Origin of the sequence: Yoonia vestfoldensis SKA53 (assembly GCF_000152785.1) — a bacterium.
Classification (GTDB): domain Bacteria; phylum Pseudomonadota; class Alphaproteobacteria; order Rhodobacterales; family Rhodobacteraceae; genus Yoonia; species Yoonia vestfoldensis_A.
Map to the genome: position 1 here is coordinate 1,195,202 of NZ_CH672414.1, position 55,748 is coordinate 1,250,949.

Sequence of the window (55,748 nt, forward strand, 5' to 3'; positions counted from 1 at the left end):
CGCCCTTCGACGCGCAGGGTGGCAAAACCGCTGAATTGCGCGCTGCCATCGACGGGCAGCGCGCCGGTCGTGGGGGCCACCCCCATGACACCGGCCCCGGGATCGCCCAGCACCCTGACCCGCTGTGCGGCATAGATGTCCAGCCGCGCCAGTCGCGGATCAATCCCGCTGCCGGGGCTGTCGCCACCGCCACCACCCCCGCCGCCACAGCCCGACAGGATCACGCAGATCGCCAGCCTTCGCGCCAAGAAACCCATTCTTCCGCCTTTCGCGCCCTGCCTAGCGCGAAATCGTTTATCTTGCGTCAAGACGGGCCGACACATTGCCCTTTTGCAGCGAAACGCCTAAAGCGTGACGCCATGACCAACCGCCCCGCCTTACCGCCCGAAATCGCCCGCCGTCGCACCTTTGCGATCATCTCGCATCCCGATGCGGGCAAGACGACGCTGACTGAAAAATTCCTGCTTTATGGTGGTGCGATCCAGATGGCCGGTCAGGTCCGCGCCAAGGGCGAGGCGCGGCGCACACGGTCTGATTTCATGCAGATGGAAAAGGATCGCGGCATTTCGGTATCCGCATCGGCCATGTCGTTCGATTTCGGCAAATACCGGTTCAATCTTGTTGACACCCCCGGCCACTCTGACTTTTCCGAAGACACCTATCGCACGCTGACCGCTGTTGATGCCGCCGTGATGGTGATCGACGGGGCCAAGGGTGTCGAAAGCCAGACCCGCAAATTATTCGAGGTCTGCCGGTTGCGCGACCTGCCGATCTTGACGTTTTGCAATAAAATGGACCGCGAAAGCCGCGACACTTTCGACATTATTGACGAAATTCAAGAAAATCTGGCGATTGACGTGACCCCCGCGTCCTGGCCCATCGGCGTGGGCCGTGATTTCATCGGCTGTTACGATATCCTGCGTGACCGGCTGGAACTGATGGACCGCGCCGACCGCAACAAGGTCGCTGACAGCATCCAGATCAACGGGCTGGATGACCCCAAACTGGCCCAGCATGTGCCTGCGGACCTGTTGGCAAAATTCCGCGATGAAATTGAAATGGCCAAGGCATTGCTGCCAAAGCTCGACCCCGCCAGCGTGCTGAACGGATCGATGACGCCGATCTGGTTCGGCTCGGCGATGAACAGCTTTGGCGTCAAGGAATTGATGGACGGGCTGGCCACCTATGGGCCGGAACCGCAGATCCAGTCGGCGCAACCGCGCAATGTGGCCCCCGAAGAAATACCCGTGACCGGTTTCGTGTTCAAGGTGCAGGCCAATATGGACCCCAAGCACCGCGACCGCGTGGCCTTTGTTCGGCTGGCGTCGGGGCATTTTGAACGTGGCATGAAACTGACCCATGTGCGCAGCAAAAAGCAGATGGCGATCACCAATCCGGTGCTGTTTCTGGCCGCCGACCGCGAACTGGCCGAAGAGGCCTGGGCCGGCGATATCATCGGCATCCCCAACCACGGCCAATTGCGCATCGGCGACACATTGACCGAGGGCGAGGCGATCCGCGTCACGGGCATCCCGTCATTCGCACCGGAATTGCTGCAAACCTGCCGCGCGGGTGATCCGATGAAGGCCAAGCATCTGGAAAAAGCCCTGATGCAATTCGCCGAAGAAGGCGCGGCCAAAGTGTTCAAACCGACGTTCGGATCAGGGTTCATCGTCGGCGTCGTGGGGGCCTTGCAATTCGAGGTTCTAGCCAGCCGGATCGAGCTGGAATACGGCCTGCCTGTGCGGTTCGAAAGCTCGCAATTCACCTCTGCCCGCTGGGTGGCAGGGGACAAGATAGCGGTGGACGCCTTTGTCGCGGCCAACAAACAGCATATCGCCACCGACAACGACGGCGACACCGTGTTCCTGACCCGCCTGCAATGGGACATCGACCGCGTCGGCCGCGATTATCCGGCAATCACCCTGACTGCGACCAAGGAAATGATGGTCTGAGGTGGCGGACCGCCTGAGACCAGACGCGTCGGCGCGTCCCGCCTGTGCAGTGTCCATTGATCTGTACGATCTTACGGGTTGCAAATAAGCTGCGCTTTGGCGATGATCACGTCATGGTTGTGCGTGAGAATGAGTAAGCAGTTGTCACTATATTGCCCGAAGATTTTATGTCCGCCGGTCGCCGGCCTGTGTTTCATGGCGCGCTGACGATCATGGATTTGCCCGCCGCCCACCGTGATGCGCTTTGCGCAAATGGGTTGTGACGGCGTGAATACCTACACATCGGCCACGCTGATCACCTGTCTGCGCGACGAGGGGCCATTTCTGATCGAATGGCTGGCCTATCACCGGGCCATCGGGTTTGACCGTTTCATCATCGGCGCGAATGATTGCACCGATGGGTCGCATGACATGCTGCTGCGCCTGGCGGAAATGGGCGAGGTGATCTATCTGCCCTTTTCCCGCGACCCCGCAGGCAAAGGGCCGCAACATCAATTCGCCGATCTGCTGGCCGCGACAGACCATATCAAGAATGGCGAGTGGTTGGCATGGCTGGATATGGATGAATTCCTGCTGGTCCATCGCGGGGATGGCACCGTGCAAACGCTGATCCGCGATCTGCGCAAGGCGGACGGGATCAGGATCAACTGGCGGTATTTTGGCGTACCTGCGGGGGTGAAATGGCCAGGACGGCAAATCCACCCCGATCTATGCCGCTGCGCGCCTGCAGATTTAGCGCTGGACGGGCGACTGGGTCACCAGACGTTCAAATCCCTTTACAGGCATCGTGATGGTCTGGCGTTCTATTGGCACGGGCCGATTTACAGTGCCGCATCTCTTGAACGGCAACCTGACTGGCGCGACGGCAACGGCAAAGCGCAACGTCGCCGCGCATGGCCACGCAAACGCGTGAAAATCCAGGCTGATCTGGAACTGGTGGCGACAAGCTTTGTCCGGCATGGCTGGGCGCAGATCAACCATTACGCCACGCGCCATCCGGCATTCGCGCATATGCGCCGCCAGCGCGGCCGTGGCAGCGCCTATGTGCCCACAGACCCGACCATGCCCCATTATCAGGATTTCGCCGCGCGCCATTCCGATGCCTATTTCGCCACCTACAACCAGCACAGCCATCACGACCCACGGATACTGCGGCACCTGCCGGCCTGCGATGCACAGATGGAGCGGCTTCTGGCGGATAGGGCGTTGCGGCATTGGCATGAGCATGCGCTGCGCCATCTGCCGACAGAAGCGCTTGCCAAGCCTGTAGCTTGACGATCACGCACATTTCCGATACCGCCTGCGCAGGCCATTGTTGGCCTATGACGCCGGGACGCCGGAAAATTGCGTCCTTTCACATCTTGCGGACCGATCCGCAAATACAGGACGCATATGACCAAATTCTCTGACATGAACCTTGACCCCAAGGTTCTCAAGGCTGTCGCCGAAACCGGCTACGATACCCCTACCCCTATTCAGGACGGCGCGATCCCACCCGCGCTTGAGGGGCGCGATGTGCTGGGGATCGCCCAGACCGGCACCGGCAAGACCGCCGCCTTTACCCTGCCGATGATCACGCTTTTGGGCCGTGGCCGTGCGCGCGCGCGGATGCCGCGCAGCCTTGTTCTGGCGCCGACGCGGGAACTGGCGGCACAGGTGGCCGAAAATTTCGACACCTATGCCAAATATACCAAACTGACCAAGGCGCTGCTGATCGGCGGCACGTCGTTCAAGGATCAGGACAAACTGATCGACAAGGGCGTTGATGTGCTGATCGCGACCCCCGGTCGTCTGCTGGACCATCTGGAACGCGGCAAGCTGATCCTGACGGACGTCAAGATCATGGTGGTCGACGAGGCGGACCGGATGCTCGACATGGGGTTCATCCCCGATATCGAGGAAATCTTCAAACGCACGCCGTTCACCCGCCAGACGCTGTTTTTCAGCGCGACCATGGCACCCGAAATCGAACGGATCACCAACACGTTCCTGTCGAACCCCGCCAAGGTCGAGGTGGCCCGCGCCGCCACCACCAATGTGAATATCAAGCAAGGTGTCGTCATGTTCCGCGCCAGCGCCAAGCTGCGCGAAGCGACCGAGAAACGCGCCCTGTTGCGCGCGCTGATCAATGCCGAAGGCGACGCCTGTTCGAACGCGATCATCTTTTGCAACCGCAAGGCCGATGTCGATGTCGTGGCGAAATCGCTGAACAAATACGGCTATGACGCAGCCCCGATCCACGGCGATCTGGAACAAAGCCACCGCACGCGCACGCTGGAATCCTTCCGCGACAACAAGCTGCGGTTCCTTGTCGCCTCTGACGTAGCGGCGCGGGGGCTGGATATTCCTGCGGTGACGCATGTGTTCAATTTCGACGTCCCCAGCCATGCCGAAGATTATGTCCACCGCATCGGGCGCACGGGTCGTGCCGGACGGTCGGGCGTGGCGATCATGATCTGTTCGGGGCGGGATGAGAAAAACCTCGAAGACGTGGAACGTCTGGTGCAAAACCCGATCCCGCGTCTGGACAACCCGCTGGGCGTGACAGCCCCCGTGGCCGAAGAAGCGACCGAGGAAGCGCCAAAGCGCAGCCGCAGTCGCAGCCGCCGTGGGGCCGCCACGGACACACCCGCTGCCCCAGCACCGGTCGAGGCGGCAGCTGTAGACGCGCCCATCGCAACGCCTGTCGCAGCGCCTGTCGAAAAACCAGCCGAACCGCAGCAGCAACGTGCGCCCCGCCCGCCCCGCGACGAACCGGCAAAGCCGCGCGACGACCAGCCGCGCGCGCGCTATCAGGATCGCCGTGACAATGGCCCGCGCATCATCGGCCTGGGTGACGATACCCCCAGTTTCATTGCAAAAAGTTTCGAAGAGCGCGCCAAAGGCTAAATCAGTGTCGGGCTGAAGCCCGACCTACACAATGACAAAAGGCCCCTGCAGATGCAGGGGCCTTTTTCGTAGGTCAGGGTTCACCCCGACACCCCTGAATTCACGCCAGACGGCTGATGATCACGGTGACTTCGGGCTTTTTGCCAATCTCGCCTTGTGCGGATTTGCGCGCGATCATCTTGATCTCTTTTTCCAGCTTATCGTCATCGGCCAGCGTCTTGGCATGGGCGCGCCCGATGAATTGCGCCAGATCTTCTTCGACGACATCGACTAGCGGCACATCGTTGCGCCCGGTTTCAGGCAGGCCCATGATCTCGACCCATGGATCGCCCAGCATATCACCGTCTTCGTCGATGATCAGCGTCACGATCATATGCCCGTTCAGCGCCATGCGGATCCGGTCGCGCACCACCCCGTCCAGCGCGCCGACCTGCACCGACCCGTCAAGATAGGTGCGGCCGGTTTCGATATATTCGGCGACCTTGGGGCGGTTGCCGGACAGATCAATCATCATGCCATTCACGGCCACGATACCGGTCATGCCGCTGGCCTCGGCCAGTTTGGCATGTTCGCGCAGATGGCGGTGTTCGCCATGCATCGGGATCAGCACCTGCGCCTTGATGATCTTGTGCATGCGCACCAGATCGGGGCGGTTGGCATGGCCGGAAACGTGGTATTTCCCGCCCGCATCATCGACGACATCGACGCCCAGTTCCGACAGCTGGTTCATGATCTTGATCACGCCGCGTTCGTTGCCGGGGATGGTTTTGGAGGAAAACAGGAAAGTATCGCCTTCTTTCAGCTTCATCCCCAGATAGGACCCCTGCGCCAGCTGCGCCGAGGCCGCACGCCGTTCGCCCTGCGACCCTGTCACCAGCAGCATCAGGTTTTGCCGTGGCACCGACAAAGCATCCTCGACCGAGATGACAGCAGGGAAATCCGTCAGCAGACCTTCTTTTGTGGCGGCATCGACCATCGCACGCATCGCGCGGCCCAGCAGCACAATCGACCGGCCGGCGGCCTTGGCGGCGGTGGCAAGGGTCTGCAACCGTGCCACGTTGGACGCGAATGTCGTGGCCACGACCATGCCGGTGGCATGCCGCATCATTTCGGTGATGGCGGGTGCCAGCGTGCTTTCGGACCGGCCTGCGTTTTCGGAAAACACATTCGTGCTGTCGCAGATCAGCGCCTTGACGCCGGGCTGGGCCACCTCTTCCCAAAGTGCGGCGTTCCACGGATCGCCGACAACGGGGTTTTCGTCGATCTTGAAATCGCCGGTATGCACCAGCCGCCCGTCAGGCGTGTCGATCAGCAAACCAGCACTTTCGGGGATCGAATGGCTGATCGGCAGATAGGACACTTTGAACGGGCCGCAGGTGATGACATGCGGATAGGGGTCCACGACCTTGACCACATTGGGCGACTGCCCATGTTCTTCCAGCTTGCGCCGGGCGATATTGGCGGTAAAGGGGCGCGCATAGACCGGTGCGCCCAGCTGCTGCCAGCAATGGCCGACAGCGCCGACATGGTCTTCATGCGCATGGGTGATGAAAATCCCGTCGATCTGGTGACGCCGGGCTGTCAGCCACGAAATATCGGGCAGAATGATATCGACCCCTGGCGTGCTGTCCATATCGGGAAAGGTGATGCCCAGATCGACCACGATCAACCGCTCTTTCCCTGCTGGCCCATAGCCGTAGACATAGGCGTTCATGCCGATTTCACCGGCACCCCCGAGAGGCAGATAGATCAGGCGGTTGGCGGTCTTGGCGTTGCTCATGCAATTTCCTTGTTATGGCGGTAGATGACGGTCAGGCCGTGCATCGTCAAATCGTCTTCGAACACGTCGAACAGGGTTTCCGTTTGTTGAAACAAGGCAGCTAAGCCCCCCGTCGCGATCACCAGCATGTCACTGCCGCGTTCGGCTTTTATCCGTGCGCATATCTCACGGACCAGACCGATGTAACCCCAAAAGACGCCCGATTGCATGCAGGCGACGGTGTTGGTGCCGACCACGGATTGCGGTTTGGTGATATCGACATGCGGCAGGGCGGCGGCGGCATTGTGCAAGGCCTCCAGGCTGAGGTTCACGCCCGGCGCGATCACGCCGCCGACATAGGCGCCGTCTTTTTCCACCACGTCAAATGTCGTTGCCGTGCCAAAATCCACCACGATCAGGTTGCCACCATGCCGGTCAAACGCCCCCGCCGTATTGACCAGCCGGTCCGGCCCGACCTGCGTGCCGATATCGACGCGCGGTGCCACGGGCAGCGCGCAATCGGGCTTGCCCACCACCAGCGGGCGGCAGTTGAAATAGCGATCCGCAAGCACACGCAGGTTGAACACCACCCGCGGCACGGTGGAACTGATGATCACCGCGTCGATGGTGACATCCACGTTCTGCAACCGCATCAGCGTGGTCAGCCAGACGTAATATTGATCCGCCGTGCGCTGCCATTCGGTGCTGGTGCGCCATGTGGCCAGAAACTGGTCCCCGTCCCAGATCGCAAAGACGGTATTGGTATTGCCGCAATCAATCGCCAAAAGCATGGCATCCCCCCGTTTAGAAATAGACATCCGCCGCTGAAATCACGCGTGGTCCGGCCCCTGTTGTCAGCACCAGATTGCCGTCATCGTCGATCGTGTCAAAGGTGCCGATAATCTCTTCGCGCATGGTGCGCGCGGTAATCACCTCGCCCAGTCGCGCGGCATGGGCCAGCCAGTCCTGACGGATACGTGCAAACCCCATCTGTGCCAGCCGGGCCTCTTGCGTGGCATAGGCATCGGCCAGCGTGGTCAGGAAATCCACAGGCTCCACCTCCCAGCCGCCCATCTGGGTCAGGCTGACGGGGGCAAAGGCCGCATCGGCCAGATCCTGCGGCGCATGGCGCAGGTTCACGCCCACCCCGATGGACAGCCAATCGACATTGCCGCCCTGCCCGCTGCTTTCCAGCAAGATCCCCGCGACCTTGCCACCCGACAACAGGACGTCATTTGGCCATTTCAGCGACAGTTTTTCCGCAGGCACATAGATCGACAAGGCGGCGAATAGCGCATTGGCCGCCAGAAACGACCGGCGCGCGGCCTCGGCCGGGGTAGCGTCGGGTTTGAAGATCAGCGTCGCGTTCAGATTGCCCGCAGGGGCCTGCCAGACCCGGCCCCGCCGCCCGCGTGCGGCGGTCTGGGTCTGTGCGATGATCCATGTCGGCCTGTCGATATCGCCCGCGCGGCGCGCGGCCTCGGCCATGGTGCTGTCCACGTTGTCCAGCATGATCCGGCCATAGGCATCGGGCCAATGGCCGTGACCTGACGGGTCAGTTGACAAGCGTTGCCGCCGCAGCAGCGGCAATCGGGTCCAGCCCGAACAGGTTGACCCCCGGTATCCACGCCAGCCCAACGATCCCCGCCGTCACCACCGCCGTCACCCACAGCATCGGCGGCACGCGGCCATCCAACGCTTGGGTATCTTCGCCGAAATACATGTAATAGACGATGCGCAGGTAATAGAACGCACTGATCACCGAGGCGATCACACCGGACACAGCCAGCCATGCCAACCCGCCTTCATAAGCGGCCAGCAGCACGGCATATTTGCCAAAGAAACCCAGCATCGGCGGCACGCCCGCAAGGCTGAACATCATCACCAGCATGACCAGCGCCATCAGCGGCTGGCGCTTGGCATGGGATTTCAGCGCGGCGATATCGGTCACGGGGCGCCCATCCTTTTCCATCGACAGGATCAGGGCGAAGGTGCCGATATTCATCGTCACATAGATCACCATATAGACCAGCATTGCCTGCACACCGCCGACCGTGCCTGCGGCCAGACCCATCAGCGCGAAGCCCATATGCGAGATCGAGGAATAGGCCATCAGCCGTTTGATATTTCCCTGCCCGATGGCGGCAATCGCGCCAAGGAACATCGACACCAGCGCAAGGAAGGCCACGATCTGCTGCCAATCCCCGATGATCCCGCCGAATGCGTCATGCACGACGCGGGCAAACAGCGCGATCGCCGCAACCTTGGGCGCGGTCGCCATAAAGGCTGTGATCGGGGTTGGCGCACCCTCATAGACATCGGGTGTCCACATGTGGAACGGCGCGGCCGATACCTTGAACGCGAAACCCGCAATCAGGAAGGCCATGCCGAACAACAGGCCCAGCGATGCGCCACCTTCGGCAGCCGCAATGATCCCGGTGAACAAGGTCGTGCCAGCAAAGCCATAGGTCAGCGATGCACCATAAAGCAACAGACCCGAGGACAGCGCACCAAGGACGAAATATTTCAGCCCCGCCTCGGTGGATTTGGCGCTGTCACGGCGCAGCGACGCGATCACATACATCGCCAAGGATTGCAGCTCCAACCCCATATACAGCGCCATCAGATCGCCCGCGCTGACCATGACCATCATGCCTACGACGGCCAGCGTGATCAGCACCGGATATTCGAACCGCAACAGCCCGCGCCGCAGCATATAGCCTTCGCTGATCAACAACACGGCGGCGGCGGAAATCAGGATCGTGATCTTGGCAAAGCGCGCGAAACCGTCATCGACGAACATCCCGCCAAACGCGATATGGGTGCCTTGGCCATTCATGCCGATGGCAATGGCGACCAGCACGAACAGGCCCGCCGTCATCCATGTCAGCAAGGAGGCGGCCCCGTCCTTGGTCGTATAGACAGCGCCCAGCAAGGCCACCATCGCATAGACCGACAGCACGACCTCGGGCATCAGGATCTGGATATCAGCGCCAATCATCGTCAGCTTCCTTAATTCGCAGCGACTTGGCTGGCGGCATCGAAGGCCGCCAAGGCCGCGTCGTAATTATCAATCAGCGCCGCAACGCTCGGACCGATCATGTCCAGCACCAAGGCGGGATAGACACCTAACAGCAGGGTCATCACCACCAGCGGCGCAAAGATCAGGCGTTCACGCCGCGTCATATCGGTAATGGAGCGCAGGCTTTCCTTGATCAGATCGCCCAGCACCACGCGGCGGTACAGCCACAGCGCATAACCCGCCGAAAAAATCACGCCCGATGTTGCCACCAGCGCCACCCAGGTATTGACCTGGAACACACCGACCAGCGTCAGGAATTCACCCACGAACCCCGACGTCCCCGGCAGGCCCACGTTTGCCATGGTGAAAAACAGGAACACCAGCGCATAGGCGGGCATCCGGTTGACCAGACCGCCATAGGCGTCAATCTCGCGCGTGTGCATCCGGTCGTAGATCACGCCGACACAGAGAAACAGCGCGCCAGAGATGAAACCATGGCTGATCATCTGGAAAATCGCCCCGTCCAGACCCTGCTGGTTGAAGGTAAAAATCCCCATGGTCACAAACCCCATATGGGCCACGGATGAATAGGCAATCAGCTTTTTCATATCCGCCTGCACCAAGGCGACCAAGGATGTATAGACGATGGCGATAGCGGACAGCCACAGCACCAGCGGCGCCATCACCTCGGACCCCACAGGGAACATCGGCAGGCTGAAGCGCAAGAAACCGTAACCGCCCATTTTCAGCAGGATCGCGGCCAGCACGACAGACCCGGCCGTCGGGGCCTGCACGTGGGCGTCGGGCAACCACGTGTGGACCGGCCACATCGGCATCTTGACGGCAAAGCTGGCAAAGAACGCCAGCCACAGCAATGTCTGCATCCCGCCGACGATCTGGACGCCCAGAATGCTGAAATCTTCGGTCCCGAAGGCAAAACCCATCAGCGTTGGAATGTCGGTGGTCCCCGCCTGACTGAACATCGACACCATGGCGACCAGCATCAGCACAGAGCCAAGGAACGTATAAAGGAAGAATTTGAACGAGGCGTAGATCCTGTCCTTGCCGCCCCAGATGCCGATGATCAGGAACATCGGGATCAGACCAGCCTCGAAGAACAGATAGAACAGCACCAGATCAAGCGCGAGGAACACGCCCAGCATCAGTGTTTCCAGGATCAGGAAGGCGATCATATATTCCTTGACCCGTGTCGTCACATTCCAGCAAGAGGCGATGACCAAGGGCATCAGGAAGGTCGTCAGCATCACGAACAGGATCGAAATGCCGTCCACGCCCATCTTGTATTGCAGACCCATGATCCAGTCAGCGGTTTCCACCATCTGGAAATCGGTGTTGGCGGGGTCGAAATTGGTCAGGATGAACAAAGAACAGATAAAGGTGACGATGGTCGTGACCAAAGCCACCCATTTGGCATTGCGCTGTGCCGCGGCATCATCGCCACGCAGGCCAAGTGCAAGAATGACCGCGCCCAGAACAGGCAGGAAGGTCGTCAGCGTCAGGATATTGCCCATCAGTTCCACCCTCCGTTCAGGGTGACAATGGTCAACAGCACCGTGATCCCCAGCACCATCGCAAAGGCATAGGTGAACACATACCCCGATTGTGCCCGCCCCGCGAGGCGGGTGAAGAACGGGATGATCCCCATGGCGACGCCGTTGATCCCGCCGTCAATCATTATGGTATCGCCCTGTTTCCACAGGATACGCCCAAGGGCCAGCGCGGGCCGCACGAAGATGAAGTTATACAATTCGTCAAAATACCACTTGTTCAGCAGGAATTCATACAGCGGGGCCTGTTGCTTGGCCAGCTGCGCCGGCAGTTCGGGCCGCCGGATATACATCTGATAGGCCAGCGCCAGACCGCCCAGCATCGCCACGAAAGGCGCAAGGCGGACCCAGGTCGGCACCTCATGCGCATCGTTCAGCACGTGGTTGCCATCGCGGGCATGGATCGCCCCTTCGCCCGGCGCGCCGGTCAGGTTGTAATGCGGTTTCGCGTGTTCGCCCTCGGCCTCATGTGCGCCTTCGGCTGCGGCGCCATGATCGCCTTCGACTGCGACTTCGGCGGCGGCATAGGGGACGCCGAAAAACTTTCCAACCTTATCATTCGATCCAAAGAAACCGCCATACCAGACCATCCCGCTAAAGATCGCACCGATCGCCAGCACATAAAGCGGGATCAACATGCTGCGGGGCGCGTCATGGGCATGGTCATGCGTGTGCTTGTCGCCGCGCGGGGTGCCGAAAAACGTCAGGAACATCAGCCGCCAGCTGTAGAAACTGGTCATCGCGGCTGCGATCACCAGCATCCAGAAGGCATAGCCGCCCGCGGTGCCGGCATAGGCGCTTTCGATAATCGCATCCTTGGACACGAAACCGGCAAAGCCGATGGGAAAGCCCACATAAAGCAGCGGAACACCCACGCCAGTGATCGCCAAAGTGCCGATCATCATCATCCAGAAGGTCTGCGGGATCTTGTGGCGCAGCCCGCCATAGTTCCGCATGTCCTGTTCATGGTGCATCGCATGGATCACCGACCCTGCCCCCAGAAACAGCATCGCCTTGAAAAACGCATGGGTCAGCAGGTGGAACATGGCGACCGAATAAACACCAAGGCCCGCAGCCACGAACATATAGCCCAGCTGCGAACAGGTCGAATAGGCGATGACGCGCTTGATGTCGTTCTGCACCAGCCCCACGGTCGCGGCAAAAAACGCGGTCGTGGCACCAAGAAAGACAACAAAGCTCATCGCCTCTGGTGCATATTCCATCAAGGGCGACATGCGGCAGACGAGGAACACACCCGCCGTCACCATGGTTGCGGCATGGATCAGGGCGGATACAGGGGTCGGCCCTTCCATCGCGTCGGGCAGCCAAGTGTGCAGGAACAATTGCGCCGATTTGCCCATCGCGCCGATGAACAGCAAGAAAGCGATCAGGTTCGCAGCGTTCCAGTCGCGCCACAAAAAGGTGATGGTCGTGTCGGCAATCGCAGGCACGGCGGCGAAAATATCGTCAAACTGGATGCTGTCGGCCAACAGATACAGCCCGAAAATCCCCAACAGGAACCCGAAATCGCCCACACGGTTAACCACGAAAGCCTTGATCGCCGCGGCATTGGCGCTGGGTTTGCGGTAATAGAACCCGATCAGCAGGTAAGACGCGACGCCCACACCTTCCCAGCCGAAAAACAGCTGCAACAGATTGTCCGCCGTCACCAGCATCAGCATCGCAAAGGTAAAGAACGACAGATAGGCAAAGAACCTTGGGCGATAGCTTTCGTGTTCTTTGAAATTCTCGTCATGCGCCATGTAACCGAAGGAATACAGATGCACGAGCGCCGACACCGTCGTGATCACGACCAGCATGATCGCGGTCAGCCGATCCATACGGATCGCCCAATCGGTGGTCAGCGTGCCACTGTCGATCCAGCGCAGGATCGACAGGCTGTAGCGGCCATTGTCATGCAGCGACGGATCGAAGGTCAGGAAAACAACCCAGGACAAGAACGCCGCCAGAAACAAAAGGCTGGTCGCGGTCCATTGGGCTGCGGTTTCACCGATGATTTTCCAACCAAAGCCACAGAGGATCGCACCGACCAGCGGGGCAAAAAGAATGATACTTTCCATCTGGTCAGCCCTTCATCACGTTGACGTCTTCAACGTCGATGGTCCCGCGGTTGCGGAAGAAACACACAAGGATCGCCAAACCAATCGCCGCCTCGGCGGCCGCGACAGTCAACACGAACAGCGTAAAGACCTGCCCCACCAGATCACCAAGAAAGCTGGAAAAGGCGACAAGGTTGATATTCACCGCCAGCAGCATCAATTCGATGCTCATCAGCAGGATGATCACGTTCTTGCGGTTCAGGAACAGCCCGAAAATGCCGATGATGAACAGCGCCGCTGCCACCGTCAGATAATGTTCAAGTCCGATCATACCGTCACCTTTGCCGCAGCGTCAGGAACAAGAAATTTTGACAAAATTCCGTGTCGCGCCAAAATTTCTTGGGAAAAACTAGTCATCACAACCCCTGCCCCGGCTTTACATCGCGCAGTTCCATCGCCTTGGCGGGATCGCGGTACATCTGGTTCAGCACGTTCTGGCGCTTGATATCAACGCGGTGGCGCAGGGTCAGCACGATGGCCCCGATCATTGCCACCAGCAGGATCAGACCCGACAGCTGGAACAGCAGGAAATACTGGTCATAAAGCAGCATGCCCAAGGCGCGGGTATTGTCCAGCTCGCCCACGGGGGCGGCGATCCGGCCTTCGACACCTTCGGAAAAGCCCCAAACCCCCAGCGCCATCGCCAGCTGCATCAGGATCACGACGCCAATCAGCAAAGCAAGCGGGAGGTATTTGGTCATTTCAGCCTTTAACCCGGCGAAATCCACGTCCAGCATCATCACGACGAACAAAAACAGCACCGCGACCGCGCCGACATAGACGATGATCATCAGCATGGCGACAAATTCTGCCCCCAGCGTCACGAACAGCCCGGCCGAGGACAGAAAGGCAAGGATCAGCCACAGCACCGAATGTACAGGGTTGCGGCTGATCACGGTGAACAGCCCCCCGGTGACAGTCGATATGGCGAATAGATAAAAGGTGAAGGCGAACACACTCATGCGTCATCGTCCTTTTGCAAGACTTCATTGGCCAGTTCCATCGCCTTGGTCATCGCCGGCACGCCCGCGAACATGCCCATCTGCGCGATGGTTTCGGCGATTTCCTGTTTGGTGGCCCCCGCCTCGACCAGATGGCGCACGGTCAAACGAATCTGCGCCTCGGCCTGCGCGCCCAAAACGGTCAGCCCCGCCAGCGTCAGCAACAGCCGCGTCTTGGCATCCAGACCATCGGGGTTGATGCCCTTGCCAAAGAACATCTCCATCGCGTCCTTGGGCATGGTCGGCCAGAGGTTTTCAAACCCCTTGGGCGTAAACGCCTCCATGTCGAAATTCATCGACTTGGCCCAATCCTGGCTCATCTTCATCATCGATTCAAAGGGGTTCTGATCGCTCATCTGTAAGGCGCGTCCAAAGCAAGGTTGCGCGCGATCTCTGATTCCCAGCGGTCGCCGTTCTCCAACAGCTTGGCCTTGTCATAATACAATTCTTCGCGGGTTTCGGTGCTGAATTCGAAATTCGGCCCTTCGACGATGGCATCCACGGGGCAAGCCTCTTGGCAGAAACCGCAATAGATACATTTGGTCATGTCGATGTCATACCGCGTCGTGCGGCGCGACCCGTCATCGCGCGGTTCGGCGTCGATGGTGATGGCCTGCGCGGGGCAGACAGCCTCGCACAATTTGCACGCAATGCAGCGTTCCTCGCCATTGGCGTAGCGGCGCAGCGCATGTTCGCCACGGAAACGCGGGCTTAGCGGGCCTTTTTCATGCGGATAGTTCAGCGTTGCCTTGGGTGCGAAAAAGTATTTCATCCCCAGCTTGAAACCGGCCCAGAAATCCTGAAGCAGGAAATACTTGGCCGCGCGGGTGTAATCCATATTGGTCTTGGACATATCTTAGCCTCCGATCGTCCAGCGGGCCCAAAAGCCCCCCAGCACTTCGTATTTCGCCAGAAACGCCACCAGCACCACCCAGCCAAGCGACAGCGGCAGGAACACTTTCCAGCCGATCCGCATCAACTGGTCATAGCGGTAACGCGGGGTGATCGCCTTGACCATGGCAAAGGCGAAGAACACCAGCATCATCTTGCCCACCATCCACAGGATGCCATCGGGCAGGCCGGGGATCGGTGACAACCAGCCCCCCAGGAACAACAACGTGACCAGCGCACACATCAGCACCACGGCCATCAATTCGCCGATCATGAACAGCAGGAAGGGAGTGGATGAATATTCCACCTGATAGCCTGCAACCAATTCTGATTCAGCCTCTGGCAAGTCAAACGGCGGACGGTTGGTTTCGGCCAGCGCCGAAATGAAGAACAAGAACAGCATCGGGAAATGCGCGATCAGATACCAGTTGAACAGCCCCGCATTGCCGCGCTGCGCATTCACGATATCGGTCAGGTTCATTGATCCTGTAGAAATAATCACGCCAATGATGATCAGGCCGATCGATACCTCATAGGAAATCATCTGTGCTGCGGACCGGAGCGAGCCGAGGAACGGATATTTGGAGTTCGACGCCCAACCACCCATGATGATGCCATACACACCCAAGGATGAGATCGCGAGGATATAGAAAATCGCGATATTGATATCGGCCAGCACCCAGCCATCGTTGAACGGGATCACCGCCCAAGAAATCACCGCCACGACAAAGGTGATCATCGGGGCCAGGAAAAACACGAACTTATCTGCCCCCGCAGGGACCACGATTTCCTTGACGATATATTTCAGGAAATCCGCAAAGGATTGCAGCAACCCGAACGGCCCCACGATATTCGGCCCCCGCCGCATCTGGACCGCGGCCCAGACCTTGCGGTCGGCATACATCAAGAACGCCAGCGCCAAAAGCAGCGGGATCAGCACCAGCAGCGATTGCCCAAGGATCAGCAGGACAATCCCAAGGTTGGTATTGGTAAAGAATTCGACCATTGTGTCGTCCTTATTCCGCAGCCAGCGGTGTGGTTTTGCGCGCCTTGGCATTGGCGCTGAGTTCGGCCATCAGGCTGGACGCACGCGCAATCGGGTTGGTCAGATAGAAATCGGTCACAGCCAGCACAAAATCGGCCTTGCCGGGTTTTGCCACCGGCAGTGGTTGCCAATCGTTCTCGGCCACCTCGTCAAGGGCGGCCAGATGCGGATGCGCCGCAACCAACGCCTGCCGCAATTGCGCCATGCTGTCATAGGGCAGTGTCGCCCCCAATTCAGCCGACAAGGCCCGCAGGATCGCCCAGTTTTCCTTGGCCTTGCCCGGTGGGAAACTGGCGCGCAGGGCCAGTTGTGGCCGCCCTTCGGTGTTCACGAAAAGGCCGTTTTCCTCGGTATAAGCGGCGGCAGGCAGGATGATGTCGGCGCGATGCGCGCCACGGTCGCCATGACTGCCCTGATAGATCACAAAAGCGCCCGGTTTGATCTCAACCTCATCGGCGCCCATGTTATAGACGACCTCGGCCCCGTCCAATGCGGCGTCCATGCCACCATCCGTGACAGCGCCCACATCCATCGCACCGACACGGCCAGCGGCAGTATGCAGCACAAGGAAACGCGATTTGGTCTTGTCGGCCAGCGCCATCGCTTGGGATAGCACCGCCTCACCATCAGCTTCGCGCAGCGCACCCATGCCGATGATGACAAGGCTGTCCATATCCTTGACCGCGCCCATATCCTTGGCGGCGGTATCGACCAGCGCCTGACGGTCAGTGCCGACATGCGCGACATCATAGGTCAGATCGACCTGCGGCCCGATCAGCCCGACATTGGCACCGCGCGCCCAGGCCTTGCGGATGCGCGCGTTCAGCACGGGGGCCTCATTGCGCGGGTCGGTGCCGATCAGCTGGATCATCTGCGCCGTGTCGATATCTTCGATCGCAGCGGTGCCGACATAGGCAGAGCGGTTGCCGATGGGCAGCTTCGCGCCATCGGTGCGACATTCGACGTGGCCACCCTGCCCTTCGATCAGTTGTTTCAGCGCGAAGGCCGCCTCGGTCGGGGCCAGATCACCGACCAGACCGGCGATTTTCTTGCCCTTCATCGCGGTGGCAGCGGCGGCCAGCGCCTCTGGCCAGGTGGCTTTGCGCAATTTGCCGGCTTCACGGATGTAAGGCGTGTCCAGCCGCTGTTTACGCAGACCGTCCCAGACGAAACGGGTCTTGTCGGAAATCCATTCCTCGTTCACGCCGTCATGGTTGCGCGGCAAAAAGCGCATCACTTCGCGCCCCTTGGTATCGACGCGGATATTGGACCCCAGCGCATCCATCACGTCGATGGATTCGGTCTTGGTCAATTCCCAAGGCCGGGCGGTAAAGGAATAAGGCTTCGACACCAGCGCCCCCACGGGGCACAGATCAATGATGTTGCCCTGCAGGTTGCTGTCGAGCGTTTCACCCAGATAGCTGGTGATCTCTGCATCCTCGCCACGGCCGGTCTGGCCCATCTGCGAAATCCCCGCGACCTCGGTCGTGAACCGCACGCAGCGGGTGCAGGAAATGCAGCGCGTCATGTGGGTTTCGACCAGCGGGCCAAGGTTCAGATCCTCGGTCGCGCGCTTGGGTTCGCGGTAGCGTGAAAAATCGACGCCGTAAGCCATCGCCTGATCCTGCAGATCGCATTCGCCGCCTTGGTCGCAAATCGGGCAATCCAGTGGATGGTTGATCAGCAAAAATTCCATCACGCCTTCGCGGGCCTTTTTGACCATCGGGCTGTTGGTTTTTACAACCGGAGGCGTACCATCGGGGCCAGGCCGCAGATCCTTGACCTGCATGGCGCAGGAGGCGGCAGGTTTCGGCGGGCCGCCTACAACCTCGACCAGACACATGCGGCAATTGCCGGCGATGGTCAGCCGTTCATGATAGCAGAACCGCGGAATTTCGATGCCCGCGACTTCACAGGCCTGGATCAGGGTCATTGCCCCATCCACCTCGACCTCGGTTCCATCGATGATGACTTTGCGCAGATCAGACATGGCGTGCCTTTTTGTTCCCGTCGCGCCGTGTGCCGCATAAGGGGTAGGCGCGTTGAGGGCGTTCTAACCCGCGAGCGCCCCTGACGCCAGTGCGATCCGTAAAAAAGACGGCAATTTGTCACCGCTGACCTGCGGTCAGCGCAGAAGCCAGCCAACGCGCGTATTTGCAGCGATTTGTGCTTGTCCAACGGCGCAATAGCTGGCGGGATCATCGGTTGCGGCCCCCAATGCGGCCAGCTGCGCCCTTGCGATATCTTCCAGCCGCCGCTTTTCGGCGCTGTCGTCGATATAGGCGTCGATCGCTGCCTGACTATAGCCCAGATCGCGGGCCGTTGCGCGCAGCGATTGCAGATAGGTCAGACCCCGAAAGGTCCGCGCGCGAATGCTGTCGCATTTTTCTGCAATCTCGTAAGCCATGCCGACATAAATGATTCCGTCACGCACTGCCGGTTCATCGCGCAGCTGCGATTGCGCCGACAACGTCCCTGCCAGGCTGACCATCGCCAGCAGAATTACCATGATCGCGATTGTTGTTCTTGTCATGTCATGCCTCTTGTCCGGATGCTCGGGGCGGCATCCTTGGCCATCAGATTGCGACGGATGGCGCGTTATTCAATATCAACAGAATGACAGCGGGGATTTTCCGCCCATCACGGGTATCATCGCATGAAAAAAGGCCGCTCCAAGGCACGACCTTTTTCAAAAGCATCACAAATTGTCAGCAGATCGTCAGACCGGGACCAACATCACGCTGATCAAGCTGCCTTGCAGCACTTCGGCATCGGCAGCAGGGCACAAATCCGCCCCCTGCAATGCAACGCCGTGTTTGGCGGTGAAACTGCGCTGGCTGACATCTGTTTCCAATTCGATCCCGTCGCGCTGCGCAATGGCCGACAGCGACCCGCGGCCCAATTCATTGCGGCGTTCGTTCATCGCGGAATCAAGTTCCGCATCATAGCGATAGCGCGCGCAATTCTGTGCCACCTGCGACGCGATGGTCAACGTGGCGTAATATGCAGGCGTCGGCATCATCACCAAGCGTTGCACCGCAGAATCGGTCAACTCGCGTGTGGGGCCAGAGCCTGTCGTGCAGCCGGCCAGAACGAGCGCCGCACAGATCGCGCCGCCCCGCTTCGTCATTCCGCAGCCAGCCCCGCGATCCGTTTATGTTTGATCCGGTCTTCGATTTCGTCGCGGAAATTCTTGATCAGCCCCTGAATGGGCCAAGCCGCCGCATCGCCAAGCGCACAGATCGTATGGCCTTCAACCTGTTTGGTCACATCGAGCAACATATCTATTTCATCAACTGACGCATTGCCTTCGACCAACCGCGCCATCACACGCATCATCCAGCCGGTGCCTTCGCGGCAGGGCGTACACTGGCCGCAGCTTTCGTGTTTATAGAATTTCGACAGACGCCAGATCGCCTTGATCATATCGGTGGAATTATCCATCACGATCACGGCTGCGGTGCCAAGCGATGATCCTTTTTCCTTCAAAGCATCAAAATCCATGATCGCATCGCGCATGTTTTCACCGCGCACGCACGGCACCGATGACCCACCAGGGATCACCGCCTTGAGGTTGTCCCAGCCACCACGAATGCCGCCGCAATGCTTTTCGATCAGTTCCTCGAAGGGAATCGACATTTCCTCTTCGACGACGCAGGGGTTGTTCACATGGCCCGAAATCGCGAACAGCTTGGTGCCCGCGTTGTTGGGGCGGCCAAAGCCGCTGAACCACGCGCCACCCCGGCGCAGGATCGTCGGCACCACAGCGATGGATTCGACATTATTCACAGTGGTCGGGCAGCCATAAAGGCCGGCACCGGCGGGGAATGGCGGTTTCATCCGCGGCATGCCCTTTTTGCCTTCAAGGCTTTCGAGCAGGGCCGTTTCCTCGCCACAAATATAGGCCCCTGCCCCGTGGGTCAGGTAAATTTCAAAATCCCAGCCCGATTTGCAGGCGTTCTTGCCCACAAGCCCTGCGGCGTAAGCTTCGTCAATCGCGGCCTGCAGCGCCTCTTTCTCGCGGATATACTCGCCACGGATGTAGATGTAGCAGGCATGGGCATTCATCGCGAAAGACGCAATCAGGCAACCCTCGACCAGCGTGTGGGGGTCGTGGCGCATGATCTCGCGGTCTTTGCAGGTGCCGGGTTCGGATTCGTCGGCGTTCACCACCAGATAGGCGGGGCGACCATCGCTTTCCTTGGGCATGAAGGACCATTTCAGACCAGTCGGAAACCCTGCACCGCCGCGCCCGCGCAGACCGGAGGCTTTCATCTCATTGACGATCCAATCGCGGCCTTTCTTGATGATGTCAGCGGTGCCATCCCAATGGCCACGCGCCTGCGCGCCTTTCAGCGTGCGGTCATGCATCCCGTAAAGGTTGGTGAAAATCCGGTCTTGATCCTTGAGCATCAGTTCTCGCCCTTGTCGTTCCGGCGCATGCGCCAGAGTTGAAACGTCTTCCACAGCGCAAAGCCGAAACCGGCCAGCGCTGCAAGGTCAAATATGGCCCGTGTCCGGTTGGACCAGCCGTATTGCGACCCGATCATCGTGACCAGCACCCACAAACCACCAACCGCAGCAACCGTCAACGCGACGCGTTGTCCGGCCTTCGCCTGATCTGTGTCGCCGTGCCGGGCCATGGTAATCCTTATGCGCTGGCGGCCAGTGTCTTGGCCTGCGCGACCCAGCCATCACGGCTGGCACGGCCTTTGAACCCCTGCAGATTGGCGTCCATCCACGCCAATTCCTCTGGTCCCCAAGACGCGATCTGGTCGAAATGAAAAATCCCCATGCCATGCAGGGTCTGTTCCAGCTTTGGGCCAACGCCACTCAGCTGGCGCAGGTCGTCAGGCTGGCCGCCACGCGCTGCAGACAGCATTACGGGCTTTGTACCAGCACCGGATGTCGCGGCAGATGCGGCGGGTGCGGCAGGCGCGGGTGCAGCTGCTGGTGCAGGTGCAGCTGCTGGTGCAGGTGCAGCTGCTGGTGCAGGTGCTGCTGCCGGTGCAGCCGCCTCGGGGGCCGCAACGCCATCATTGCGCGCCGGACGCCAGCCCAATGCAAGCGCCAGACCCGCGACACCGGCCACGATGATGGCCACGAAAACCGCGCCAACCAGGCCAAGGTCATAAAGCACATAGGCCACACCAAGTGCGACAACAAAGACAAGGCCCGCAATCGCGGCAATCCCCATCCAGATCGGTGCTGTGTTGTTCATCTTTTCAATTCTCCTCTCAGGGGGTTGCCCGTGCAATCAATTCATCGCGGAACCGGTTCTGCGTCAAAGGATCACAGCACAACCCGCACTGCAACTTTTACCTGAAATGGTGGCATTGCGTAAATATTTTGCAAGATCCCGTATCACCGCCCCAATCGGCCCGCAAAGCGCCTAAGTCTTGGGCTGTTTCGGCGCAGGTTTGGCGCGCGGTTTCTTGGTAACGGCCTTTTCGGCGGCTCCGGCCTGTTCGGGGTTGGATTTCGACACCGGCTTGGCCTTGGAAGATGCTTGCGCTTCTTGCTGGGTAACGCCGCTGTCATCGGCTGGCACATCGGCAGATGGTTTGGGGTCTTTGCGCGGCTTTCTGGCGACGGGCGCTTTGGGTTTTGGCGCATCGGTGATCCAAGGGGTCAGCAAAGGCACCTCTGTCCCGTCAATCCGCTTGACCGTGTCGCCAATGTCAACAGCGGCTTGCGCGCTGGCATTGTATTGCGCCTTGCCGGATGTGAAATCCTTGAGCGTGGTCAGCCCGCCCTTCGGCTCGGCGGCGAAACGGCCGTTCTGGGGGCCAGGTGTCGGCACACGACCAGCGGCCAGTTCGTCGATGATCTCGGTCAGCCGTGCGGCGGTCAGGTCTTCGTAATAATCCTTGCCGATCTGGGCCATCGGCGCATTGGCGCAAGAACCGAGGCATTCGACCTCTTCCCACGAAAACTTGCCGTCAGCGGACAGGCTATGCGCCTTGGGGGCGATCTTGTCCTTGCACACGCCAATCAGATCCTCGGCACCGCAGATCATGCAAGACAGCGTCCCGCAGACCTGAATATGCGCAACAGACCCAACCGGCTGCAACTGGAACATGAAATAGAATGACGCGACTTCGAGCGCGCGCATATAGGCCATGTCGAGCATCTTTGCGACATATTCGATGGCGGGCCGTGTCAGCCAGCCTTCTTGTTCCTGCGCACGCCACAGGATCGGAATGATCGCCGAGGCCTGGCGGCCTTCGGGGAATTTTTTCATCTGCGCCTCGGCCCAGGCCAGATTGGCATCGGTAAAGGCAAAGGTCGCGGGCTGGTCGTGGTAAAGGCGGCGTAGCATCAATTCATCCCGGTCATCATGACAGCGCCAGTGATCGGCGCAAACAAAGCGGCGGAAACGCTCCCGCCAAGGTTCGTCCCACCCATTAGCACAAGCACGCTTGCGGGCAAGCCGATTGACATCACAGGCAGGCCCCTGTGGTGATACGGAACGACCGGCCATCTGACCCGATCTCGCCCCGGCCTTCGGCGCGCAATTCGGTCATGATGCGGGCCATGTCCTGCTGGGACAGGGTCGCGCTGGCCAGCACGGTCTGCGTATTTGCGCTGGTCAGCTCGCACCCATTGGCGGTGACAGCAGCGATAAAGCGGTCCTTGGACGATCCGGGATTGACCGGGGTCGGCAGTGTTTGCGGCGCAACCCTCGCACTCGGGTATGGCGCGGGCATCACCATCGGATAGGCGCAGGCCGACAGGGCGATAAAGGCGATGAAAGGCAGCTGGCGGATCATGGTGTCATCTTTCAATTAACGGGTCGCGGCGGGCCATGCCTGCATCATTCGGCAAGGACCACGCCATCACGACCGGCCACTTCGGTCAGCCCATAACTCAGCACGGCCACGGATAAAGCAATCCCCGCCACGCCGCCAAAAATGATACCGGCAACAGGCCGCCGAAACCAGCGCGACACGGCCGCCGACAGGAAAAACCCGACAGCCACCGCCGCGCCAAGCACGACCTGTTCCATCGTCATCTGTCGATTTCCCCGAACACCACGTCCAGCGTGCCGATGATCGCCGCCACATCGGCCAATTGATGGCCAGTGGCGATATGATCCATCGCCTGAAGATGCAGAAAGCCCGGCGCACGCAGTTTGGCGCGATACGGCTTGTTGGTGCCATCGGCCACCAGATAAACGCCGAATTCGCCCTTGGGGGCCTCGACCGCGGCGTAAACTTCGCCCGCGGGGACGTGAAAGCCTTCGGTGTACAGCTTGAAATGATGGATCAAGGCTTCCATGGATGTTTTCATCTCGCCACGGCTGGGCGGGGTCATCTTGCCACGCGCCATCACATCGCCCTTTTCCACCCGCAGCTTGGCGCAGGCCTGACGGATGATATGGGTGGATTGGCGCATTTCCTCCATCCGGCACAGGAACCGGTCGTAACAATCACCGTTCTTGCCGACCGGCACCTGAAATTCGAATTCATCGTAACATTCATAGGGCTGCGCACGGCGCAGATCCCATGCCAGCCCCGACCCGCGCACCATGACGCCGGAAAAGCCCCAATCATGGATATCCTGTTCTGTCACCACGCCGATATCGCAATTGCGCTGTTTGAAGATGCGGTTCTCGGTCAGCAGGCTGTCGATATCATCCAGCACCTTGGGGAAAGTCACGGCCCAAGCGTCGATATCCTCGATCAAGGCATCGGGCAGGTCCTGATGCACACCGCCGGGGCGGAAATAGGCAGCATGCAACCGCGCCCCGCAGGCGCGTTCGTAAAACACCATCAGCTTTTCGCGTTCCTCGAACCCCCACAGCGGCGGGGTCAGCGCACCCACGTCCATCGCCTGCGTGGTGACATTCATCAAATGGTTCAGAATACGGCCAATTTCGGAATACAGCACGCGGATCAGGCTGGCGCGGCGCGGCACCACAGTGCCGGTCAGCTTTTCAATCGCCAGACACCAGGCATGTTCCTGATTCATCGGCGACACATAATCCAGCCGGTCGAAATAAGGCAGGTTTTGCAGATAGGTCCGGCTTTCCATCAGCTTTTCGGTGCCACGGTGCAAAAGGCCGATATGCGGATCGCAACGTTCGACAATCTCGCCATCAAGCTCCAGCACCAGCCGCAACACGCCGTGCGCCGCAGGGTGCTGGGGGCCAAAGTTGATGTTGAAATTGCGGATCTTCTGTTCGCCGGTCAGCGCGTCGACTGACCCGTCGTCATAGGTGTTCACGCGGATATCGCCGTCCATCATGCTGTCATCCTTACACAATTGTTCTGCCAGTTCGCTGGCAAGGGGCCGACGTTACGCGCGACCCAGTCATATTGTTCAAATAGTAGCTTTTGCGCAGGTGTGCGCAGCTTTTCAAGCATCGCCACCGGCCGGCCATCATGCACCGCCTGTGCGGGGACATCGACAGGCCCGATCCCCAGAAAGGCACAGACCCGCGCCAGACCGTCCGCCGTCAGCAGCGTTTCGGCAAAAGCCACCAGCAGCCGGTCGGCAGGCACCACGCGGCGCAGCTTGCTGATCACGCCAGCATAATCACCGCGCGCGAGGATATGCGTCTCTTGCCCACGGTTCAACATCCGGTACAGGATATTATTTGCCTTTTTTTCGTAAATTTCGTGGCTTTGCCGCTGGCGATGCGCCTGCATCCGGATATGTGACCACAGCCGGTCTAACGGATCGCGGATCAGATAGATCACCTTGGTCAGGGGCGCTGCCGCAACCATCCGGTCCAGCAGCGCGTCAGACAAGGTGGCGTAATTGGGGGTCATATCGGCATAGATCCGCGCCACACCCCGCCCCTGTGTCAGCCATGCCAGATAGGCCGTATCATCATTGCGGTCACCGGCGACAACATCCATCAACGCCGCCATATCCCCGATCCGCCGGTCAAGGTTGCGGATCTGCCAGCCGCGATCTGCGGCTTCGGCCAGTACTTTGGCGGCGCGCAATTCGTTCAGCCGCAAATCGAAAGCGGCCAGTTGCTTGTCACGCTCGGGGGTGGTGAATGTGTCCCAATAATGCGCCTCTTTCACTGCGGGCAGCGCGCAATCGGGATGATCGTGCAGCAAACGGTAAAACCACGACGTCCCCGCCTTGGTCGCACCGACGCAGTAAAGAACGGCAGGCTCGGTCACTTGCCTTCGGCCTTTGCCTTGTCATCGCCGGGCAGGACGTATTTGGCCCCTTCCCATGGCGACATGAAATCGAACTGGCGGTATTCCTGCACAAGGCTGACCGGTTCATAGACGACGCGTTTCTGCACCTCGTCATAGCGAACCTCAGTATAGCCGGTGGTCGGGAAATCCTTGCGCAACGGATGCCCGCGAAAGCCGTAATCGGTCAGGATGCGGCGCAGGTCGGGATGGCCGGTAAACAAGATGCCGAACATGTCGAAGACTTCACGCTCGAACCAATTGGCCGACGGATGCACCCCGATGATGGATGGCATCATATCGTCGTCACGGATCTGGACCCGCACACGGATACGCTGGTTCTGATACATGCTCAGGAAATGATAGATCATGTCGAACCGCTTGGCGCGGCTCGGATAATCCACCGCCGTGATATCCACCAGCGAGGTGAACAGGCAATTCGCATCCGTTTTCAGGAATTCCACGAAACTGACCAATGACGACGGTGCGACCGTCACGGTCAATTCGCCATGGGTGACATCCCAGGACTGAACGCAATCAATACGCTTGAGGTCCAGATGCGCGCCCAATTCTTGCAAGGCTTCGGTCATGTGTCGTTCCTTTAGCGCGTGATGGTGCCGGTGCGGCGCATTTTACGCTGCAATTGCAGGATGCCGTACAGCAGCGCCTCTGCCGTGGGCGGACAGCCAGGGACATAGATATCCACCGGCACGATCCGGTCACAGCCGCGCACCACCGAATAGCTGTAATGGTAATAACCGCCGCCATTGGCACAGGACCCCATCGAGATCACATAACGCGGCTCTGGCATCTGGTCGTAAACCTTGCGCAAAGCGGGGGCCATTTTATTGGTCAACGTGCCAGCGACGATCATCAGATCCGACTGGCGCGGGGAGGCGCGCGGGGCCGTCCCGAACCGTTCCAGATCATAGCGCGGCATCGAGGTATGCATCATTTCCACCGCACAACAGGCCAGACCAAAGGTCATCCAGTGCAGGCTGCCGGTGCGCGCCCAGTTGATCACGTCTGCGGTCGAGGTGACAAGAAACCCCTTGTCCTGCAGTTCCGCGTTCAGCAATTGCGCGCCATGTTCCTTGTCGGCGCCTACGGCCGTTCCGGTCATCACTCCCATTCGAGCGCCCCTTTCTTCCATTCATAGGCAAAGCCGATCGTCAGCACGCCCAGAAAAATCATCATCGACCAAAACGCTGTCATGCTGATGTCACCAAAAGCCACGGCCCAAGGAAACAGGAACGCGACTTCAAGATCGAAGATGATGAACAGGATCGACACCAGATAGAACCGGACATCGAATTTCATCCGCGCATCGTCAAAGGCGTTGAACCCACATTCATAGGCCGACACTTTTTCAGGGTCGGGGTTGCGCACAGCAATCACAGCTGCCGCAATGATCAAGAGCAGGCCCAGCGCGATGGCAAGGCCCAGAAAAATCATGATCGGCAAATAGTTGGACACGATATCAGGCAAGATGCGTTCCTTTCAAAAAAGCGCGCAGTCCGGCGCGCCCTTTAATGGCTTGCCCCCACATACCGCCGCACCCTGCAAGGGTCAACCGAATGCGGTGTCGCAGCGGCGCGACACCGCCTCTTTGCGCTGCTCTGGCACAGCTGCAAATGGGTCGCATTTTATGCATCGCGGGTGACGTTGCGGCCTCAGGCAGATCCGGGCCAATTTGGTACCCGTTTGCCGAAAAAAGCGGCAATGCCTTCGGCCGCCTCGGCCCCATCCCAGCAGGCGAGCAGCGCATCGACAGAGCGCGCGATAATGGCCTCGTCAATCACCGGACCCAGCGACCGGGCATAGGCTTTGGCCGCCGCCACCGCCTCTGGCCCGCAGGACAGATAGGGCGCAACCTCGGCGGCGATAGCGTCATCGAGCGCGTCAGCAGGCACCGCGCGTGCCAGAACATCCAGCGCCACAGCCTCATCCGCGCCGAATACACGCCCAGACATAAAAACACGCCGCGCCTTGGCCGCGCCGATCCGCGCCAGCACATAGGGGCCAATGGTCGCGGGAATGAGGCCCAGCCGCGTTTCGGTCAGCCCGAACTTGGCCGTCTGCACGCCGATGGCCACATCACAAACGCAGGCCAGCCCGACCCCGCCACCAAAGGCATTGCCCTGAATGCGCCCGATCAAAGGCTGCGGCAAGCTGTTCAGCGCCCCCAGCATCTGTGCCAGCGACGTGGCCGCCGCGCGCCGCGCGGCGCGATCCGCTGCCATCTGGTCACGCATCCAGCCCAGATCGCCACCTGCACAAAACGTAGGCCCCGCAGCCGCCAGCACGACAACACGGATGCGCCGGTCCGCTGCAATCCGCGCGGCGGCCTGCGTCAGCGCGTCAATCATCGCCTGCGACAGCGCATTGTGTTTGTCCGCGCGCGCCAGCGTCAGCGTCGCCACCCCGCGCCCGTCCACCACCAGATCAATCATCGCATTCTCCTTGCCAGTGCCGCAGCCTCTGCAATGACATCTGTATCAATGCCGGTCTGAAACCCCGCGCCATGCAACAGCGCCAGCACCTTTTCTGTCGCCACATTGCCGGGCGCACCGGGCGCATAGGGACACCCGCCAAGCCCGCCCACCGCCGAATCAAACGCGCGCAGGCCCTTGCCAAGTGCCGTTTCGATATTGGCCAGCGCCTGCCCGCCCGTGTCATGGAAATGGCCCGCCAGTTGATCGGCGGGCGCAATCTCAAGCACCGCATCCAGCATCGCCGCGACCGTCTCTGGCGTGGCTTTGCCGATGGTGTCGCCCAGCGACACAGGCATCGGGGCCAGCGCGCGTACCATCGCCGCGACCTTGGCCACGGCGTCGGGGGCGACAGGCCCGTCAAAGGGGCAATCCGTTACGCAGGAAATATAGCCGCGCAAGCCTACCCCCGCCGCCTGCGCCGCTGCGACCACCGGGACAAGCCGCTCGACCGATTCCGCGACCGAGCAATTCAGGTTGCTGCGCGAAAACCCCTCGGAGGCAGCCACAAAAACGGCGACCTCATAGACCACCCCCGGCACACGCGCGGCGATAAACCCGTCCCAACCGCGCAGATTGGGCACCAGTACCGCGTAACGCACCCCCGCCACCGGCGCTATTCCTGCCATGACCTGCGGCGTGTCGGCCATCTGCGGCACCCATTTCGGGCTGACAAAACTGCCGATCTCGATATCGCGCAGCCCCGACCGGCCCAAAAGGTCAATCAGCGCCACTTTCTCGGCCACCGGAATGATGCGCTTTTCGGTCTGCAACCCGTCACGCGGGCCGACTTCATGCAGCCTCACAAATGTCATCGCTACCCCCATCGTTCGAGCCCAAATATCCCGGGGGAGCACCGGATCGGGTCCGGGGCCTGCCCCGGATCGGGTCCGGGGCGGGGGCAGCGCCCCCTGCCTCAGATCGGCGCAAGGGCCACCATCAGATCGCCTGCCGCGACCTGATCCCCCGGCTCTGCACACATGCTGGCAACGACACCATCGCGCGGCGCGCGCAGCACATGTTCCATCTTCATCGCCTCCAGCACGATCAGGCGCGCCCCTTGGACAACATGATCGCCCTCCTGTACCGCGACCTCGCGCACCAACCCCGGCATGGGTGCCAGCACCACGTCACCACCGGCGATATCGGACCCGCGCGCCAGCGGATCGACAATGCTAAACGTCACCGTCTGCGCGCCAAACACGCTGACCTGCCGCACCCCGTGCCGCAGCGCCCGCGCGCCCCAATCGGCCCCGTGCCGCCGCAGGCTGACCTGCGCCCCTGCCACATCAGCGGTGATCTGATCGGGGCCAAGCACCTGCAAGCTGACCTCATGCACCACGTCGCCCTGCCCCAGCACAATCCGCCGCACCAGCGGCTGCCACAGCGTGAATCCCACCAGCGGGCCTGCGGCAATATACGCCGCAACCACCGCCGCGATGGCGATCATCTGCGCATCCGGCACAGGCGCGGCACAGAGCCTGCCCTGCCCGCGCGCGATCAGGCCAGTGTCGACCACGCCCGCGACAAAATCTGCATCCCGCGCCAGCAGACGCAGAAAATCAAGGTTCGTGACACTCCCCGCCACTTCGGTTGCATCCAATGCGGCCTGCAGCTTGCGCAAAGCGGTGGCACGGTCCGGCCCCTGCACCGTGACCTTGGCGATCATCGGATCGTACCACGGCGCAATTTCGGACCCGGCCACCACACCACTGTCAATCCGCGCATCGCTCGGAAACACCAGATGGTCGAGCCTGCCTGTCGCCGGCAAAAACCCTGCTGGCACATCTTCGGCATAAAGCCGCGCCTCGAAGGCATGGCCATTGATCCCCAACTGATCCTGCCGCATCGGCAGCGGTTCACCCGCCGCCACGCGCAATTGCCATGCCACCAGATCGACGCCCGTAATGGCCTCGGTGACGGGGTGTTCCACCTGCAAGCGCGTGTTCATTTCCATGAACCAAAACCCGTCGGGGCGCAGACCGCCCGCGCCATCGACGATGAATTCCACAGTCCCCGCACCGGCATAGCCGATGGCCTTGGCCGCCGTCACCGCCGCCTGCCCCATGGCGTCGCGCAGCGCCACCGTCATGCCGGGGGCTGGCGCTTCCTCGATCACCTTTTGGTGGCGGCGTTGCAGCGAACAATCGCGCTCGAACAGATGCACCGCGTCTGTGCCGTCACCGAAGACCTGCACCTCGATATGGCGGGGCGTGGTGATATATTTCTCGATCAACACGGCAGGATTGCCAAAGGCGTTGCGGGCCTCGGCTTGGGCAGAGGCCAGATGTTCCGCAAACTGGGCAGGCCCATCAACAAGCCGCATTCCCTTGCCACCGCCGCCCGCCACGGCCTTGATCAGCACCGGATAGCCGATTTTCGCGGCCTCGCGTGCCAGAAACGCCCCATCCTGATCCGCGCCGTGATAGCCCGGCACCACCGGCACGCCCGCCTTGACCATCAGCGCCTTGGCCGCATCCTTCAGCCCCATCGCGCGGATCGCCTGCGCTGACGGCCCGATAAACACCAGCCCCGCCTGCGTGACCTGTTCCACGAAATCGGGGTTTTCCGACAAAAAGCCATAGCCCGGATGGATCGCTTGCGCGCCCGTATCCAGCGCCGCCTGCACGATCAGATCACCGCGCAGGTAACTGTCAGCGGCAGGCGCAGGGCCAAGCCTGACCGCCTGATCCGCCTGCTGCACATGCAGCGCACCGGCATCGGCATCCGAATAGACCGCGACCGTGCGCACACCCATCGCGCGGGCGGTGCGGATGATCCGGCAGGCAATCTCGCCCCTGTTGGCGATCAGGATCTTGGTGAACATCACATCCGGAACACGCCGAAGCGTGTCTCCTCTATGGGCGCATTGCAGGCGGCGGCCAGCGACAGCGCCAGCACCTCGCGCGATTTGCGCGGGTCGATGATACCGTCGTCCCAAAGCCGGGCAGAGGCATAAAGCGGGTGTGACTGTTCGGTGAACATATCAATGGTAGGTTGCTTGAACGCCGCTTCATCCTGCGCCGACCACGCACCGCCCGCGCGTTCGATCGCGTCGCGTTTCACAGTGGCCAGCACCCCTGCCGCCTGTTCGCCGCCCATGACACTGATCCGGCTGGTCGGCCATGACCACATGAAATGCGGCCCATAAGCCCTTCCTGACATGCCATAATTCCCCGCGCCGAACGATCCGCCGACGACCATCGTGATCTTGGGTACCTTCGTTGTGGCCACCGCTGTGACCATCTTGGCACCATGCCGCGCGATGCCTTCGTTTTCGTATTTCTGGCCCACCATGAAGCCGGTGATGTTTTGCAAGAACACCAAAGGGATGCGCCGCTGGCTGCACAGCTCCACGAAATGCGCGCCCTTTTGCGCGCTTTCCGAAAACAGCACCCCATTATTGGCGACGATCCCGCAGGGCCAGCCGTCGATATGGGCAAAGCCCGTGACCAGCGTTTCGCCGAACCGCGCCTTGAATTCGTCAAAGCGCGATCCGTCCACGATGCGGCGGATCACCTCGCGGATGTCGTAAGGCGTGCGCAGATCGGCGGGGATCGCGTCGAACAGGCTCGCGGGATCAAGTGCCGGAGGTTCGGATGCCAAGCGATTGACATTGCATGTATTCCGCATTGCACAGGACGCAACCGCCTGCCGTGCCAGCGCCAGCGCATGGGCGTCATCCTCGGCCAGATAATCGGCGACACCGGACAGGCGGGTATGCACATCGCCGCCGCCCAAAGCCTCGGCTGTCACCACCTCGCCCGTTGCGGCCTTGACCAAGGGCGGGCCTGCCAGAAAGATCGTGCCTTGACCCTTCACAATGATCGACACATCGGCCATGGCAGGAACGTAAGCGCCGCCCGCCGTACAGGACCCCATGACCACGGCGATCTGGGGGATACCCAGTGCGGACATCTGCGCTTGGTTATAAAAGATGCGCCCGAAATGGTCGCGGTCGGGGAATACCTCGTCCTGATTGGGCAGGTTCGCACCGCCGCTATCGACCAGATAGACGCACGGCAGGCGGCAGGCTTGGGCAATCTCTTGCGCGCGCAGGTGCTTTTTCACCGTCATCGGGTAATAGGTGCCGCCCTTGACGGTGGCGTCGTTGCACACGACCATGACCTGCACACCGCCAACAAGCCCCACGCCCGCGATCACGCCAGCGCAAGGGGCGGCCCCGTTATAAAGCCCATGCGCCGCTGTTGCCCCAACCTCAAGAAACGGCGAGCCGGGGTCGAGCAGCCCCGCCACACGGTCGCGGGGCAGCATCTTGCCACGGGCCAGATGGCGGTCGCGCGCGATCTGCCCGCCGCCCAAGGCTGCGGCGGCGGCGGCATCACGCACTTGTGCAAGGGCCGCTTCGTGCAAGGCGCGGTCACTCATATGGCGGGTCCTTGTGGTGGCGGCAGCGCCTCTCCGCGCGGGCCGGCATAGAAGGTCGTGGTCAGCCCGTTGGGATTGGCGCAGTTGATGACCAAACGGATCGCCGGATCGGGATGAATGGTGGCGGCGCAATCGGTCAGCGCCGCACCATTACCCGCCATGGCGACATAGCTAGCGGCATAGCGGGTGATGATCTCCGTCTCGGACGGCACCTGCCCCATGCGATAGCCGATGATGCCAGCCACCACGACCAGCCCCGCAACGGGGATGAAAAACATCCAGCGGGTCATGCTATGGCGTTCAGCGATGCGCGCGCTGCCATCCTCATCCCATCGCCCCCATCAATTCACGGCCGACCAGCATCCGGCGGATTTCGGATGTGCCGGCGCCGATTTCCATCAGCTTGGCGTCACGGAACAGCCGCGCGACAGGGGCGTCGGCCAGAAAGCCTGCACCGCCCATCGCCTGCACGGCCTGATGCGCCTGTTTCATCGCCTCCTCGGAGGCATAAAGACAGCAGGCCGCCGCATCCTGACGGGTGACAGTGCCACGGTCGCAGGCCGCAGCCACCGCATAGACATAGGCGCGCGCGGAATTCATCGCGGTATACATATCCGCGATCTTGCCCTGCATCAGTTGGAAATTGCCGATGGGCTGGCCGAATTGTTTGCGGCTGGCCAGATAGGGCATGATTTCATCCAGACAGGCGGCCATGATCCCCAGACCGATCCCCGCCAGCACAACGCGTTCGTAATCCAGCCCCGACATCAGGACCGCCACGCCGCGCCCTTCCGCGCCCAGCACGTTCTCGAACGGGACTGCGACATCGTCGAAAATCAACTCGGCGGTGTTGGACCCGCGCATGCCAAGCTTGTCGAAATGGGGCGACGTGCTGAAGCCGGTCATTTCCTTTTCAATCAGAAAGGCGGTGATGCCTTTGGACCCTGCATCGGGGTCTGTCTTGGCATAGACCACCAGCGTGTCGGCATCCGGCCCATTGGTGATCCAGTATTTGTTGCCGTTCAGGCGATAATGATCGTTGCGCTTTTCCGCGCGCAGCGCCATCGACACAACGTCAGACCCGGCACCTGCCTCTGACATGGCCAAGGCACCTACATGATCGCCCGAAATCAGGCGCGGCAGGTATTTCGCCTTTTGCGCCTCGGTCCCGTTCAGCTTGATCTGGTTGACGCAAAGATTGGAATGCGCGCCGTAAGACAGGCTGACCGAGGCGCTGGCGCGCGCGATTTCCTCGATCGCGACGGTATGGGCGAGATAGGTCATGCCCGCGCCGCCGTAAGATTCGTCCACCGTCACACCCAACAACCCCAGATCGCCCATTTCGCGCCAGAGCGCGGCAGGAAACAGGTTGTCGCGGTCGATCTGTGCGGCCATCGGTTTGACACGGGTCTGCGCCCAGTCATGGACCATGCCGCGCAGGGCGTTCACATCCTCGCCCAGATCAAAGCTCATGGAGGCGTGAAACATTGGCCTGCTCCTACGGTTAATTGAACGCTTGTTCATTTGTAGGCATGACAAACCCGCCCTGTCGAGTCATTTCTGCACGATTTATAGGCACTAGCCGATAAGCCGCGCCACGACGGCAGGCAGGTCCGCGAAATCGTCGATGGTGGCGTCAGCCTCTAGCGCCAGAACGCTGTCGCGCCCCGGCCCGAAGGTCACCAGCACCGATGGCACGCCCGCATTGCGCGCGGTGTCGCGGTCTGTGATCGTGTCGCCTACCAGCAAGGATTGTGCAGGGTCACCGCCGGCGCGCAGAACCGCCTCGATATGATGCGCGGGGTCGGGTTTGCGCACCTTGAGCGTATCGGCCCCGATCAAAGACGCGAAATGGTCGCGCACCCCAAGGCTGCGCATCAGGGTTTCGGCCAAGGCGGCAGGTTTGTTGGTGGCGATCCCCACGGCGTAACCGCTGGATTTCAGGGCCATCACGGCCTCCATCGCGCCCGGATACAGCACGGTGTGGATGTCGATCGCCTGCGCATAGGCTGCCAGCAGCAGGGGATATTGGCGGTCAACCTCGGCCTCGTCGATGCCTTGCAGGCGCGAAAACCCCAGCCGCAGCATCGCCCGCCCGCCACAAAGGGCGGTTGCGGCATCGGTCGCGGGGTCAAGCATGTCACCCAGCCCCAGATCGCGGAAACAGGCATTGGCGGCGGCGATCAGGTCGCCGCTGGTATCGGCCAAGGTGCCGTCGAGGTCGAAAATCACACTGCGCATGGGCGGCCTTTCTGTGCTGCGGTGCCGCCATCTGTAACGCGCTGTAAACTGATGTGAAGCCCCTGCCCTTGTGATAATCGAAAAGGCCAGTAGAACGCAGGCAACAATGAATGGGGCAAAGATGGCAAACGCAGTGATTATCCTTGGCGCGGGGCTTGGCACGCGGATGAATTCGGACCTGCCCAAGGTGTTGCACCCGATCGCGGGCGCGCCGATGCTGGTGCATGCGATGCAGGCCGCGATGGTGCTGGACCCTGCGCGCCGCGTGGTTGTGGCCGGATATGAGGCCGCGCAGGTCGAAAAGGCCGCTTTGGCCCATGATCCCGATGTGACGGTCGTGGTGCAGGCCGAACAGCTGGGCACTGGCCATGCGGTGGCGCAGGCGCAAGCGGCGCTGGCCGATTTTGTCGGCGATGCGCTGGTGCTTTATGGTGACACGCCCTTCATCCGCCCCGATACGCTGGAGGCGATGATGGAGGCCCGCCAGACCCATGATATCGTGGTCTTGGGGTTCGAGGCCGAAGACCCTGCCCGCTATGGACGCCTGATCCTGAAGGACGGCCAGCTTGACCGGATCGTCGAATATAAGGATGCGACAGAGGCAGAACGCGCCGTGACCCTGTGCAATTCGGGTGTCATCGCCGCCGATGCCGCGACCTTGTTCGATCTGGTCGCCGCTATCGGCAACGACAATGCGGCGGGCGAATATTACCTGACCGACATCATCGACATCGCGCGGGCGCGCGGATTGACCGCCACCGTCGTCGAATGTGCCGAGGCTGAAACCTTGGGCATCAATTCGCGGTTCGAGCTGGCACAGGCCGAAGCCCTGTTCCAGAATGGCGCGCGGATGACAGCCCTTGACGATGGCGTGACGCTGATCGCGCCTGAAACCGTCTATTTTGCCTATGACACCGTGATCGGGCGCGATGCGGTGATTGAACCCAATGTCGTCTTCGGCCCCGGTGTGACGGTCGAATCCGGCGCCACCATTCGCGCCTTTTCGCATCTCGAAGGTTGCCATGTGTCGCGCGGTGCAATTGTCGGCCCTTATGCCCGCCTACGCCCCGGTGCGGAACTGGCCGAAAACACCCGTGTGGGCAATTTTGTCGAGGTCAAGAATGCCGTGATTGCCGAAGGTGCCAAGGTCAACCACCTGTCTTATATCGGCGATGCCGATATCGGGCCGCGCAGCAATATCGGCGCAGGCACGATCACCTGCAATTATGACGGCGTGTCCAAGCACCATACCACGATTGGCGCGGATGTGTTCATCGGGTCCAACACCATGCTTGTTGCCCCCGTCAGCGTGGGCGATCAGGGGATGACGGCCAGCGGGTCGGTCATCACCCGCGATGTGCCCGCGGGTGATCTGGCGGTGGCGCGGGCGCGGCAGGACAACAAGGCAGGGTTTGCCGTGCGGCTGTTCGACAAGCTGCGCGCGCAAAAGGCGAAGGGTCAGTAAATATGTGCGGTATCGTTGGCGTTCTGGGCAATCACGAAGCCGCCCCCCTGCTGGTCGAGGCGCTGAAACGGCTGGAATATCGCGGCTATGACAGCGCGGGCATTGCCACGATCAACGGCATGACCCTCGACCGCCGCCGTGCGGTGGGCAAGCTGGTGAACCTGTCGGACCTGCTGGTGCATGACCCGCTCGCAGGCAAGGCGGGCATCGGCCATACCCGCTGGGCCACGCATGGCGTGCCGAACGCGGGCAATGCGCATCCGCACAGATCCGGCGGTGTCGCGGTCGTGCATAACGGGATCATCGAGAATTTCCGCGAATTGCGCGCCGATCTGGCCGCCCTTGGCATCGCGCATGAAACCGATACCGATACCGAAACCGTGGCCTTGCTGGCCAATCATTACATCACTGAGGGCCTGTCACCGCGCGACGCGGCACAAGCGACCATCGCCCGCCTGCACGGGGCCTATGCGCTGTGTTTCCTGTTCGAAGGGCATGACGACCTGCTGATCGCCGCGCGCAAAGGGTCGCCTTTGGCCATCGGGCATGGCAACGGCGAGATGTTCGTCGGCTCGGATGCCATCGCCCTTGCGCCGATGACCGACCGGATCACCTATCTGGACGAAGGCGATTGGGCGATCATCACGCGCAATTCCCTGGAAATCCGCGATGCGGCGGGCAATCTTGCCAACCGCGATCTGCGCCAGATCCATATCGACGCGGCACAGGTGGACAAGGGCGGCTATAAACATTTCATGGCCAAGGAAATCGCCGAACAGCCGCAGGTGTTGCAAGGCGCGTTGAACCATTACATCAATGCGGATGCTACCGGCATGGCGATGCCAGAAGGGCTGGATTTTACAGCCGTCAATCGCCTGACCATGGTCGCCTGCGGCACCGCATTTTATGCCTGCATGGTGGCGAAATACTGGTTCGAACAGGTGGCGGGCCTGCCGGTCGAGGTCGATGTCGCCTCTGAATTCCGCTACCGCGAACCGCCTGTCACCGACGGCACCATGGCGATTTTCGTCAGCCAGTCGGGCGAGACGGCGGATACTTTGGCCGCCCTGCGCTACATGGCGGGCAAGGCCATGCAGATCGTATCGGTCGTCAATGTCCCCGAAAGCAGCATCGCGCGCGAAAGCGATATCGCGCTGCCGATCCTTGCAGGGGTGGAAATCGGCGTCGCATCGACCAAGGCGTTCACCTGCCAGCTGACGACGCTGGCCGCACTGGTGCTGCATGCCGCGCGCCAGCGAGGCCGGATTGATGATGCCGCCCTTGCGGGCAAACTGGCCGCCCTGCGCGCTTTGCCGGGGTTGATGAATACCGCGCTGGGGATCGAGGATCGCACCGTCGCGCTGTCCCGCGATCTGGCCGAGGCGCGCGATATCCTGTTTCTGGGGCGCGGGGCGATGTATCCGCTGGCCCTTGAGGGCGCGTTAAAACTAAAGGAAATCAGCTATATACACGCCGAAGCTTATGCATCAGGCGAGCTGAAACACGGCCCCATCGCGCTGGTCGATCCGCATGTGCCGGTGATCGTCATGGCCCCGCGCGATGCCTTGTTCGAAAAAACCGTGTCAAACATGCAAGAGGTCATGGCGCGCGGCGGCAAGGTGTTGTTGATCACCGACAGCCAAGGCGCGGCAGAGGCCGGCGATGGTGTCTGGCAGGTGCTGCTGATGCCGGCCGTCGATCCGTTTCTGGCGCCGATCCTTTACGCGCTGCCTGCGCAACTTTTGGCCTATCACACGGCGATCGCCAAGGGGACCGATGTGGACCAGCCCCGCAATCTTGCGAAATCGGTGACAGTGGAATGATGGATGAACATAGCACAACAGACGCTCTGGCGGATCACGCGGGTATGACATTGGATGATGCATTGGCCGCCCTTGGCAGCGACCCCGCGAAAGCCGCCGAAATGGCGCGCCATCACAAGGTGGACCGCGCCTATCTGGGTGTGACACCCCCCGCGATTGAGGCTGTCGCCAAAGGCTGGCGCGAAGCGCTGGATCTGGAGGCGCGGCTGGCGCTGGCAGCGGCACTTTGGGCCAGCGATGTGCATGAAGGCCAGATCGCCGCGGCGAAATTGCTGACACAGGCGCGGATCAGGCCCGATGACAGCGCCGCTTGGGATATGATCACCGCTTGGGTGCCTGCATGCGACGGTGCCGCGATTGCCGATCAGGTCGCCATCGCGGGGCAGAAACGGCTGGTGGCGGACCCTGCCCGCTTTGACGTGCTGGCGGATTGGGTCGCGTCCGACCATCTGTGGACGAAGGCCGCGGTGCTGGGCTTTACCCTGCCATGGACCAAGCAGACCCATCCCAAACCCGCCGATCTGGCGCTGCGTGATCGCGCGCTGGATTGGGCAGGCACACTTGCCGGTGATCCTCACAAGGTGATCCAGACCGCATTGGTCAGCTGGCTGGCCAGCCTTGCCAAACATGATCCGGCCAGCGCATCTGGTTTTGTTGACCGGCACGGGGCGGCGATGAAATCCTATGCGCTCAAATCCGCGCGGCACCGGCTAGGCTGATCAGCGCAGCAGGGTTAGTGCGACCAGACCGGTCAGCGGCGCCGCGATCAGGCGCATCGCGGCAAGGCTGATCTGGCTGCCCGATCCCGCCACCCCGCCCGAGGGGCGCAGTTCGGCATTGATCACGCGGCCTTAGTACCTGATGCGGCCCTGGGTCACTTGCGTCACCAGCGGCGTTTTCACCCAGATCCCCGGATCAGCGGGCGCGCCAAGCGTGGCAATTGTGGTGCCGATCGCGGTGCCACCGGCCACCACCTGCGTCGCCGCCTGTCGCGCGGCGGCGGTGGTGGTATCAAAATCGTCTACATTGCGCGCACTGCGGGGCGCGGCCGCTGGCAGGTTTGTCGCAATTTCCGCCGTGGCGGGTGTATCGGCGACAGGCATCGCGCAGGCGGCGAGTATCATCAAGGACAAGATCAAGATGCATTTCATCCCCCGACGCTATTGTGCGCAATGACCGCGCACAACCGGGCCGATCACGCTTGCGCAAGGTGACGCCCATCTTTAGCTTATCCGCATGATGACACCTTTGATTGACCCATTCGCCCGCGCCATTTCGTATTTGCGGGTCTCTGTGACGGACCGCTGCGATTTCCGCTGCGTCTATTGCATGTCCGAAAACATGACGTTTTTGCCCAAAAAGGACCTGCTGACGCTGGAAGAACTGGACCGGCTGTGTTCGGCCTTCGTGCGGCTGGGTGTGAAAAAGCTGCGCATCACGGGGGGTGAACCCTTGGTGCGGCGCGACATCCTGACTTTTTTCAAAGCGATGGGCCGGCATCTGGACAGCGGCGCATTGGAAGAACTGACGCTGACGACAAACGGCAGCCAGTTGGAAAAATACGCAGCCGATCTTTATGCCGCCGGTGTGCGGCGGATCAACGTCTCGCTCGATACGCTGGACGAGGCGAAATTCGCGCAGATCACCCGCTGGGGGAAGCTGCCACAGGTGCTGCGCGGGATCGACGCGGCACAGGCGGCGGGGCTGCGGGTCAAGATCAACACCGTGGCGCTGAAAGGTTTTAACGAGGAAGAACTGTTCACCCTGACCGATTGGTGTGCGGCCCGCGACATGGACCTGACCTTTATCGAGGTCATGCCGATGGGCGATATCGGCAACGAGGACCGGATCGACCAATATTGGTCATTGAACGATCTGCGCGCGCGGCTTGCGGCGCGCGGCACGCTGACCGACCTGCCCGACCGCACCGGCGGGCCTGCGCGTTATCTGCGCGTCGATGCGACGGGCCAGAAAATCGGGTTGATCACACCGCTAAGCCATAATTTCTGCGAAAGCTGCAACCGTGTGCGGATCACTTGTACCGGCGAGATTTACACTTGTCTGGGGCAAGAAGGCCATTCCGACCTGCGCGCGCCCCTGCGCGGGTCAGAGGCGGATCAGGATCTGGAAAACGCGATCCGTGCCGCGATTGCGCTGAAACCCAAAGGCCATGATTTCGACTATTCGCGCCAAAAGGTCGATGGTCAGGTCAGCCGCCACATGAGCCATACCGGCGGCTGACACGGGTCACACCGGCGGTGATGCTTCGGGCTTGCGGGCGATGAAATCAATCAGCGCAGCAGGCCCAACATGGCCAGAGCCCGCCTGCTGGACCTTTTCATAAGACGCACAACGTTCAACATGCCAGCCCGCGAAGGCAGCGCGCAGCATGTCTTCGGTATACATGTTTTCCACAAAAGGCGGCCCACCGGTGCCGCGCCCGACCTGTTCGGGGCGATAGCCATGCAGCACCAACCGCCCGCCGGGGCGCAAGGCGCGGGCCATATCGGCGAATTGGCGCGCGCGCAGATCGGGCTCGGCAAACTGGATGAAAATCGCGGCGATCATGTCGAATGGCTGCGCCCAGTCCCAATCGTCCCAACCCGCGACATGGGTCTGCACTGCGACTGCGCTACGATCTGCCAGCGCCTGCGCGCGCGCAACGGCGGTCGGGGCCAGATCAAAGGCTGTCACCTGCATCCCCAGCACAGCCAGATGCACTGCATTGCGCCCTTCGCCATCGGCCACGCAAAGCACGCTTTGCCCCTGCAGGGCCAGCCAGGGGTTATCCGCCAGCACCGCCGCAGGGGCAGTGCCGAACAGGTAATCATCGCTGGCGCTGTAACGGTCTTCCCACATCAGGCGGCAGGCATGCGTTGTTCAACGATACCCGCCCACCACGAACAGCCAGTCGGAATAGCATCATCATTGAAATTGTATTCGGGGTGGTGGACAGACGCCCCGTCACCATTGCCCACAAGGATATAGGCGCCGGGCCGTTCTTCGAGCATGAAGGCGAAATCCTCGCCACCCATGATCAAGGGCGCATCGGTGCAATCGCCCGCGACCGAACGCGCCACATCGGCGGCAAAGGCGGTCTGGTCCACATGGTTGACCATGCACGGATAGCCCCGGTGATAGCTCACCTCGGCCACGGCACCGAATGCACCCGCCGTGCCGGTGCTGATCGCCTTGAGCCGCGCCTCGGCCAGATCGCGCATATCCTTGGACATGGTGCGCACGGTGCCTTTCATATGCACCCGCTGTGCAATGACGTTGAACGCCTTGGACGAAGATTCAATTGCCGTGACCGAAACGACGACCTGATCCACGGGGTCGGCATTGCGGCTGGCGATGGATTGCAGCGCGGTGATCACATGCGCCGCGACCAGCGTGCTGTCCACGGTTTCCTGCGGTTTGGCGGCATGGCCGCCCTTGCCTTCGATCACGATCTCGAACTGGTCGGTCGCGGCAAAAAACGCGCCCGGACGGATCGAAAAGCTGCCCACCGGACGGCCCGGCCAATTATGCATGCCGTAAACTTCGCTGATGTTCCAGCGGTCCATCATGCCATCGGCGCACATCTCGCGGCCACCGCCGCCGCCTTCTTCGGCGGGCTGAAAAATCACGACGACCTGTCCATCAAAATTACGCGTCTCGGACAGGTATTTCGCGGCCCCCAGCAGCATCGCGGTATGCCCGTCATGGCCGCAAGCATGCATCGCGCCGGGTGTTTTGGAGGCATAGGGCAGCCCTGTCGCCTCATGGATCGGCAGCGCGTCCATATCGGCGCGCAGCCCGATCACCTTGCCCGCTGTATCCGTTTTGCCCTTGATGACGCCGACAACGCCGGTGCGCCCGATGCCGGTGACCACCTCGTCACAGCCAAATTCCCGCAGCTTGTCGGCGACCAATGCGGATGTGCGATGCGTGTCGAACAGGATTTCGGGGTTTTCATGTAGGTCACGCCGCCATGCGGTGATTTCGGGCAGCAATTCGGCAAAGCGGTTCTTGACGGGCATCATCTTCTCCAAAATTTTATCCGGCCTGCGAACGCGCGCATGGGGCGGGTCGGCACGATCTGCCATACAGGGGGCGGTGGTGCCATCTTTGCCGGAATTGGCGCTATGTGCAACGTCACCTTTGCCGCAGCCCGCCGCAAGATCAGGGGTTTGTGATCAGCGCCTGATTGACATAGCTGACAGAAATAATCAGATACAAGCCGTAATCAACGAGTATCTGCCATGGCAAAAACCCCGTCCCCCTGTATCAGCGTGTGCAAGTTCCGGCGCGAAGGCCATTGCATCGGCTGTTCGATGACCAAGGCGCAGAAATCCATGTTCAAGGCGCTGAAAAAACCCGCCCATCAATCTGCCTTTGTCACCATGCTGATGGCGCAACAGGCGGTGATGGGCAAGTTCAGCCATTGGCGGCGCGCCTATGAAAAAAAATGCGCCAAGAAAGGCGCATCTTTTCCACCGCAGGCCGGTTGATCAGGCCAGATGCGCGCGCAGCATCCAGGCAAATTTTTCATGCGTCTGCCCGCGCGCGATGCACAGGTCTTCGGTCAGCGCATCACCATGTTCGGCGGCCAGTTCGCCCGCAGCGGCCAGCGTCGCGGCCAGCGTTTCCTCGGCCTGTTGCAGCGTCTTGATCATGGTGCGGTCATCGGCATGGCCCGCATATTCAGCGACCTTGGACCGTTTGATCATGCCGGCCAGCGTGCCTTCGGCATGACCGTCCAGCGCCTTGATCCGTTCGGCCAGATCATCCTGTCCGGTGAAATGATCCTCATAGATCGTCTGGAATAAGGCGTGCAGCGACCCAAAGGCCATGCCGGTCACGTTCCAATGAAAATTCTGCGCCAGCATCGTCGTCACCGTGGTTTCGGCCACGCATTGGTTCAGCGCATCGGCAATGGCGGCTTGGGCGGTCGGGCTTAGGTCTGTGGCTGTCTGTGTCATATGGAGTCTCCTTTGACGTGTAACCTATGCATTCGGTTCTTGAATTCAACCACCCGGTTGCGTCAGATGCGCGGCCTTGCAGACCAGAAAATGCAGCGCCGAGGCTTTTTCACGCGACATCCGGCTGAGCAGCGCAAAGCGGTAACGCGCCTCGTCGCCTTGGCGCACGGCGTCGAACAGGTTTTCCAGCCAGATTTCGTCAAAGGATTTTTCGGCCGCCTTGGGTTCATGAAACCGCAAGCGCCGCCCCAGCGCCTTGGGCAGGGCCGACAGCAGGTCTTGCATCGCGTCACCCGTGGTCACACCGCTCAGCCGGGCCTTGCGGCCTGCGACGCGCAGGGCATGCGGCCCATCCGGGGTTGGGGCTGCGGGCGTGTGGATAAGGGCGGGGGATGCGGACATGGACGACTCCTATTCCCGACAAATATAGTCAGCCAAATTGCAGCTGGCAACCGGAACCGCTGCGGCAGATCGCACCCCGAAACGCAAAAGGCCCGCCACAAGGGCGGGCCTTTCAGGATCGTGGCACCCAAGATCAGTCGATCTTAGGCAGCAATTCATCCAGCGACTTTTTCGCATCGCCATAGAACATCCGCGTGTTTTCTTTGTAAAACAGCGGGTTCTCGATACCGGAATAGCCTGTCCCCTGCCCGCGCTTGGACACGAAAACCTGTTTGGCCTTCCAGCATTCCAGCACCGGCATACCGGCGATGGGGCTGTTGGGATCGTCCTGTGCGGCAGGGTTCACGATATCGTTGGACCCGATCACGATCGCCACGTCGGTCGTGGGGAAATCATCGTTGATTTCGTCCATTTCCATGACGATGTCATAAGGCACCTTCGCCTCGGCCAGCAGCACGTTCATATGACCGGGCAAACGGCCTGCGACGGGGTGAATGGCGAAACGCACATTCTTGCCTTTGGCGCGCAGTTTGCGGGTCAGTTCGGCGACGGTTGATTGCGCCTGTGCGACGGCCATGCCGTAGCCGGGGATGATGATGATGCTATCGGCCTCGTTCAAGGCCGCAGCCACACCGTCGCTGTCGATGGCGATCTGTTCGCCTTCAACCGCCATCTGTTCACCGGCAGGGCCGCCAAAGCCACCCAGAATCACCGACACGAAACTGCGGTTCATCGCCTTGCACATGATATAGGACAGGATCGCACCAGAGGAGCCGACCAGCGCGCCGACCACGATCAGCAGGTCGTTGCCAAGGCTGAACCCGATCGCCGCCGCAGCCCAGCCCGAATAGCTGTTCAGCATCGACACCACGACAGGCATATCCGCCCCGCCGATGCCCATGATGAGGTGATAACCGATGAACAGGGCCGCCAGCGTCATCACCATCAGCGGCACAAAGCCACCAGTACTGAAATACCAGATCAGGCACAGCACCGAAATCGCAGCCGCCGTCGCGTTGAGCACATGCCCGCCGGGCAGTTTCGCGGCAGCGGTGTTCACCTTTCCGGCCAGCTTGCCATAGGCAATGACCGATCCGGTAAAGGTGATCGCGCCGATAAAGACGCCCAAGAACAGCTCGACCCGCAGGATATTGATCTCGACCGGGGATTTATAGGCCAGAAGCGCGGCAAAACCGTCAAGGCTCGCGCGTGCGATGGCATCCATCCCCGCCACGCGGCCCAGTTCGAAATGTGCGATGAACCCGACCAGCACGGCGGCCAGACCCACAAGGCTATGCATCGCTGCGACCAGTTCGGGCATCTGCGTCATCTGCACCTTGGTGGCCAGTTGATAGCCGATGATCCCGCCCAACCCGATCAGGACCAGCGACAGCAGCCAGAACCCCGCACCGGGGCCAACCAGCGTGGCACAGATGGCAAGCGCCATGCCTGCCATGCCGTACCAGACCGCGCGCTTGGCGCTTTCCTGCCCTGACAGACCGCCAAGCGACAAGATAAAGAGAATTGCCGCGACAACATAGGCCGCTGTTGTGAAACCGTATTCCATGTCTCTTTACCCCTTTACGACTTTTGGAACATGGCAAGCATGCGCCGTGTCACCAAAAAGCCGCCGAAAATATTGATACCGGTCATAAAGACCGCCAAGGCCGCAAGCACCACGACAAGCCAGGAGCCTGACCCGATCTGTGTCAGCGCGCCCAGAATGATGATGCTGGAAATCGCGTTGGTGACCGCCATCAGCGGTGTATGCAAGCTATGCGCCACGCCCCAGATGACCTGAAAGCCCACGAAAACCGCCAGCACGAAAACGATGAAATGCTGCATGAAACTGGCAGGCGCCACCAGACCGACACCCAAAAGCAGCACAGCACCGACCGTCAGCAAAGTCACCTGATTGCGGGTCTGCGCCTTGAAATCGGCGGTTTCCTTGGCGCGCTTTTCTTCGGCGGTCAGTTCTTTGGGCTGGTTCTTTTTGGCGACCTGCGCGATGGCATTGATCTTGGGCGGCGGCGGCGGGAAGGTGATCGCGCCTTGATGGGTTGCCGTCGCGCCACGGATCACGTCGTCTTCCATGTTATGCACCGGCACACCGTCCTTGGCCGGTGTCAGATCGGTCATCATATGGCGGATGTTGGTGGAATAGAGCGTCGAGGCTTGCGCCGCCATCCGACTGGGATAATCGGTGTATCCGATGATGATGACGCCGTTGTCGGTGACGATCTTTTCGTCCTTGACGGTCAGTTTGCAATTGCCGCCACGTTCGGCGGCAAGGTCGATGATCACCGACCCCGGTTTCATCGCGGCCACCATGTCAGGCGTCCACAATTCGGGCGCATCACGGCCGGGGATCAGCGCTGTGGTGATCACGATATCCATATCCGGCGCGATCTCGCGGAATTTTGCCAATTGGGCCGCGGCAAATTCAGGGCTGGACACAGAGGCATAGCCACCGGTTTTCGCGCCGTCCTGCTGTTCTTCCTTGAAATCAAGAAACACGAATTGCGCGCCCATCGATTCGACCTGTTCGGCCACTTCGGGGCGCACGTCAAAGGCATAGGTGATCGCGCCAAGGCTGGTCGCTGTCCCGATCGCGGCCAGACCCGCGACACCCGCACCGACGACCAAAACCTTGGCCGGTGGCACCTTGCCTGCGGCTGTGATCTGGCCGGTAAAGAAGCGACCAAAGTTATTGCCCGCCTCGATCACCGCGCGGTAACCCGCGATATTGGCCATCGACGACAGCGCGTCCATTTTCTGCGCGCGGCTGATGCGTGGCACCATATCCATGGCAATGACGGTGGCGCCCTTGGCGTTGGCGGCTTCCATCAAATCCTTGTTCTGCGCGGGATAGAAGAAAGAAATCAGTGTCTGGCCTTCGCGCAGGCGCTTGACCTCCACGTCCTCGGGGGGGCGGACCTTGGCGATGATATCGGCGGCCTTGTAAAGCGCAGCAGCGGTCTTGACGACCTCGACACCGGCGTCCTTATAGGATTGATCGGTGAAACCTGCGGCCACGCCAGCCCCGGTTTCAATCACGCAATCATAGCCCAGTTTTTTTAGGTCTTGCGCCGAAGCAGGCGTCATTGCGACGCGGTCTTCGCCGGCAAATATCTCTTTTGGTGTGCCGATTTTCACAGACCATCCCCCATATTTGTGTCAGCAGTCAAAACGGACTTAGCGCGCGAAAGATTGTTTCACAAGGGAACGGCTGCAAAGTCTATTCCTGTCGTGCGCTAACAGTCACAGCCAGCGGCGGGTCTTTTCACAATAGCGCGCAAAATCAGCGTGAAACTTGCGACGCAGGCGGTTTTCCTCGGGGAGGATGAACCGCTGGATCAGGGTTGCCATGAACAAAGGCACCAGCATCAGCGCGACAGGCGCATCCCAGCGCAGGGCCAGCCCCGCAAGGACCAATGCATCACCCAGATAGATCGGGTTGCGGCTGCGCGCAAAGACACCTGTGGTCACCAGCGCATCGGCCTCTTTATGCGGGATGACAGTGGTCTTGCGCCGGCGCATCTCGGCCACGGCCAGCAGCATCAGCACCAGCCCCGCGCCCACCAACAAACCGCCCAGCAAATCCAGCATCGGATGCCCGATGGCCAGCACCTGCGGTTGCAGCACACTGATCTGCCATGTGGTGGCCACAGCCAGCAGCAACCAGACAGGGGGAATGTCGATCCATTTCATACCTGATCTTGTGACCCGCCGCTTTGCGCTTGTCCATGCCCGCCGCGCAGGTAGCATGGGCGCAAATCATAGGGGGCCATGATGGAACACGCAGGCAAACACGCGCTGGTGACCGGCGGCGGGACAGGTATCGGCAAAGGCATCGCGCTGGCCCTGGCCGAGGCTGGCGCAGAGGTGACGATCACAGGGCGCAATGCCGACCGGCTGTCGCAGCTCGCGGCCAGCCATCCGCGCCTGCATGTCTTGGTCATGGATGTGGATAACGAATCTTCCGTCCGTGATGGCATCGCCGGTGCCGCCACCGCCCGCGGCCCGGTGCAGATCTGCGTGGCCAATGCGGGGATCGCCGAAGGTGGGCCTTTTGCGCAAACCTCGCTGGCGGCATGGCGCAAGACGATGACGACAAACCTTGACGGCGTGTTTCTGACCTTTCAGGCCGCGCTGGCCAGCCTGCCGCCCGATATGGCGGCGCGTATGATCGTCGTCAGCTCTATCGCGGGGGTGCGGGGTTTGAAAAACGCGGTCCCCTATACCGTCACCAAACACGGCGTGATCGGCCTGATCCGCGGCTTGTCCGAAGAATATATGCGCAGCCCCGTGACCTTTAACGCGCTCTGCCCCGGCTATGTGGACACGGCCATCGTGCGCAACCAATTGCCCGGCCTGATGAAACGCTTTGATCTTGATGAGGCCGGTGCCGTGGATCTGATTGCCAAGGGCAACCGGCATCGCCGCCTGCTGGAAGTCGATGAAACCACCGCCGCCGCCATGTGGCTGTGTTCGGACGGCGCGCGCAGCGTGAACGGGCAGACGATCCAGATTTCAGGGGGACAAGTATGATCACCAGTTTCATTCGGGATTTTTCCCAGACCAAGGCGCTGTTCCAGATGCCTGCCGATATGATTTATCTGGATGGCAATTCGTTGGGGCCATTGCCGCGCGCGGCCGCCGCACGGATCAATGATTGCGTGACCCGCGAATGGGGCGAGATGGTGATCACCGGCTGGAACCGCGCAGGCTGGATGGCGCAACCCACCACCTATGCCGACCGGATCGGACGGTTGATCGGGGCGGAAACGGGGCATTGCGTGCTGGGTGATACGCTGTCGGTCAAGGTCTATCAGGCGCTGGCCGCCGCCCTTGATCTGGTCCCTGACCGGCGGGTGATCCTGACCGACAGCGGCAATTTCCCCTCCGATATCTATATGGCCGAAGGGCTGATCAAATCGCTGGACCGCGGCTATGAATTGCGCGTGGTCGCCCCACAGGATGTCGCGGACCATATCGACAGCGATCTTGCCGTGCTGATGCTGACGCAGGTCGATTACCGCACCGGGCGGATGCATGACATGGCCGCGCTCACGCAAAAGGCGCATGATGCCGGTGCCATCACGATCTGGGATCTGGCGCATTCCGCAGGCGCGCTGCCCGTCGATGTGGCGGGCTGCGGCGCGGATTTCGCGGTGGGTTGCACCTATAAATACCTCAACGGTGGGCCGGGTGCGCCCGCCTTCATCTATGTCGCCCCCCGTCATATCGACCGCTGCGAACCTGCGCTTTCCGGCTGGCTTGGCCATGCCGCACCTTTCGCGTTCGAGGCGGGCTACCGGCCCGGCACCGGGATCGAACGGATGCGCGTCGGCACGCCGCCGGTGCTGCAACTCGCGGCACTCGATGCATCGCTCGACATCTGGGACCGCGTCGATCTGCACGACATCCGCAAAGCCTCCATCGCGCTGACAGACCAGTTCATCGCCGGGATCGAGGCCGCCTGCCCCATGCTGACGCTGGCCAGCCCGCGCGACCCCGCCCAGCGCGGATCGCAGGTGTCGTTCCGTTTCGCCGACGGCTATGCCGCGATGCAGGCCTGTATCGCGCATGGGGTGGTCGGCGATTTCCGCGCGCCCGACATCATGCGCTTTGGCTTCACGCCGCTTTTCATCGACGCAGGCGACGTGGCACGCGCGGTCGAGATCATCGCCAAGGTGATGACCGACAAGCTCTGGGACAGGGCGGAATTCCGGCAAAAGGCGGCTGTGACCTAAACATCATCTTCCGAGTGCGTCAATTCGTGCAAAGCGCGATTTGACGTGATCCCCGCCGGAGGCTCCGTGCCCCAAAGGGGCGCGGAAAACTAGGCCGCTTCTTGCGCTTGGGCCTGCTTGCCATGCACATGCATGTTCAACGCCGCCCCCAGCAGGATCAGATAGGCGCTGACATATAGCCACAGCATCATGCCGATCACCGCCCCGATCGAGCCGTAGACCTCGTTGTAGCTGGCGAAATTCGTCAAATAGAACGACAGCCCCGCCGAGGCCGCGATCCACAGCACGATCACCACCAGCGCGCCCAGCGTCACCCAGCGCCCGCGGCTTTCGATCCGCACCGGACCAAAGCGGTAAAGCAACCCCAGCGCCGCCAGCAATACGCCCAGCGCCACGCTCCAGCGCAAAGGTCAAAAGCAGCGCCACGATCACCTGCCGCAGCCCGCTGCGCTGCTGTTGTCCGGCGATGGCATTCAGCCCGCTGATCAACGCCCCGACAGCTGCCCGGCAGGACCACAGCGCCACAAGGATCGACACCACGCTGGCCCAGCCAAGCGTCTGCGACGGCGCATTGACCAACCCGTTCACCTGCGTCTGCAACAGCCGGTAGGCATCTGCGGGGATGATGTCAGCCATCAGCGTCAGTTGATCCGCGATGACGACAGGGTCCGCCATCAGCCCGAAAATCGCGATGATCGCGGCCAGCCCGGGGAAAATTCCGAACATCCCGAAAAACGCAACACCCGCCGCGATCAGCCCCAGATGCTTTTCGCTGGCCGTGTGCAGCACGGCGCTGCCTGTCTGCCAGATTGCCCTGAACGCGGCCATGACCCATCTTCCCTCGGAATATTATACACTTGCGGTTGTCTGCGCAGGGCAGCCCGTCACGCTACCATAGCGGTCTGCCAGCGCAAAGGTTCCACAGGCATCTTGCCTCAGGAGCGGTTCGCCGCCGCAGGATGCCGCCGCTGCGACAGCAGGAACCAGACACCGGGCAGGCTGGCCACAAGAATGACAAGGCCAAAGGCGATGCTGGCAGCGATCCCCGCCTCGGGCGCTGCGCCCACGACAGGCCAGATCGCGGCAGCAGCCCCTTCGCGCAGCCCCCAGCCGCCTACCGACAACGGGATCATCATCACGGTCAGGATCAAGGGCAGGACCGTCACCACCGCGACCAATGGCAGATCGGTGCCGGTGGCGATGGCGCAAAAGGCAAAGCTAGACAAATTGCAGGCAACAATCGCGATACTCAGCCCGACCTGACGCGGCCAGACCCCGCGCGCCAGCAGCCCCAGCCGCAGCGCAGCCCCAAACCCTGCCGTCGCATGCGCCACCGGGCCGGGCACGCGCGCCAGCACCGCGCCCAGCACAACCACCCCCGCCAACCCCAGCGCCAACCAGCCGACGATATCGCTGACCCAACCGGGCAACACCAGGCCACCAGGCACGGCAATCGCCGCGATGAACCCGCAAAACAGCACCACAAACAGCGCCACCTGCCCGACCAGCCGTTCCAGCACCACGGCCTGTGCCGCACGCAGCATCCCTGCCTGATGGCGCTGGCGCAGCGCACGGCCCGCATCACCCAGCACGCCCCCCGGCACCGCCAGATTGACGAATTGCGACAGGTAATATTCGCCGATCGCGTCACGCTTGCGCAAGGATTGGTCCAGCTGCGCGGCCGTCAACCGCCAGCGCAGCGCCGACAACAGCACCTGCCCATGCGCGCTGACCAAAGCGGCCAGCAACCACGGCCATTCGGTTTGTACCACGAGCGCCAGCACCTGCGGCCCGTCGGTCAGATGCCACAACAGCCCAAGAATGGCGAAGGTCACGCAAATCCGCAGCACGGCCCCGAAAAGCTTATGGCGCAGACCTGTATCGGGATCGGGGCGTTCGGACATTGGACGAGATATCCGCCAGTTGCCCGCAATTGCAAGCATCCTCGGTCATTCAGCCGGCATCTGCGCGCATGGCAGTGATGACCCGTATCGCTGTCGCCCAGAGGTGGAGGGGTGCATCGGTGGCCCACAACGCGCAATCGCCAATTGCGCTCACGACCGCGGCAGGACATCGATCCCCGCTGCGATATCTTAAGAGAACACGGGGTCGTGTGCTTCAAAACACGATGACGTTCTGCTAGGGGTATGGAGCGGTTTTACCTTGCCAACCGCGCGGCGCAACGAGATCGTGACAATGACTGCAACATCCCTCTTTTCAGCCACCGGGCGCGTGATTGGTGCGATCAGCAGCCTTGGCTTGCTGTCGGCCTGCCTTGGCGGTGGTGCAGGCGGAAACACGGTGCAGCCGACCGATAATGTGTCTGCCAACACCAATCTGGTGTCATCGGGCGTCTATTACAGCTGGATGCATCCGGATATTCAAACGGCCTGGGATCAGGGCTATGTTGGACAAGGCACCCATGTTATCACCATTGACGATTTTATCACTGATGTGACCTCGGTTGGCCGGTTGACCGATGTCAGCGCCGATATGCGGCACGGTGAGTGGATTGATATGCAAGTCGGGCTGATGGCCCCGGATGCCACACGTGTGCAGCAAGATTTCACCGCCACCGCATCCGTGCAGCTGGACGCGGGCGCACTGAATATCGTCAACCTGAGCTTTGGGATGTTCGCAGCCAATGGCTTAGCCGATTCCCAGATCGACTGGACCGCGCGCGAAAGCTCTGTCATCACTTATGCGCAGAACGGGGCAGCTGTCGTGGTCAAGGCCGCGGGCAATCATGCTGTCGCAATAGGCTCTGTCAATTCCAGCGGCGAGGTTGATTACCTTGACCGCGCCCTGATCGGGGCTGATGCTGCGATTTTCGTAGGCGCGTTGAATGGCAACGGCACCGTCGCCAACCCCACAAGCCTGACCACGTTTTCCAACTATGCCGGCACCAACCTGACTGTGCAAAACCAATTCATCGCCGTCGGCGTGCGCGATGACCTGACCAGCCTGAACGGCACATCCTTTGCCGCCCCCATCGTCAGCGGCTATGCCGCTGTGCTTGGCAGTAAATTCACGACGGCAACGCCGACCCAGATCACCAATCAGCTGCTCAACACCGCGCGCACCGACACGATCCTGAATTATTCCACCGCCATGCACGGGCGGGGCGAGGCCAGCATTGCCCGCGCTCTTGCGCCTGCATCAATCAATTAGCGGCATAGGGGCGGTCGCGGGCCGCTAAAAGCGGATCTCGTAGCGCAAGGAAAATGTCGTTTCGATCGCCCCCCGTTCGCTGACCAGAAACGGCAGTGTTTCTTCGGGGGGCAATGGTGACGCCGCAAGACGGCAATTCACCTGCGCGAAATCATTCAGAATGGTGTAAAAGGCAACGCAGGATTGTTCCTGCAAAGCCCCGCCCAACAAGGTTGTGGCCGAGACTGTCAAAGCTTGATTATCGTCCAAATCCGCCCGGTACACGAACCCGACCCATAGGCCGGGATCAATGGTGTACTTCTGGCCGGTCTCGCCGGTGCTGAACCCCCAGATCGCGCCAAAAGAGGGCTGGATCTCGGTCAGGAACAGGATGTTGAGATCCAAAAACCGCGGCCGGTACCAATCGGACAGTTCAACCATTGTCCCGTCTTCGAGCGCATACCGCCCTGCCGACAGATCCAGTGCAATACCCGACCGGACCGAGCCTGTGCGGACGTCGAGCACAGAGGTCTGGCTCCAGACATCCTGCGCGCCCGCCGCCTGTGCCTGAAACGTGCTGCCGATGGCCAGACCGACCCGCCCAAACCAGCGATGCATATGACGAAGACGGTGAATGTCGGGCATCCTTGCGTTCGTGTCGTGTTGCCTGCGCGGCCATCACGGCACATGAAGAAATGAAGCAACCACATCACCCGGAAACACAATACACAGCGCGGTGCCGCCCGCCGCCTCCGGCAGGTCACTGCACCACATGTTTTCGATGCGACACATATCATGCAACGGTGCCACGTCCATATCTGCGCCGCGCACAAGTCAGGATGCGGCGGTGATCTACCCCCGCTGACCGTTGCGCCATTCCTCTGGGCGGCGGATCAAAACACCTGCAAATCCGATACGCGTGCCACAACGCGGGTGCCGCTGTTTTCGCTGTTCGATGAAATCGCCACTGCGACCAGCTGTTGCAGGTCTTGGCCGAACACGCGCGGAAAATCCCGCGTCAGATCGACATCTTCCGAAAACCGCCCCGCCTGTGCAGGCCGCGTGATCAGATTGCGCAAACGGTCGGGGGCATGCGGGCTGGGCACCACAGCGCCCGCAGGCTGGCCACCGCCCCACGTATACATCAGCACCTGCGCTGCGCTGTTCAGCATCATCCGCCGGATGCTGGTGTTCGGCCCCACCCTTGCGGCGGCCTGCGCTGGCATACTGACAAAGAACATGCCCAGATTGCGGTCGTCATTGCCGATCTGCGACAGGTCGGATGGCGGAACGGAATTTTCCACCTCCCAGACCCATGTGGCGCGGGTCGCGCCGCGCAACGCCTCTGGCAGCACGCGGTACAGGATCGAGGAGGACGAATCCGCCACCACATCAACCGCCGTGCCGTGCAGGGTAAACCGGTTCGGCGTCAGGCGACGAAAGGTCAGATGATCCCATGCCGCGTCAAAAGCCACGGTATTGGCCACCGCGCGACCTGGTGCCAACAGCACGCCGCTGGCCGCCAGACCAAGGCCGCTGACGAGCGCCTGACGCCGGGTGAACACTGCGGACATGGCACAATCCTTTCGCGGGAATGACACTGAGGTGTCTAACAGATAGGGCAGCGGCATGACAGAACTGTGCCAGCCAGACACAACTTGGTGATTTCCCGAAGGCTTTTGGTGGTATTGCTTTGCATGGCAGGGTCGGTATGCAAGCGGTGACCCAATGACAGGGCAGCACAAAGGCCACCCAGACCCATGTTCGACACCCACCCGATCCAGGATAACGACCAGCCCTTGCAGCTGCCGCCACAGGGCAGGCAGACATGGCTGGTGACAGGTGCCAGCGCGGGCATCGGGCTTGCGGTGTGCCAGATCCTGCATGCGGCGGGGCATGATGTGACAGGCTTTGGCCGCAGGCAGGCGCAGGACCTGCCCGCCGGTTTCCCCGATATCGCCTATCACACAGCCGATCTGGCCACATCGCAAGGCTGCGACCTGCTGGCAGAGCGCGCGCCGCGCAGGCTGGACCGGGCGCTGTTGAATGCGGGGCTGGGCCATTACCGCCCGCTCTGCCGCGAAACACCCCAAGCGATCAACGATGTGCTGGCGGTGAACCTGCTCGCACCGATAATGGCGGCGCATGGGCTGTTTGGCGCGCTTCAGGCGGGTCAGGGCGTGCTGGGGCTGGTTGGATCTGTCGCCTATCGCGGGGCGGCGGGCATGCCGGTCTATGCCGCCAGCAAGGCGGGGCTGGACGGGTTTGGCCGGTCGCTGCGCAGCGAATGGCAAGGCCGCGTCGATGTGCGCGTCATTCACCCCGGCCCCACCGCAACCGGCATGGCCATGCGCGCAGGGCTGACATCGCCGCTGGCGCAGCGGATGATGCTGCCGGTCGATGCGGTTGCAGCAGGGGTGATCGCCGCGATGCAGGGGCAAGGCCGGATGCGGCAGCGTATCTCGTTTGGCGCGCTCCTCCGGCACAAGATCACGGGCCGCGCGGCATGAGGGCGCTGATCACCGGCGGCAGCGACGGGCTGGGGGCCGCTGTCGTGCGGCAATTGACCCAAGCTGGCGCGCAGATCTGGATCATTGATAAATCCGCGCCGCAGACCAACCCGTCCCTGCGATTTCTGCCCTGCGATCTGGCGCAACCGGATGATATCGCCAGTCTGCCCGCCAAAGTGCAGCAGGCGGGCCCGTTCGATCTGGTCGTGATGTCCGCAGGGATCAACGCGGTCGGCCCGTTCGAGGCCATGCCGCTGACCACGATCCGCAACCTGCATGCCATCAATTGCGCAGCGCCGATCCTGCTGGCGCAACACCTGTTGGCGCAGGATATGATCGCAGCGGGCGGGCGGCTGATCTTTATCGCCTCGGTGTCGCATTTCACCGGCTATCCGGGGGCCAGCGTCTATGCCGGGGGCAAGGATGCGCTGGTCGCTTTCGCCCGTTCATTGCGCCGCCCGCTCTGGGCCGATCAGCGGATCACGGTGCAAGTGGCCACCCCCGGCCCGATGCGCACCGCCCATGCCGCGCGCTATGCGCCACCCGGCAGCACCGGCCGTGGGCGGGCCTGCCCTGACCGTATCGCCCGCGCGATCCTGCGCAGCAAACGGCGCGCGGTGATCGTGCCGGGGGTGGCGGCACGGATGATGGCGCTTTTCGGGCGTCTGTTCCCCGTTCAGGCCACACAGGCGATGCGCAAAACATTGTACGAGCGTTTGCCATGAACCGGCTGATCCTGATCGGCGCGGGCCTTGTGCATCTGGAGGTGCTGCGCCGCCTGACAAAAACACAATTCCCCGACACCGAAATCACCCTGATCAGCAAGGACAGCCAAGCCGTCTATGCAGGCATGTTGCCCGGTGTCGTGGCGGGCCATTATGCGCCCGAACAGATGACCGTCGATGCCGCCCGCCTTGCCGCTGCCGCACAGGTCGGTTTCCGGCAAGGCGCGATCAGCGGCCTTGATCTGGCCGCGTCCAAGGTCATTCTGGCTGATGGCGCAGCACTGGATTTCACCCATCTGAGCCTGAATGTCGGGGCATGGCCGCGCGACATCGGGCAGGCCAGCGCGGTGCAGAGCCTTTCGATCAAGCCTGCCCCCGCCTTTTTCGATGCTTTGCAGGCTTGGGAAAGACAGGCCGCCC

General features: G+C 61.3%; 59 protein-coding genes and 2 pseudogenes (1 of these 61 cut by a window edge). 15 read left to right on the forward strand and 46 right to left on the reverse strand.

Annotation, left to right across the window (positions count from 1 at the left end):
- A partial coding sequence (locus SKA53_RS15530) for a hypothetical protein (protein ID WP_007205159.1) occupies positions 1-257 on the reverse strand: 257 nt, incomplete at its 3' end.
- Between the two features lie 102 nt (positions 258-359).
- Between SKA53_RS15530 and SKA53_RS05860 the strand changes: the two genes are divergently transcribed.
- From SKA53_RS05860 to SKA53_RS05870, 3 genes are all read left to right on the forward strand, one after another.
- Positions 360-1,955: a peptide chain release factor 3 gene (locus SKA53_RS05860; RefSeq protein ID WP_007205160.1), complete on the forward strand. Its 1,596-nt coding sequence runs from the start codon at positions 360-362 to the stop codon at positions 1,953-1,955.
- A gap of 237 nt (positions 1,956-2,192) precedes the next feature.
- On the forward strand, positions 2,193-3,230 hold the full coding sequence (locus SKA53_RS05865; protein ID WP_007205161.1) for a glycosyltransferase family 2 protein: 1,038 nt from the start codon (positions 2,193-2,195) through the stop codon (positions 3,228-3,230).
- 117 nt (positions 3,231-3,347) lie between these two features.
- Positions 3,348-4,844: a DEAD/DEAH box helicase gene (locus SKA53_RS05870; protein WP_007205162.1), complete on the forward strand. Its 1,497-nt coding sequence runs from the start codon at positions 3,348-3,350 to the stop codon at positions 4,842-4,844.
- A gap of 100 nt (positions 4,845-4,944) precedes the next feature.
- Here SKA53_RS05870 and SKA53_RS05875 read toward each other — a convergent pair whose 3' ends face one another.
- The 32 genes and pseudogenes from SKA53_RS05875 to SKA53_RS06030 all read right to left on the reverse strand — a co-directional run bounded on the left by SKA53_RS05875 (position 4,945) and on the right by SKA53_RS06030 (position 34,533).
- Entirely contained in the window at positions 4,945-6,624 is a 1,680-nt protein-coding gene (locus SKA53_RS05875) for a ribonuclease J (RefSeq protein WP_007205163.1), read from the reverse strand.
- Complete coding sequence (locus SKA53_RS05880; RefSeq protein WP_007205164.1) at positions 6,621-7,394, reverse strand: type III pantothenate kinase; 774 nt, start codon at positions 7,392-7,394, stop codon at positions 6,621-6,623. Before SKA53_RS05880 ends, SKA53_RS05875 begins: the two co-directional genes overlap by 4 nt.
- 13 nt (positions 7,395-7,407) lie before the next feature.
- A complete protein-coding gene (locus tag SKA53_RS05885; protein WP_040483159.1) occupies positions 7,408-8,169 on the reverse strand; it encodes a biotin--[acetyl-CoA-carboxylase] ligase in 762 nt (253 codons plus the stop codon).
- Entirely contained in the window at positions 8,159-9,604 is a 1,446-nt protein-coding gene (gene nuoN, locus SKA53_RS05890) for an NADH-quinone oxidoreductase subunit NuoN (protein WP_007205166.1), read from the reverse strand. The genes SKA53_RS05885 and nuoN overlap by 11 nt, the downstream gene beginning before the upstream one ends.
- Before the next feature lie 11 nt (positions 9,605-9,615).
- Positions 9,616-11,157, reverse strand: coding sequence for an NADH-quinone oxidoreductase subunit M (locus SKA53_RS05895; protein WP_007205167.1), 1,542 nt, complete (start codon positions 11,155-11,157; stop codon positions 9,616-9,618).
- Positions 11,157-13,274 (reverse strand): NADH-quinone oxidoreductase subunit L, encoded by a 2,118-nt coding sequence (gene nuoL / locus SKA53_RS05900; RefSeq protein WP_007205168.1) that lies wholly within the window; start codon positions 13,272-13,274, stop codon positions 11,157-11,159. Before nuoL ends, SKA53_RS05895 begins: the two co-directional genes overlap by 1 nt.
- 4 nt (positions 13,275-13,278) lie before the next feature.
- Complete coding sequence (nuoK, locus tag SKA53_RS05905) at positions 13,279-13,584, reverse strand: NADH-quinone oxidoreductase subunit NuoK (RefSeq protein WP_007205169.1); 306 nt, start codon at positions 13,582-13,584, stop codon at positions 13,279-13,281.
- A gap of 85 nt (positions 13,585-13,669) precedes the next feature.
- Positions 13,670-14,275, reverse strand: a complete 606-nt coding sequence (locus tag SKA53_RS05910; RefSeq protein WP_007205170.1) for an NADH-quinone oxidoreductase subunit J — start codon at positions 14,273-14,275, stop codon at positions 13,670-13,672.
- The gene (locus tag SKA53_RS05915; protein ID WP_007205171.1) at positions 14,272-14,670 is read right to left on the reverse strand and encodes a carboxymuconolactone decarboxylase family protein; all 399 of its coding nucleotides are present in this window, start codon (positions 14,668-14,670) and stop codon (positions 14,272-14,274) included. The genes SKA53_RS05910 and SKA53_RS05915 overlap by 4 nt, the downstream gene beginning before the upstream one ends.
- Positions 14,667-15,167: an NADH-quinone oxidoreductase subunit NuoI gene (nuoI, locus tag SKA53_RS05920; RefSeq protein ID WP_007205172.1), complete on the reverse strand. Its 501-nt coding sequence runs from the start codon at positions 15,165-15,167 to the stop codon at positions 14,667-14,669. The genes SKA53_RS05915 and nuoI overlap by 4 nt, the downstream gene beginning before the upstream one ends.
- Positions 15,168-15,170: 3 nt before the next feature.
- Complete coding sequence (nuoH, locus tag SKA53_RS05925; RefSeq protein ID WP_040482819.1) at positions 15,171-16,211, reverse strand: NADH-quinone oxidoreductase subunit NuoH; 1,041 nt, start codon at positions 16,209-16,211, stop codon at positions 15,171-15,173.
- Positions 16,212-16,221: 10 nt separating this feature from the next.
- Positions 16,222-18,240, reverse strand: a complete 2,019-nt coding sequence (gene nuoG / locus SKA53_RS05930) for an NADH-quinone oxidoreductase subunit NuoG (RefSeq protein WP_007205174.1) — start codon at positions 18,238-18,240, stop codon at positions 16,222-16,224.
- 135 nt (positions 18,241-18,375) lie between these two features.
- Positions 18,376-18,783: a DUF5333 domain-containing protein gene (locus SKA53_RS05935; protein WP_007205175.1), complete on the reverse strand. Its 408-nt coding sequence runs from the start codon at positions 18,781-18,783 to the stop codon at positions 18,376-18,378.
- A gap of 186 nt (positions 18,784-18,969) precedes the next feature.
- On the reverse strand, positions 18,970-19,380 hold the full coding sequence (locus SKA53_RS05940; protein ID WP_007205177.1) for a hypothetical protein: 411 nt from the start codon (positions 19,378-19,380) through the stop codon (positions 18,970-18,972).
- On the reverse strand, positions 19,377-20,663 hold the full coding sequence (nuoF, locus tag SKA53_RS05945) for an NADH-quinone oxidoreductase subunit NuoF (protein WP_007205178.1): 1,287 nt from the start codon (positions 20,661-20,663) through the stop codon (positions 19,377-19,379). Before nuoF ends, SKA53_RS05940 begins: the two co-directional genes overlap by 4 nt.
- Positions 20,663-20,893, reverse strand: coding sequence for a DUF5337 domain-containing protein (locus SKA53_RS05950; protein WP_007205179.1), 231 nt, complete (start codon positions 20,891-20,893; stop codon positions 20,663-20,665). Before SKA53_RS05950 ends, nuoF begins: the two co-directional genes overlap by 1 nt.
- 8 nt (positions 20,894-20,901) lie before the next feature.
- Complete coding sequence (locus tag SKA53_RS15535) at positions 20,902-21,471, reverse strand: hypothetical protein (protein WP_007205180.1); 570 nt, start codon at positions 21,469-21,471, stop codon at positions 20,902-20,904.
- Positions 21,472-21,654: 183 nt separating this feature from the next.
- Positions 21,655-22,572, reverse strand: a pseudogene (nuoE, locus tag SKA53_RS05960) (NADH-quinone oxidoreductase subunit NuoE); the annotation flags it as partial.
- 121 nt (positions 22,573-22,693) lie between these two features.
- Positions 22,694-23,023, reverse strand: a complete 330-nt coding sequence (locus SKA53_RS05965; RefSeq protein WP_040482820.1) for a hypothetical protein — start codon at positions 23,021-23,023, stop codon at positions 22,694-22,696.
- 44 nt (positions 23,024-23,067) lie between these two features.
- On the reverse strand, positions 23,068-23,265 hold the full coding sequence (locus SKA53_RS05970) for a hypothetical protein (RefSeq protein ID WP_007205185.1): 198 nt from the start codon (positions 23,263-23,265) through the stop codon (positions 23,068-23,070).
- Positions 23,262-24,500: an NADH-quinone oxidoreductase subunit D gene (locus tag SKA53_RS05975; protein WP_007205186.1), complete on the reverse strand. Its 1,239-nt coding sequence runs from the start codon at positions 24,498-24,500 to the stop codon at positions 23,262-23,264. Before SKA53_RS05975 ends, SKA53_RS05970 begins: the two co-directional genes overlap by 4 nt.
- Complete coding sequence (locus tag SKA53_RS05980) at positions 24,497-25,393, reverse strand: sulfotransferase (protein WP_007205187.1); 897 nt, start codon at positions 25,391-25,393, stop codon at positions 24,497-24,499. Before SKA53_RS05980 ends, SKA53_RS05975 begins: the two co-directional genes overlap by 4 nt.
- Positions 25,390-26,001, reverse strand: a complete 612-nt coding sequence (locus SKA53_RS05985) for an NADH-quinone oxidoreductase subunit C (RefSeq protein WP_007205188.1) — start codon at positions 25,999-26,001, stop codon at positions 25,390-25,392. Before SKA53_RS05985 ends, SKA53_RS05980 begins: the two co-directional genes overlap by 4 nt.
- Positions 26,002-26,012: 11 nt before the next feature.
- Complete coding sequence (locus SKA53_RS05990; protein ID WP_040482821.1) at positions 26,013-26,543, reverse strand: NuoB/complex I 20 kDa subunit family protein; 531 nt, start codon at positions 26,541-26,543, stop codon at positions 26,013-26,015.
- On the reverse strand, positions 26,534-26,866 hold the full coding sequence (locus SKA53_RS05995; protein ID WP_424180350.1) for an NADH-quinone oxidoreductase subunit A: 333 nt from the start codon (positions 26,864-26,866) through the stop codon (positions 26,534-26,536). Before SKA53_RS05995 ends, SKA53_RS05990 begins: the two co-directional genes overlap by 10 nt.
- Positions 26,867-27,084: 218 nt before the next feature.
- Positions 27,085-27,864, reverse strand: a complete 780-nt coding sequence (locus tag SKA53_RS06000) for a crotonase/enoyl-CoA hydratase family protein (protein ID WP_007205191.1) — start codon at positions 27,862-27,864, stop codon at positions 27,085-27,087.
- The gene (locus tag SKA53_RS06005; RefSeq protein ID WP_007205192.1) at positions 27,861-28,718 is read right to left on the reverse strand and encodes a hydroxymethylglutaryl-CoA lyase; all 858 of its coding nucleotides are present in this window, start codon (positions 28,716-28,718) and stop codon (positions 27,861-27,863) included. Before SKA53_RS06005 ends, SKA53_RS06000 begins: the two co-directional genes overlap by 4 nt.
- A 101-nt stretch (positions 28,719-28,819) precedes the next feature.
- Positions 28,820-30,730, reverse strand: coding sequence for an acetyl/propionyl/methylcrotonyl-CoA carboxylase subunit alpha (locus tag SKA53_RS06010; protein ID WP_007205193.1), 1,911 nt, complete (start codon positions 30,728-30,730; stop codon positions 28,820-28,822).
- On the reverse strand, positions 30,730-32,292 hold the full coding sequence (locus tag SKA53_RS06015) for a carboxyl transferase domain-containing protein (RefSeq protein ID WP_007205194.1): 1,563 nt from the start codon (positions 32,290-32,292) through the stop codon (positions 30,730-30,732). The genes SKA53_RS06010 and SKA53_RS06015 overlap by 1 nt, the downstream gene beginning before the upstream one ends.
- Positions 32,289-32,582: a hypothetical protein gene (locus SKA53_RS06020; protein WP_007205195.1), complete on the reverse strand. Its 294-nt coding sequence runs from the start codon at positions 32,580-32,582 to the stop codon at positions 32,289-32,291. The genes SKA53_RS06015 and SKA53_RS06020 overlap by 4 nt, the downstream gene beginning before the upstream one ends.
- 34 nt (positions 32,583-32,616) lie before the next feature.
- Positions 32,617-33,780: an acyl-CoA dehydrogenase family protein gene (locus SKA53_RS06025; RefSeq protein WP_040482822.1), complete on the reverse strand. Its 1,164-nt coding sequence runs from the start codon at positions 33,778-33,780 to the stop codon at positions 32,617-32,619.
- A gap of 90 nt (positions 33,781-33,870) precedes the next feature.
- Positions 33,871-34,533: an HAD-IA family hydrolase gene (locus tag SKA53_RS06030; RefSeq protein ID WP_007205197.1), complete on the reverse strand. Its 663-nt coding sequence runs from the start codon at positions 34,531-34,533 to the stop codon at positions 33,871-33,873.
- Positions 34,534-34,654: 121 nt separating this feature from the next.
- On the opposite strand from SKA53_RS06030, the gene glmU reads away from it, so the two are divergent.
- From glmU to SKA53_RS06045, 3 genes are read left to right on the forward strand one after another with little or no spacing between them, the layout of a single operon-like run.
- On the forward strand, positions 34,655-35,998 hold the full coding sequence (glmU, locus tag SKA53_RS06035) for a bifunctional UDP-N-acetylglucosamine diphosphorylase/glucosamine-1-phosphate N-acetyltransferase GlmU (RefSeq protein WP_040483160.1): 1,344 nt from the start codon (positions 34,655-34,657) through the stop codon (positions 35,996-35,998).
- A gap of 2 nt (positions 35,999-36,000) precedes the next feature.
- A complete protein-coding gene (glmS, locus tag SKA53_RS06040) occupies positions 36,001-37,821 on the forward strand; it encodes a glutamine--fructose-6-phosphate transaminase (isomerizing) (RefSeq protein WP_007205199.1) in 1,821 nt (606 codons plus the stop codon).
- Positions 37,818-38,540 (forward strand): DNA alkylation repair protein, encoded by a 723-nt coding sequence (locus SKA53_RS06045; protein WP_007205200.1) that lies wholly within the window; start codon positions 37,818-37,820, stop codon positions 38,538-38,540. Before glmS ends, SKA53_RS06045 begins: the two co-directional genes overlap by 4 nt.
- On the opposite strand, the gene SKA53_RS15795 is transcribed toward SKA53_RS06045, so the two are convergent.
- Positions 38,541-38,666 (reverse strand): hypothetical protein, encoded by a 126-nt coding sequence (locus SKA53_RS15795; RefSeq protein ID WP_007205201.1) that lies wholly within the window; start codon positions 38,664-38,666, stop codon positions 38,541-38,543. It abuts the gene before it with no gap.
- 6 nt (positions 38,667-38,672) lie between these two features.
- Entirely contained in the window at positions 38,673-38,972 is a 300-nt protein-coding gene (locus tag SKA53_RS06050) for a hypothetical protein (RefSeq protein ID WP_007205202.1), read from the reverse strand.
- 85 nt (positions 38,973-39,057) lie between these two features.
- Between SKA53_RS06050 and moaA the strand changes: the two genes are divergently transcribed.
- The gene (gene moaA, locus SKA53_RS06055) at positions 39,058-40,062 is read left to right on the forward strand and encodes a GTP 3',8-cyclase MoaA (protein ID WP_007205203.1); all 1,005 of its coding nucleotides are present in this window, start codon (positions 39,058-39,060) and stop codon (positions 40,060-40,062) included.
- 6 nt (positions 40,063-40,068) lie between these two features.
- On the opposite strand, the gene SKA53_RS06060 is transcribed toward moaA, so the two are convergent.
- Positions 40,069-40,680, reverse strand: a complete 612-nt coding sequence (locus SKA53_RS06060) for an SAM-dependent methyltransferase (protein ID WP_007205204.1) — start codon at positions 40,678-40,680, stop codon at positions 40,069-40,071.
- The gene (locus SKA53_RS06065) at positions 40,680-41,843 is read right to left on the reverse strand and encodes a M20 aminoacylase family protein (protein WP_040483162.1); all 1,164 of its coding nucleotides are present in this window, start codon (positions 41,841-41,843) and stop codon (positions 40,680-40,682) included. Before SKA53_RS06065 ends, SKA53_RS06060 begins: the two co-directional genes overlap by 1 nt.
- A 222-nt stretch (positions 41,844-42,065) precedes the next feature.
- Between SKA53_RS06065 and SKA53_RS06070 the strand changes: the two genes are divergently transcribed.
- Positions 42,066-42,314: a DUF1289 domain-containing protein gene (locus tag SKA53_RS06070; RefSeq protein ID WP_007205206.1), complete on the forward strand. Its 249-nt coding sequence runs from the start codon at positions 42,066-42,068 to the stop codon at positions 42,312-42,314.
- Here the strand turns inward: SKA53_RS06070 and SKA53_RS06075 are convergent, their stop codons facing one another.
- The 5 genes from SKA53_RS06075 to SKA53_RS06095 all read right to left on the reverse strand — a co-directional run bounded on the left by SKA53_RS06075 (position 42,315) and on the right by SKA53_RS06095 (position 46,898).
- Entirely contained in the window at positions 42,315-42,785 is a 471-nt protein-coding gene (locus tag SKA53_RS06075) for a Dps family protein (RefSeq protein WP_007205207.1), read from the reverse strand.
- A gap of 45 nt (positions 42,786-42,830) precedes the next feature.
- Positions 42,831-43,187, reverse strand: a complete 357-nt coding sequence (locus SKA53_RS06080) for a hypothetical protein (RefSeq protein ID WP_007205208.1) — start codon at positions 43,185-43,187, stop codon at positions 42,831-42,833.
- Between the two features lie 133 nt (positions 43,188-43,320).
- Positions 43,321-44,754, reverse strand: a complete 1,434-nt coding sequence (locus tag SKA53_RS06085) for an NAD(P)(+) transhydrogenase (Re/Si-specific) subunit beta (protein WP_007205209.1) — start codon at positions 44,752-44,754, stop codon at positions 43,321-43,323.
- A 14-nt stretch (positions 44,755-44,768) separates the two neighbouring features.
- The gene (locus SKA53_RS06090) at positions 44,769-46,343 is read right to left on the reverse strand and encodes a Re/Si-specific NAD(P)(+) transhydrogenase subunit alpha (RefSeq protein ID WP_007205210.1); all 1,575 of its coding nucleotides are present in this window, start codon (positions 46,341-46,343) and stop codon (positions 44,769-44,771) included.
- 105 nt (positions 46,344-46,448) lie between these two features.
- Positions 46,449-46,898, reverse strand: coding sequence for a methyltransferase family protein (locus SKA53_RS06095; protein WP_007205211.1), 450 nt, complete (start codon positions 46,896-46,898; stop codon positions 46,449-46,451).
- A gap of 81 nt (positions 46,899-46,979) precedes the next feature.
- Between SKA53_RS06095 and SKA53_RS06100 the strand changes: the two genes are divergently transcribed.
- The gene (locus SKA53_RS06100) at positions 46,980-47,738 is read left to right on the forward strand and encodes an SDR family NAD(P)-dependent oxidoreductase (RefSeq protein WP_040483163.1); all 759 of its coding nucleotides are present in this window, start codon (positions 46,980-46,982) and stop codon (positions 47,736-47,738) included.
- Complete coding sequence (gene kynU, locus SKA53_RS06105; protein ID WP_007205213.1) at positions 47,735-48,943, forward strand: kynureninase; 1,209 nt, start codon at positions 47,735-47,737, stop codon at positions 48,941-48,943. Before SKA53_RS06100 ends, kynU begins: the two co-directional genes overlap by 4 nt.
- An 89-nt stretch (positions 48,944-49,032) precedes the next feature.
- Here the strand turns inward: kynU and SKA53_RS15180 are convergent.
- Positions 49,033-49,669, reverse strand: a pseudogene (locus SKA53_RS15180) (YihY/virulence factor BrkB family protein).
- On the opposite strand from SKA53_RS15180, the gene SKA53_RS15695 reads away from it, so the two are divergent.
- Positions 49,599-49,841 (forward strand): hypothetical protein, encoded by a 243-nt coding sequence (locus SKA53_RS15695; RefSeq protein ID WP_007205216.1) that lies wholly within the window; start codon positions 49,599-49,601, stop codon positions 49,839-49,841. The pseudogene SKA53_RS15180 and the gene SKA53_RS15695 sit on opposite strands and share 71 nt — an antisense overlap.
- A 37-nt stretch (positions 49,842-49,878) precedes the next feature.
- Here the strand turns inward: SKA53_RS15695 and SKA53_RS06115 are convergent, their stop codons facing one another.
- Positions 49,879-50,847, reverse strand: a complete 969-nt coding sequence (locus SKA53_RS06115) for a lysylphosphatidylglycerol synthase transmembrane domain-containing protein (RefSeq protein WP_007205217.1) — start codon at positions 50,845-50,847, stop codon at positions 49,879-49,881.
- A 292-nt stretch (positions 50,848-51,139) separates the two neighbouring features.
- Between SKA53_RS06115 and SKA53_RS15325 the strand changes: the two genes are divergently transcribed.
- Positions 51,140-52,114, forward strand: a complete 975-nt coding sequence (locus tag SKA53_RS15325) for a S8/S53 family peptidase (protein WP_207327925.1) — start codon at positions 51,140-51,142, stop codon at positions 52,112-52,114.
- A 24-nt stretch (positions 52,115-52,138) separates the two neighbouring features.
- On the opposite strand, the gene SKA53_RS06125 is transcribed toward SKA53_RS15325, so the two are convergent.
- Together SKA53_RS06125 and SKA53_RS06130 are read right to left on the reverse strand one after the other, a co-directional pair.
- Positions 52,139-52,711, reverse strand: a complete 573-nt coding sequence (locus tag SKA53_RS06125) for a hypothetical protein (RefSeq protein WP_050752674.1) — start codon at positions 52,709-52,711, stop codon at positions 52,139-52,141.
- Positions 52,712-52,986: 275 nt separating this feature from the next.
- Positions 52,987-53,667, reverse strand: coding sequence for a DUF3047 domain-containing protein (locus tag SKA53_RS06130; protein WP_110549010.1), 681 nt, complete (start codon positions 53,665-53,667; stop codon positions 52,987-52,989).
- Between the two features lie 186 nt (positions 53,668-53,853).
- Here SKA53_RS06130 and SKA53_RS06135 point away from each other — a divergent pair, with 186 nt between their 5' ends.
- The 3 genes in view from SKA53_RS06135 to SKA53_RS06145 are tightly spaced (each overlapping or abutting the next) and all read left to right on the forward strand, a layout consistent with a single transcriptional unit that may run on beyond the window.
- A complete protein-coding gene (locus tag SKA53_RS06135) occupies positions 53,854-54,603 on the forward strand; it encodes an SDR family NAD(P)-dependent oxidoreductase (protein WP_007205222.1) in 750 nt (249 codons plus the stop codon).
- A complete protein-coding gene (locus SKA53_RS06140; protein ID WP_007205223.1) occupies positions 54,600-55,328 on the forward strand; it encodes an SDR family NAD(P)-dependent oxidoreductase in 729 nt (242 codons plus the stop codon). The genes SKA53_RS06135 and SKA53_RS06140 overlap by 4 nt, the downstream gene beginning before the upstream one ends.
- Positions 55,325-55,748 carry the start of an FAD-dependent oxidoreductase gene (locus tag SKA53_RS06145; RefSeq protein ID WP_007205224.1) on the forward strand. 644 nt of this gene lie beyond the right edge of the window, so 424 of the gene's 1,068 nt are visible here — the first part of the coding sequence; its start codon is at positions 55,325-55,327; its stop codon lies beyond the right edge, outside the window. The genes SKA53_RS06140 and SKA53_RS06145 overlap by 4 nt, the downstream gene beginning before the upstream one ends.

Excerpts from the sequence above, each read along its gene's own strand:
- SKA53_RS15325 (WP_207327925.1), top strand. The coding sequence starts at position 51,140 with ATGACTGCAACATCCCTCTTTTCAGCCACCGGGCGCGTGATTGGTGCG.
- SKA53_RS06060 (WP_007205204.1), bottom strand. The coding sequence starts at position 40,680 with ATGTGGGAAGACCGTTACAGCGCCAGCGATGATTACCTGTTCGGCACT.
- SKA53_RS05970 (WP_007205185.1), bottom strand. The coding sequence starts at position 23,265 with ATGACGATGGAACAGGTCGTGCTTGGCGCGGCGGTGGCTGTCGGGTTT.
- glmU (WP_040483160.1), top strand. The coding sequence starts at position 34,655 with ATGGCAAACGCAGTGATTATCCTTGGCGCGGGGCTTGGCACGCGGATG.
- SKA53_RS05940 (WP_007205177.1), bottom strand. The coding sequence starts at position 19,380 with ATGACGAAGCGGGGCGGCGCGATCTGTGCGGCGCTCGTTCTGGCCGGC.
- SKA53_RS06100 (WP_040483163.1), top strand. The coding sequence starts at position 46,980 with ATGGAACACGCAGGCAAACACGCGCTGGTGACCGGCGGCGGGACAGGT.
- SKA53_RS06050 (WP_007205202.1), bottom strand. The coding sequence starts at position 38,972 with ATGAAATGCATCTTGATCTTGTCCTTGATGATACTCGCCGCCTGCGCG.
- SKA53_RS06070 (WP_007205206.1), top strand. The coding sequence starts at position 42,066 with ATGGCAAAAACCCCGTCCCCCTGTATCAGCGTGTGCAAGTTCCGGCGC.
- SKA53_RS05965 (WP_040482820.1), bottom strand. The coding sequence starts at position 23,023 with ATGATCCGCCAGCTGCCTTTCATCGCCTTTATCGCCCTGTCGGCCTGC.
- glmS (WP_007205199.1), top strand. The coding sequence starts at position 36,001 with ATGTGCGGTATCGTTGGCGTTCTGGGCAATCACGAAGCCGCCCCCCTG.
- SKA53_RS05985 (WP_007205188.1), bottom strand. The coding sequence starts at position 26,001 with ATGACCGAAGCCTTGCAAGAATTGGGCGCGCATCTGGACCTCAAGCGT.
- SKA53_RS05915 (WP_007205171.1), bottom strand. The coding sequence starts at position 14,670 with ATGAGCGATCAGAACCCCTTTGAATCGATGATGAAGATGAGCCAGGAT.
- SKA53_RS06010 (WP_007205193.1), bottom strand. The coding sequence starts at position 30,730 with ATGTTCACCAAGATCCTGATCGCCAACAGGGGCGAGATTGCCTGCCGG.
- nuoK (WP_007205169.1), bottom strand. The coding sequence starts at position 13,584 with ATGATCGGACTTGAACATTATCTGACGGTGGCAGCGGCGCTGTTCATC.
- SKA53_RS06125 (WP_050752674.1), bottom strand. The coding sequence starts at position 52,711 with ATGCATCGCTGGTTTGGGCGGGTCGGTCTGGCCATCGGCAGCACGTTT.
- SKA53_RS06020 (WP_007205195.1), bottom strand. The coding sequence starts at position 32,582 with ATGACCCGCTGGATGTTTTTCATCCCCGTTGCGGGGCTGGTCGTGGTG.
- SKA53_RS06140 (WP_007205223.1), top strand. The coding sequence starts at position 54,600 with ATGAGGGCGCTGATCACCGGCGGCAGCGACGGGCTGGGGGCCGCTGTC.
- SKA53_RS05935 (WP_007205175.1), bottom strand. The coding sequence starts at position 18,783 with ATGACAAGAACAACAATCGCGATCATGGTAATTCTGCTGGCGATGGTC.
- SKA53_RS06085 (WP_007205209.1), bottom strand. The coding sequence starts at position 44,754 with ATGGAATACGGTTTCACAACAGCGGCCTATGTTGTCGCGGCAATTCTC.
- nuoG (WP_007205174.1), bottom strand. The coding sequence starts at position 18,240 with ATGTCTGATCTGCGCAAAGTCATCATCGATGGAACCGAGGTCGAGGTG.
- SKA53_RS06005 (WP_007205192.1), bottom strand. The coding sequence starts at position 28,718 with ATGACATTTGTGAGGCTGCATGAAGTCGGCCCGCGTGACGGGTTGCAG.
- SKA53_RS06095 (WP_007205211.1), bottom strand. The coding sequence starts at position 46,898 with ATGAAATGGATCGACATTCCCCCTGTCTGGTTGCTGCTGGCTGTGGCC.
- SKA53_RS05865 (WP_007205161.1), top strand. The coding sequence starts at position 2,193 with ATGCGCTTTGCGCAAATGGGTTGTGACGGCGTGAATACCTACACATCG.
- SKA53_RS05895 (WP_007205167.1), bottom strand. The coding sequence starts at position 11,157 with ATGGGCAATATCCTGACGCTGACGACCTTCCTGCCTGTTCTGGGCGCG.
- nuoH (WP_040482819.1), bottom strand. The coding sequence starts at position 16,211 with ATGGTCGAATTCTTTACCAATACCAACCTTGGGATTGTCCTGCTGATC.
- SKA53_RS06025 (WP_040482822.1), bottom strand. The coding sequence starts at position 33,780 with ATGTTTCACGCCTCCATGAGCTTTGATCTGGGCGAGGATGTGAACGCC.
- SKA53_RS05870 (WP_007205162.1), top strand. The coding sequence starts at position 3,348 with ATGACCAAATTCTCTGACATGAACCTTGACCCCAAGGTTCTCAAGGCT.
- SKA53_RS15535 (WP_007205180.1), bottom strand. The coding sequence starts at position 21,471 with ATGAACAACACAGCACCGATCTGGATGGGGATTGCCGCGATTGCGGGC.
- SKA53_RS06075 (WP_007205207.1), bottom strand. The coding sequence starts at position 42,785 with ATGACACAGACAGCCACAGACCTAAGCCCGACCGCCCAAGCCGCCATT.
- nuoN (WP_007205166.1), bottom strand. The coding sequence starts at position 9,604 with ATGATTGGCGCTGATATCCAGATCCTGATGCCCGAGGTCGTGCTGTCG.
- SKA53_RS05880 (WP_007205164.1), bottom strand. The coding sequence starts at position 7,394 with ATGCTTTTGGCGATTGATTGCGGCAATACCAATACCGTCTTTGCGATC.
- SKA53_RS15695 (WP_007205216.1), top strand. The coding sequence starts at position 49,599 with ATGACGACAGGGTCCGCCATCAGCCCGAAAATCGCGATGATCGCGGCC.
- nuoI (WP_007205172.1), bottom strand. The coding sequence starts at position 15,167 with ATGTCCAAGACCAATATGGATTACACCCGCGCGGCCAAGTATTTCCTG.
- SKA53_RS05990 (WP_040482821.1), bottom strand. The coding sequence starts at position 26,543 with ATGGGAGTGATGACCGGAACGGCCGTAGGCGCCGACAAGGAACATGGC.
- moaA (WP_007205203.1), top strand. The coding sequence starts at position 39,058 with ATGATGACACCTTTGATTGACCCATTCGCCCGCGCCATTTCGTATTTG.
- SKA53_RS06045 (WP_007205200.1), top strand. The coding sequence starts at position 37,818 with ATGATGGATGAACATAGCACAACAGACGCTCTGGCGGATCACGCGGGT.
- SKA53_RS06080 (WP_007205208.1), bottom strand. The coding sequence starts at position 43,187 with ATGTCCGCATCCCCCGCCCTTATCCACACGCCCGCAGCCCCAACCCCG.
- SKA53_RS06115 (WP_007205217.1), bottom strand. The coding sequence starts at position 50,847 with ATGTCCGAACGCCCCGATCCCGATACAGGTCTGCGCCATAAGCTTTTC.
- SKA53_RS06130 (WP_110549010.1), bottom strand. The coding sequence starts at position 53,667 with ATGTCCGCAGTGTTCACCCGGCGTCAGGCGCTCGTCAGCGGCCTTGGT.
- SKA53_RS05950 (WP_007205179.1), bottom strand. The coding sequence starts at position 20,893 with ATGGCCCGGCACGGCGACACAGATCAGGCGAAGGCCGGACAACGCGTC.
- SKA53_RS06135 (WP_007205222.1), top strand. The coding sequence starts at position 53,854 with ATGTTCGACACCCACCCGATCCAGGATAACGACCAGCCCTTGCAGCTG.
- SKA53_RS05995 (WP_424180350.1), bottom strand. The coding sequence starts at position 26,866 with ATGATTTTTCTGGGCCTTGCCATCGCGCTGGGCCTGCTCTTGATCATT.
- nuoL (WP_007205168.1), bottom strand. The coding sequence starts at position 13,274 with ATGGAAAGTATCATTCTTTTTGCCCCGCTGGTCGGTGCGATCCTCTGT.
- SKA53_RS05975 (WP_007205186.1), bottom strand. The coding sequence starts at position 24,500 with ATGATGGACGGCGATATCCGCGTGAACACCTATGACGACGGGTCAGTC.
- SKA53_RS06015 (WP_007205194.1), bottom strand. The coding sequence starts at position 32,292 with ATGAGTGACCGCGCCTTGCACGAAGCGGCCCTTGCACAAGTGCGTGAT.
- SKA53_RS05910 (WP_007205170.1), bottom strand. The coding sequence starts at position 14,275 with ATGAGTGTGTTCGCCTTCACCTTTTATCTATTCGCCATATCGACTGTC.
- SKA53_RS05860 (WP_007205160.1), top strand. The coding sequence starts at position 360 with ATGACCAACCGCCCCGCCTTACCGCCCGAAATCGCCCGCCGTCGCACC.
- SKA53_RS06065 (WP_040483162.1), bottom strand. The coding sequence starts at position 41,843 with ATGCCCGTCAAGAACCGCTTTGCCGAATTGCTGCCCGAAATCACCGCA.
- nuoF (WP_007205178.1), bottom strand. The coding sequence starts at position 20,663 with ATGCTCAAGGATCAAGACCGGATTTTCACCAACCTTTACGGGATGCAT.
- SKA53_RS06000 (WP_007205191.1), bottom strand. The coding sequence starts at position 27,864 with ATGATTGATCTGGTGGTGGACGGGCGCGGGGTGGCGACGCTGACGCTG.
- SKA53_RS05875 (WP_007205163.1), bottom strand. The coding sequence starts at position 6,624 with ATGAGCAACGCCAAGACCGCCAACCGCCTGATCTATCTGCCTCTCGGG.
- SKA53_RS06030 (WP_007205197.1), bottom strand. The coding sequence starts at position 34,533 with ATGCGCAGTGTGATTTTCGACCTCGACGGCACCTTGGCCGATACCAGC.
- kynU (WP_007205213.1), top strand. The coding sequence starts at position 47,735 with ATGATCACCAGTTTCATTCGGGATTTTTCCCAGACCAAGGCGCTGTTC.